Origin of the sequence: Prosthecobacter debontii (assembly GCF_900167535.1) — a bacterium.
Taxonomy (GTDB): Bacteria; Verrucomicrobiota; Verrucomicrobiia; order Verrucomicrobiales; family Verrucomicrobiaceae; genus Prosthecobacter; species Prosthecobacter debontii.
Window position 1 is genome coordinate 574,171 of record NZ_FUYE01000001.1, and the last position, 47,287, is coordinate 621,457.

A 47,287-nucleotide genomic window follows, 5' to 3' on the forward strand; every position below is an offset into this window, starting at 1 on the left:
CGTGGGGCGATGCACGAGGCGGGAAATGCGGGAGGCGACGATGCCGACTACGCCCGGGTGCCATTTGCGCGAACCCAGCACCACAGCGGGGATATTGGCGAGGTCCCCCATGGCCAGGAGTTGCTGCTCCGCCTCGGTAAACACGTCCATTTCCACCGCTTGGCGGTCGCGGTTGTGGCTTTCCAGCAGGGCGGCGTATTCCGAGGCCACCAGCGGATCTTCCGCCAAGATGAGCTGGAGGGCGGTGGAGGCGGTATCGAGGCGACCAGCGGCATTCAGGCGCGGCCCCAAGCGGAAGCCCACATGATGCGTCTGGATGAAGCCATCCACACCGGCGGTTTCCTTCAGCGCCCGCAGGCCGATCCGCTCCGTCTGCGCCAGGGCCTCCAGACCACGACGCACCAGCAGTCGGTTTTCATCCACCAGCGGCACGAGATCGGCCACGGTGCCGAGGGCGACGAGGTCCAGCGCTTCCTTGAGATCGAAGTCGATGCGGCGGGTCTTCAGCAGCGCGTGCGCCACCTTAAAGACCAGCCCGGCGGTGCAGAAATAGTGGTAATCCTCGCCCAGCTTCGGATTCACCAGCGCCACACAAGGCGGGCGGCCAAAGGGCGAGAGCTCATGGTGATCCACGATCACGCAATCCACCCCCTGCTCCTGGAGCCAGGTCAGTTCCTTGATCGAGGTGGTGCCGCAGTCCAGGGCGATGAGCAGATCCGGCTTACCAAACTCCTCAAACAGACGTGCGAAGCCGTCCATGCTCAGGCCATACCCCTCATCCATACGGGAGGGCAGGAAGAGATGCGTCTGCAAGCCATAGGCTTTCAGAGTCAGGTGCATCAGTGCCATGGAGGTGACGCCATCCACATCGTAGTCCCCGTAGAGGGCCACGCGCTGCTTACCATCCACGGCTTTCAGGATACGCTCGACGGCCACCTTCATCTCCGGCAGCACCGTGGGATCTCCCAGGCTGGCCAACTTCGGCACCAGGAAATCCCGCACCTGCTCGGTGGTCTTGATATCGCGCTGAGTCAGCAGGGTGGTCAGTAACAGAGGCAGCCCTGTATCCGCCGCCAATTCCGCCGCTCCCTCGGGCACAGGCTTCAGCAGCCAGCGCGGAGGCAGGGTATTGGGTAGAGGGATTTCAGAGGCGAGGGCCATTATGTGACAAAGTGCAACTTCCTTGTATGCAGCACGTGCATGGGCTAGTCAAAGCATCCCTCCCCCTTTCATGTCTTCTTCCACAGATTCTTCTCTCTCGGGCCGCCTCTGGCTGGCTGGTATGGGCTTCTTCTTAGCGCTGGCGGGCCTGCTCTTTACCTGGGTGCTATGGACCGCCTGGCAGCGTGCGGAGGAGACCCGCAGCTGGGTGGCCACCCCATGCCGCATCATCTCCGCTCAGGTGGTGAGTGAGCGCCCAACACCCCATTCCAATCCGGCTTTCAAGGCGGAGGTGCGCTACACCTTCACTTATGAGGGGGAAACCCGCACTGGCTCTCACATCAAACGCGTGGACTCCGCCAGCCAGCATGAGGAAAACGCCCGCAAGAAGCTGGAGAGCTACCCGATCGGCCTGGATACGACCTGCTATGTCAACCCCGCCCAGCCGGCGCAGACCGTGCTGAAGCACGACACCCGCGCTGCCCTCTATTCCATCTGGTTTCCTCTCCTCTTCGTCTTCGGCGGCCTCGGCATGGCCTGGAATGCGGTGAGGGGGCAGCGGAGGTGAAGTGGAGCATTTCACGGAGCGTCCAGGAATGCGGTGGCAAGCGCTCAAGCGCGACACCGCTCCTGGGGATAGCCGCTTCCATCAAACTATCGTTTAGCTCAGCCACTGCCTTTCCTAGCGACTCAACAACACGGCCTCGTCTCGAGCGGTGTCGTCGAGGCAAGGGTTGCCCCTTGTCTCTCTGCCATCGCACTCCGGGACGCTCCGCGACAGCAATCGCGCCTCGCCCGTTTTCATCTGTTCAGTTCACCCCAGCACCGTCCCCACCTCCAGCGGCTTGCCGCGCAGGAAATCGCCCGCAGGGAGCTTCTTGCCGCCTTCGGCCTGCACTTCATCCAGGGCCAGGAGTCCTGAGCCGGTGGCGATGATGAGGCCGGTTTTGGGATCGCTGTTCACGATCGTGCCAGGAGCCGGGCAGGTTTCAGCTTCGGGGATGACATGGGCGCGATGCACCTTCAGCGGGGCGGGTTTCTCACCGCTGCCAGGCAGCAGGGTGAAGGTGCCCGGCCAGGGATTGTAGGCCCGGATAAGGCGCTCCAGTTCCACGGCACTGCGGGTCCAGTCCAAGCGACCGTCTTCACGCTTCAGCTTGCCACAGTGCGTGGCGTAGTCGTTCTCCTGAGGTTTACGCGGAGCTGGGCCGGAGGCGATGAGGTCCAGCGCTTCCTCCAGGCTGGCGGGAGCGGCCAGGGCCAGTTTGTCATGCAGGGTTCCGCCGGTGTCGCTGGGCTCGATGGTGACACGGTCCATCAGCAGGATGTCACCGGTGTCCAGCCCCTCATCCATGTGCATGATGGTGACGCCCGTTTCGGCATCGCCTTCACGGATCGTCGCCTGGATGGGCGACGCACCGCGATATTTGGGCAAAAGGGAGGCGTGAATGTTCAGGCAGGCGAGCTTGGGCACGTCCAGCACGGAGCGCGGCAGGATCTGACCATAGGCCACCACCACGGCCACGTCGGCATCATAGGCTTTCAGTTCCTCCACGGCATGGCGGATCTTTTCCGGCTGGAGCACGGGGATGCCTGCGGCCTGCGCCCGCACTTTCACCTGCGGAGGCGTGAGCACCAGCTTGCGACCGGCGGGTTTATCCGGCTGGGTGACCACGGCCACGACCTTGTGCTTCGGGGTATAGAGAAGCCACTCCAGCGAGGGCAGGCCGATGTCCCCGGTTCCAATGAAAAGGATGCGCATGAAATCAGATCAGGTTCCCAGGAAGGCTCAGATTTTCATCTGTTCGATGTCTCTCCAGGCTTGCAAGGTCATGACCCCGGCCAGGATATCGTAGAGCACCTTGGCAGGCGGTTGGCTGGCATCAATCTCGACAATGCGATCCCCGCTGTAGTAGTCCAGGATCGGCTTCGTCTCAGCCTCATAGGTGGCGAAACGGTGCTGAATGACCTTCTCGTTGGCGTCATCGAAGCGGTTGTCCTTCAGGGCACGCTTGCGCAGACGGCGGGCCAGTTCCGTGCGGTCGGGGCAGGAGAGGTGAAACACTTTCAGCACCTCGATATCCTCCTCCATGAATCGAGCCTGATCCACATTGCGCGGGATGCCATCCAGAACCAGGAAATCGATCTCCGGTTTGAATTGATGGGAGTCCACGCGCTGCTTGATGTTCGCGCGCCAGAGCTGCACCGTCACGTCATCGGGGACGAGCTCGCCACGGCTCGAGTATTCCACAAACTTCTGCCCCAGCGGCGTGCGGGTATCCAGAGAACGGAAAACGTCGCCACAAGCCAAATGATGAAAGCGTGGAATAGAGCCGAGCACCTTGCCCTGAGTGCCCTTGCCGCTGCCAGGAGCGCCAAGAATGAGGAGGGTGCGGAAACGAGGTTGAGATTCAGCCATGGTAAAGGGTGGAATACGCTCAATAGCACGCCGAGGTTGCTGTCACAAGGCAGGCTTGCGGCGAGTTTTAAGCCAAATGTCATCGGTTCAGCTCGGACATTTCCTTCAGGCATCTCGCCCGCTCTTTAGAAAAAGTCCCTTGCAGGCGGGTGCGTCACTCCGCCAGATCAATGCCAAACAGGGCCGAGAGATCGGTGCCTTGCAGTTCCCCTGCGCCGGAGTTTGGACTCAAGGTTTCTGCAGAGGCAGCCCCCGCAGCGGGCAGGAGGTCTGCCTGATTCACCCCGCGCAGCGTGAATAGCAGATCGGGCTGCGTATCCAGCAACACCGCCACGCCGTAGAGCACGGCGGCCGAGTGCTTGCAGAGATCCGCATGATCCGGGCAGGAGCAGTCGAAACGGATCTCCTTCGGCTGAGGGAAAAGTCCGGTCTCAGGCTCAGTCAGGATTTTCAACAGCCCGTCCCCGAGATTGCCGGTGAGCAGGTCTAACAAAGAGTTCACCTGTCCCTGAGCGGCCTGCACCAGCTCCTGCCAGTGCGCGGCATCCAGCGGGCGGATGTGAATGAGCGTATCCTCGAGATGCTCCCCCGCCACCACCGCGCTGAGCGTGCCGGGCTCGATGACGAGGTCCAGCACTTGCCCGTTGCGGAGGTAACTCCGCCCCGCAGGCAAGCGAGCTTCATAGTGGGAGTAACGCTCCAGATGGCGGCACCAGGCTTGGGCCCAAAAGGTCTGGCAGAGTTTCTTGCTGCCTTTCGGCGCGGCTAAGGGCGTGAGGCTCTCCCCGCGCGCGCGTCGTTTGGCGATCTCTCGCTGCACGCGCTCCTGATTTTCTTCACGCTCTTCCCGGTTCCATGACATGCGGGGTTTTAAACGGAGCGGCTAGCCTCCGCCAGTAAAACAGATGACGCCTGCGCAAACCGACGGCATGCTGAGCCCATCATGACCCTGAAGGAGAAACAAGCGGAACTCATCGACGACCTGAACCTGATCGAAAACGTGCAGGAGCGGTTGGCGGCACTGAGTTCCTTCATCCCCGCCGTCACCCTGCCGGAGGAGGAGCGGCGGGAGGATCAGCTCGTGCCGGGCTGTGTCTCCCGGGTCTGGCTGGACTGCGCGCTCACGCCGGAAGGACGCAGCCATTTTCGCTGTGCGGCGGACTCGCCCATGGTGGCCGGACTTGTGGCGCTTTTGTGCCATCTTTACACGGATTCGGCACCGGCTGAAGTGGCTGTGGTAGAGCCTGAAATCTGGTCTGGATGCTCATTCCATAAGGCTTTGTCGCCCACCCGACTGAATGGACTGGCCTCCATGCGCCAGCGCATGCGTGAGTGGGCGGCTGCAAGCAGCTAGGAGAGGGGGACGTAGTCTCTGGCACTTATGCCCACTGTCAGCCGCCGTTCCTTCCTGAAAAATGCCTCCCTCACCGCCGCCAGCGTGGCCTTCCCCGCGGTGGTGAAATCTGCCAACCCGAACTCCAAGCTCCAGGTCGTGTCTGTGGGAGCCAACGGCATGGCCTTCAGCGACATCAAAAACATCGGTGCCCATGCGGCGGTGAAGTATGTGGGCTTCTGCGACATCGACAGCCAGCGCTTTGACAAAGTCGATGAGGCGTTCCCCGGCACGCAACACTTCACCGACTTTCGCGAAATGTATGCGCAGCTCGGGGATAAGTTCGACGCCGTGTCCGTAGGCACGCCGGATCACATGCATGCCAAGGCGGCCATCATGGCCATGCGCCTGAAAAAGCACGTCTATTGCCAGAAGCCACTGGCCCACACCGTCTGGGAATCCCGCCAGATGCGCCTCGAGGCGGAGAAGGCCGGAGTCGTTACCCAGATGGGCAATCAGATTCACTCCGCCATTGAGTATCGCCTGGGCACACGGTTGCTGAAGGAGGGGGCCATCGGGAAGATTAAGGAAGTGCACTCTTGGGTGGCCGTGACTGGCAATGAACGCAACAAACGGCTCGAGCCCCTGCCCGGTGCCCCGGTGCCTGCGAATGTGAACTGGGATCTCTGGATCGGCGGTGCGCCGATGCGTGAGTATGCGCCCTGCTACCACCCCTTCATCTGGCGTGACTGGCAGGACTTCGGCGGTGGTGCGCTGGGCGACTTCGGCTGCCACATCCTCGATCCTGTTTTCACCGCCCTGGGTCTGAACGCGCCGCTGACGATCACCGCCCGTAACAGCGGCATCAATCAACACATCTGGCCGACCACGGAGGAAGTGGAATACGTCTTCCCCGGCAATCAACTGACCGCCGAGAAAACCCTCAAAGTGACCTGGAGCGATGGCGGCCTGCGCCCGGATCGTAAGCTGGCGAAGATGCCAGATAACCTGGAACTGCCGAAGAGTGGCTCCCTCTTCATCGGTGAATTGGGCAACATGGTGTTAGGCCATGTGGCGGGCCCACGCCTGTATCCAACTGAGAAATTCACTGGTTTCAAATACCCCAAAGAGCAGGGCCTGAGCCACTGGCACGTGTGGGTGGACGCCTGTTTGTCAGGAAGCAAGACCAGCGATGGCTTCCACTACGCAGGCCCGCTCTCCGAGACCGTGCAGCTGGGCAATGTGGCCACACGTTTTTGCACCGGCCCCATCGACTCCCGCACGGGAGATCCACTCGAGCCGAAGATCTTGGAATGGGATGCGGAGAAGCTGAGCTTTAAGAACTTTCCTGAGGCTAACGCCTTGCTAACCAAGACCTACCGCAAAGGCTGGGAAATTTGATCCGCGGACTCAGAACAAGATTGGGATTGAAACTCAAAATCGGTATAACCAATACCAGTTTGCTTTCTTGCAGAATGCAGCGCGTGTTTGCTCAGGCAGGCACTTGCTAATTGATCTGTTCAGGCGCACTGGAGTCGTGATAATCGTCCACACTCCGGAATGTCTTCGCGCCCTCAATCGACTGTTCGTGCCTCTTTCCCTGCTACCGCCTGGACCCAGGTGGTCATGGCGCGGGAAGGTGATGATGCGGCTTCAAAGGCGGCGCTGGAGGAGCTGTGCAAGGGTTACTGGCCCGCCATCTACACCTACCTCCGTGCGCTGGGGTGTGATCGTGAAGAAGCCTTGGATGAGACTCAGGAGTTCATGACCCATTTCATCCAGGGTGGAGGCCTGCACAATGTCTCGCCAGAGCGCGGCAGGCTGCGCAGCTACCTGCGGCAGTCCCTGCGCAATCACCTGACGACGGTGCGCCGGGATGCTGCGCGGCAAAAACGCGGCGGAGGAAAAACCTTCGTCTCCATGGATGATGTGGAGGTCTTCGATGTGCCGAGCGAGCCGGATGCCGCTGACCAATGGTTTGACCGCCGCTGGGCCTGGAGTGTGGTTCGGCATGCCATGGATCGTCTGGAGGAGCGCTACAGGAAGCGGGGCCGCACGGCGGTGTTTGAGGCGCTGAAAGAGGGACTCATCTGCCCGGACCTGCTGAAGCCCTACGCCGAGATCGGCCAGACCCTGAGCATGACGGAAAACCAGGTGAAGCTGGAGGTGCACCGTGCCAGACGCCGCTTTGCCGAAGAGCTGCGCTCTGAAGTGGCCGTGACGCTCTCTCCCGAAGCTGACACGGATGAGGAACTGCGTTATCTCATGAGTGTCCTAAGCTTTGAGTGATACGAACGCCAGCCTGATCGCCTGCCCGCGCTGTGGCAAAAGCTACGCCCGCAAAATGCTGGTGGGCGGTGTCTGCCCTGCCTGTGTGGCGAAGAACATGCAGCGCCAACTCTTTGCCAACCTGGAGGCTGAGATCGAGGAAAAGGAGCCGCTGTCTCTGAATGTGCAGGGGTATGAGATCCAGGAGCTCATCGGCGGGGGCGGTATGGGAGAGGTTTACCGCGCCGTGCTCACCGCCCGTGGCCGCGTGGTGGCCATGAAGGTCGTCTCCGGCCGCTTGACGCGTGACCCGGAAGTGACCGGACGTTTCGAGGCGGAGGTGGCCGCCCTGTCTCAGCTCAGCCATCACAACGTGGTGCGCGTGCTGGATCATGGGGAGACGGTGAATGGCCGCCACTTCCTGGTGATGGAGTATGTGGATGGCTGTGACCTGCGCCGCCTGCTGCGGGCTCAGCGTCTGGAGCTGGAGCGTGCCCTCGATATCTTTTTGAAAGTGTGCGCCGGTGTCAGTCATGCCCACCAGCGCGGCTTTGTGCATCGGGATATCAAGCCGGCCAACATCCTCATCGGCGCAGATGGCACGGTGAAGGTGGCGGACTTTGGCTTGGCTAAAACCCTGGTGGAAAGCGCCTCCTCCTACGGTTTCACCCAGACTCGAGATACCTTTGGCACCCCCTACTATGTGGCCCCGGAAGTGACACGCAGCGCCGGGCAAGCCGATGCCCGTGCAGATGTGTATGCGCTCGGCGTGCTGCTGTATGAGCTGCTCACCGGCTCCGTGCCCATGGGGCAATTCACCCCGCTGTCGCAAAAGACAGGCCTGAGCAAAAAGATCGACGGCATCATCAATCATGCTCTCGCCGATGATCCCCAGCGGCGCCTCAGCTCCGTGGAGGAGATGGCCACGGCCGTGGAAAAGATCGCCGCAGAGCACCAGCGCGGCCACGTGAAGCGCGTGCGCAGCCGGAAGCTGATGACCCTGGCGGCCATCTTTGCCACCCTCGGCCTCGGGGCCGCCGTCGGCTCCTGGATCAGTGAGCGCCATGTGCCCGCCTACCTGCTCTCACGCAGCGGCGGTGATGCGGTGAAAGCGAGCCGAGAGCGTCCCTGGCGTAACAGTTTAGGCATGAGTTTCGTGCCAGTCCCGGTGCCGAAGCAGCGTCTGCTGTTCAGTCAATTTGAGACAAGGGTGAAGGAGTATGAAGCCTTTACAGCCCTCAACCAGGCGCTCTTACCTTCACTGCAAGAAGAGATCTATTCAGAACGACGTGAGGTCACAAAAAACACCCCGGCCGTGTCGTCCGAAAAGGAGCTGACGAATTGGCGAAAACCAGGTTTTAGCCAAACGCCTGATCATCCCGTTTGTGGCATGCGCCTGGCCCAAGCACGGCTGTTTTGCGCCTGGCTGACCCGCCATGAACATGATCTCGGCTGGCTGAAAGAAGGGCAAGTGTATCGCCTTCCCACGGATGCCGAGTGGAGTTTTGCCGCAGGCATCACCGACGATGCTGGCCCCTATGCTTCAGATCGTCTCTCGACAGAACCGAATCTGCTGCCGACCGGGAACTTTGCTGGCCAAGAAGTCAAACGCCTCGCGCTCTGGCCCCTGCGCCGCCCCGCAGATGCTGCGGAAGACAGCTACCCCTGCACGGCACCCGTCGGTAGCTTTCCAGCCAACGCTTATGGCCTTTTCGATCTCCACGGCAATGTGCTGGAGTGGACGATGACTCGGCTGGACGGAAGATTCGGATTTCCGCCAGATTACTTTTGCCTGCGTGGCGGCTCCTGGGCCACGGGTAGGCTTAATGAAATGCGCCCTGAGTTTCGTAAGGGCACTCGGAGCACTCGTGCTCAGGCTGATTTCGGATTCCGCATCGTGCTCGATCTAGAATCCAAGGTGGAGTCCTTGCGCTCGCTGGACCCCTTGGAATAACTCAAAGATTTTCAGGGTGATCAAGCGATCAACTTCTCGATCACTTGCCCGCCGAATTGGCTGAGTTGCTTGAAGCGGCCGGCGTGGTAAAAGGTCAGCTTGTTATCGTCGAGGCCTAACAAACGAAGCAGAGTCACATGCACATCGCGCACGTGCCGCACTTCTTCGATGGCCTCCATGCCACGATCATCCGTGGCACCGATGGTGTGCCCAGCTTTCACACCGCCACCGGCGAACCAGATCGTCATCGCTTTAGGATTGTGATCCCGGCCATACTGGGTGCCCCCACGCACCCCGTTGTCAGGCGTGCGGCCAAACTCACCGCACCAGACGATGAGCGTATCCTCCAACATGCCTCGCTGCTTCAGATCCTGGATCAAAGCGGCGATGGGCCGATCCACCTGGCGGATGAGATTGCCATGCGCACGCTCGATGTAGTCGTGGCTGTCCCAAGTACCCGCGTAGAGCTGCACAAAGCGCACGCCCTTTTCCACCAGCTTGCGCGCCAGCAGGCACTTGCGGCCAAAGGCATCTGTGGCCTCCTGACCGATGCCATACATTTCCTTCGTGCGGGCATCTTCCTGCTCGATGTCGATGACCTCAGGCACCTGCATCTGCATGCGAAAAGCCAGCTCATAGTTGTTCATGCGGGCTTTTAACTCCTCATGCCAAGGATGGTCTTGAACGTGCTTTTGGTTAAGCTTGGCCAGGAGATCCAGATTGGCGCGCTGGTGTTCAAGGGAGATCCCCGCAGGTGGTCGCAGATCGAGAATCGGGCTGCCTTTGGGGCGCAGGGGTGTTCCTTGAAAATGGGCGGGTAGATACCCATTGCTCCAGTTGGCGCTGCCTCCCTGAGGATAGCTGATCTCTGGCAGCACGATGAAGCCCGGCAGGTCTTGATTGGGCGAGCCCAGGCCATACGTGACCCATGCGCCTAAGGCGGGATCACCGCCGAAGCGATTGCCACAGTTCATCTGATACATCGCTGTGGGATGATTGACGCTATCCACCTGACACCCTCGAAAGAAACACAAATCATCGGCCACCTTGCTGAGATGCTGCCAGGGCTCGCTCATCCAGGCTCCGCTTTGGCCATGCTGGGCAAACTTGAAGGGGCTGCGCACATAGTAGCGCTTACCGCTTTCCATGGCGGACTTCATCTTGCCCTCCCGCACAAACTCCTTGAGGTGCAGCTTTTCCAAAGCGGGTTTGGGATCGAAACAATCGATGTGGCTCGGCCCGCCTTCCATCATGAGAAAAATGCAGTTCTTTCCCTTGGCCGGCACCTGCTGCGGTTTGGGAGCGAGCGGCCCCTTCGCCTCCGAAGCCATCAACGACGTTAGGGCGACACTGCCCAGAGAAGTGCCGAGTCCATAGACAAACTCACGCCGTGTCGGCGCATGCAGAGCCCGGGCTCCAGCGCAGGGAAAAAGAGAACGATTCATGGCTTCTATCTATATTCCCCCAAACGAAGGCCGGAGTGCCACTCTAAATCGGAGGGAGTGATGGATTTGACTTTTCGGTAAGTAATACATCGTTTTACCATGATTAAGACCATCTCTAAAATCGGCAATTCCCAGGGGATTATCTTCGACTCGGCCTTGCTCCAGCTTGCTCACTTAAAAGTGGGTGATGATGTGAATGTCGAGGTGCATTCGGGAGGGACGATCACGATTACCCCCATGGTCTCACAGCCTTCCAAAGAAGAGATCAGTGCAGTCGTGAGAGAAACGATGGTTCAATATGCCCGAACCATGAAAAAACTCGCGTGAAGAGGGACATTGAGAATTGTTTCCATCTCACGGTTGAGATCGTGATGGAGATCCACAGCGAAGCCATCGAGCGATTCGGCGGCTTATCGGGCTTGCGTGATCTTCCTCTTTTGGAATCGGCTGTCGCTGCTTCGCGTGCTAGCTTTGGAGGTGTCTCGCCGTATCAGGATTTGATCGAAATCGCGGGTGCCTATTTATTTTATCTCTGTAACAATTATTCTTTTGTGGATGGCAATAAGCGAGTGGCTCTCGGCGCATGCATCGTCTTTCTCAAATTGAATGGTTATACCACGGCCGAGGATAGCGAAGACTGGGAACTGCTCACTCTAGCCGTCGCAGCAGGTGCTCTCAGTCGCGATGGAGTCACCGCTAAGCTTCGTACGCACGTTTCTTGAGCCTCCTTCACGGCACGCGTGAAGCGTCCTCGGCACCGGTGTCGCGGCGGTATTGCTCGGCGAGCTGCATCAGGCGCTGGACCACCTTGGGATGCTCAGCAGCCACATCATGGGTTTCCGCCACATCCTCCGTGAGTTGGTAAAGGGTGGGTGGCTGGGTGAGGTGCAGCTTCCAAGAGCCTTCGCGCATGGATTGCAGCCTTCGGATCTTGAAGCCGTAAAGAGCGTAGAGCGTGGTGCGTGGAGATTTGCCATTGGCCTTCAGTAAGACCTCGCGGATATCAGAACCATCCAGCTTTAAATCTTGGGAAAGAGTACTTCCCGTTAGGCCTGCGAGGGTGGGTAGCACGTCCAGGGTGCTGAGGAATTCGCCACAGGTGCGGCCCGCAGGCACATGCCCCGGCCACCAGGCGATGCAGGGCACCCGCAGGCCACCTTCAAAGACGGTGTGTTTCGAGCCGCTCAAAGGCGCAGCAGTGCCTGAGGTCTTGCGCTCGGGCCCGTTGTCGCTGGTGAAGATCACGAGGGTTTTCTCCGCCAGCCCGAGGCGGCGCAACTTCGCTAAAATCTGTCCCGTGCTGTCGTCCAGCTCCTCCACCACATCGCCATACAGACCGCGCTTCGACTTGCCTTTGAATTTGGGCGAAGCATCGAAGGGTAGATGCGGCATGGCGTGCCCGAGATACAGAAAGAAGGGTTTGGCCTGATGTGTCTCGATGAACTTCAGCGCCTCGGCGGTGTAGAGGCCGGTCATCTCCGCAGGCACCGCCGGGCGTTTCTCCACGGTGTCTCCGCGCAGCACCGGCATGCCACCTTCTTTTTCAAACACGATGGTTTCCTGCGGATCGAGGTTATGCAGCACCCCATAGTAGCTATCGAAGCCTTGATCCATCGGGCGCATGCCGGGCTTGAAACCCAGGTGCCATTTGCCAATGCAGCCCGTGGCATAACCGGCCCCTTTGGTCACCTCCGCCAGAGTGAGCTCATCCGCAGCCAATCCGTTCTCCGCATCAGGCCTTAAGACACCGACCGCCAACCCGGTGCGGCCTGGATAGCGGCCCGTCATCAGCGAGGCCCGCGATGGCGTGCACAGGGCTGAGGTGACGGAGAAGTCCGTGAACCGCGTGCCCTCCTGCGCCATGCGATCCAGATGCGGCGTGGAGATATCCGGTGCCCCATAACAGGCCAGATCTCCATAACCGAGATCATCGCAATTGATGTAAATGATGTTAGGCCTTTCCACCGCCTGAAGAAGCGAGTTTAAAACCAAGCCAAGCAGGGCAATCCATCGTTTCATTGGGCATCGAGGTGTTGGTGAAAGAATGCCGCACTCACCTTCACACATTCAGCCAGTGCTTCAGGCCGATTCAGGAAGGCATGCGGGGCTTTCGGGATCAGAGTCAGCCCGGTGGGGATGCCGAGCTTTTGGAGATCCCTGCGCGTCTCGTCCGCATGCGTGCTGGCATCGTCCAGCTCACCGGCCATGAAGGCCAAGGGCGGGTCGGCTTGGTCCAAATGATGGCGGGGTGAAGCCAGGGCATACACCTGCGGCATCTCCGCCTGAGGTGCGCCTAAAAACGTGCGATAAAACGGATCATCGGCCCGCGAGGATAACTCACCGATGCGGGGGCTTTCGAGATCACTCTGCGCGCCCATGGCCATGCAGGCCTGCACCTCGCTGGAGGTTTCCGCATTTCCCCCTGGGCCTTCCAGTTCCGCCACGCCGCCACTGGTGGCCAGCAGCGCCGCCAGATGCCCCCCTGCGGATAACCCCGTGACGCCAATGGCCTCCGGCTTCACGCCATACGTGGACGCATTCGCCCGCAGCCACCGCACGGCGGCTTTGCAGTCCTGAATCGCCGCCGGAAACTTCGCCTCGCCAGAGAGCCGATAGCTGATGCTCACCGTCACAAAACCCTGCTCGGCCAGCGCCTGCGCCAGTTTCGTCATGCTGCTGCGGTCGCCTTTATACCAGCCACCGCCATGGATGCACACAATCGCCGGAAGCACCTCCTTGACCCCTGCTGGCCGATACAGATCCAACTGCATCTCACGCTCCCCGTGGCGGGCATACTTAATGTTAGGTTGGGCTTCGATTTTCACCGGTCCTTCGGCTTTCAAGGTCGGGGCAAGTAAACCAAAGAAGCTCAAGGCAAACAACAGTCGGGGTGGGATCATCATGGTCTGGTCTATCTCCCCATGAACAGCGCAGAAGTGCCAAACTTGCGGGAATTTAGGGGGATGGCTCATGGGTCAGGGTCATTACGGGAAGGAGGATTATCCTGCCACTATTGCTGCAGACCGTGAAGCTCTGGATCTTTTCCGCAGCTTTTTCACGGAAAGCGAGGATGTTGCAGCGCGACTCCATGACCTTGCTATTGCCGAAAAAGCATCCGGCGACGAGGCTGCGGCGGAACTGTATGATCGAGAGGCGCTACGCCTACAATTGACGCGCCAAGGCCACAGTAGGGTGGGTTTGTCCGGCTATGGACCTCCTTTGACTCGCTGGATCAACTTGCCGGATAACCCGCCTGATGGGAGAACATGAGGACGCTAAAAAATGTGAGAATAACAATCGATGTGTTCGAAGGTGATTCATGGAAAAGCCTGGCCCGAGGGGCGCCCCCTCACTCGGGAGCTGGGTTATCCGGCAACGAGATCAAAGCTTCATCATGAGCCGCGCTAAATCAGGGACCGGTGTGATTCTTGAGCAGGTTCAGGACTTCTTCGGCGCCTTTTTTCATCTCGGCATTGAGGACCTCGGCCTCGATGAGTTCATTCCAAGTCCGCTGCGGGGAGATGAGAATTTCTTTGCGTTTGGGCGTGGGGATAAGGTCGATGGCCTCGTGATAGCGATCCAGGGCATCGGTGAGTTTTTCCTGAAAAATGCAGGTATCGGCGTAGTCGAAGAGCGACCACCAGCGGCCTGAAGTTTGACCCAGGCTGGCATCGGTCACCTCAAAGGCGCAGAGGTGAAACATGCGCTGGATGTGACCGAGCACCTCCGCATCGTCCCGGGCGCTGTGACCGCGAATGAGCAGGAGCAGGCGCACGGTATTGAGCCCGGCATAGGTGTCGTGACGATTCAGAGACACGGCATGCTTGTATTGATCCAGGGATTGGAGAAGCAGGTCCTGACGCTCCTGGCCCTGATGCCTGAAGGCGAGGCGACGCAGGGAGCCGCCGAGGCAGGAGTGGATGTCAGGGCTGTCTGGATGGCGGGCGAGAGCCTCCCGATACGCAGCGATGGCATCCAACAAATGTTGGGGGCCTTCCATCTTATCCAGGATGAGCCCCTTTTGATGGTGAAGCTGCCAGGTTTTGGAAAAGTAAGCCATGCCTTCGTCGATGGCTTCCAACCCGGAGGTGTAGTCCTGCCGCTCCCGATGAATGCGGATGAGTGCCAGCCGAGCTTCCAGAGAAAAGGGATCGTCTTCGGTGGCCTGGGCCACGGCCTGAAGCCTTTGTTTGCTGGGCACGGAGGGATCAGCAGCAAAGTTAAGCGCGGCAGCGACGCGGATACCGGCCACGCGTTCCCAATCACGGCGCGGCACCACCTGGAGATCCAGGGCGGAGATGAGCGGGCTATCGCAGAGATTTTCCGTCGCCAGCCCGGCCTCGATGATTTCGGCCACCTCCTGGATAAAGTCTTCATCGGGGCGGTTGGCATAGCGCACCAGGCGGATGCCTACGAGGTCAAAAGGCACCTTATCATCCTGGGAGGTGAGGATGGTGATGGACCGGCGCAGAGCGTAGCGGGTACCGAGCTCGAACGCCACATTCGGATTGGCCCCGGTGAGGTCGGCGATCAAAACATCCGCCTCATAGATGGCCTTATACATGGTGTGATGCACGGAGCCGCCCTGCCGCCGATCTTTTTCAAAGACGAGTTCCACCTGCCGATTCAGCCTTTGACTCACCGCTTCTTTCACGCGGTGATATTGGCGTTCAGCATCCGCAGGGCGTTTCCATTTAGCCGTCGGCCCCATATCGGTGTAGGGCATGGCAACGAAAATGGAGAGGGCTTTCATGAGGGCGCTGGGGAGTAAGAAAGCAGGTGCAGGGGGGCGGTGCCAAGGATGTTTTTTTAACCCACGGGGAGCTGAGGCTCCACAGGTTTGATCCGGTGCATCTGGAGCCAGTCGGAGTTCTCTTGCAAAGCTTCCTGACCAAGGGCGGCCAGATGCTGTTGCATGGCCTTCAAAAGACGCTCTTGCTCGCTCTCATTTCCGTGTGCAATCGCCTCTAGGTGCTGCTTGAGCAAATGATCCATGCGTGCCTTTGCCGCACGGAAGAGATCCCGCATGGCGGCATAACGTTTGGTGTTTTCATCCGCATGCTTGAAGACGTTGTAGGCTGTCGCGGCTGCCCACCCGGCAATGAGGATGTTTTTAGCCATGGTGGCCCACGCTTTGAAATCATTCAGATGCTGATCGAGATCGCCGTTGGCTGGCGCGGGGGTGTCAGGCAAGATGTAGTGGCAATGCACACAGAGCAGAGCCCACCCCAGCAGCACCCCGGCGATGAGATGATAACTCCAATGATGGCCGTAATGGAGGAGTGCAGAGAATTTCACGCAGCAGTTCGGTTTTCCTCCACCGTAATAGACACGATAAGTCATCAGCGTGGTGACCTGCACGATAAGCCAGAGCAGAAGAGCCCCGCCAAACCACCACGCTAGCGGTGACCAACACGGAACGCCCTGGCAGCAGTGGGTCACGAGCCCGATGAAGTCGCTGGCGGGCCTCGCCTGCATGAACGCTAAGACGCCAATGAACGTGACCCCTGTAAAGATCAAAATGAGCCCCACGGTGCCGACCCGTTGCTGACGGAGCGACTGCCGATGATAAGCTCGGCTGAAGTAGAAAAGCTGCTCACCGAGCCAACCATTCGAGATGGCCTGGAGGCGATCATTTTTCTTTTGAGCATCGAGCTTTCGAAAGCTGAGACCGTCTTTTTGCAACGGGCTGGAGACGGCGGTCAGGGCGGCACGAATCCAGGAAGTGTCTCCCCGCAGGCGCTGAAGGTAGTGATTGGCCACGGACAAACCCAGACCTGCCGCGCTCCAATAAAACTGCACCCGCAGCCCCTCCGCCAGAGCCCGATAATCAATCTGTCGATCAAAATAACCCCGCCGTATAAACCACCCCCGGACGGCATAACAGCCGATCACGGAAAGGGCGGCAAGAATGAACAGAGCGCTGCGCCAAGCAGGGATGGGACCCTCTGCAGGCAGGTTTTCAAAAAGCTGTAGGCTGACCACCGCGAACAGAAAGGCAATCAGGAACGCGGTGCTTAGCCACTTGATTCTGGCATCGTATTTGTAGTTGAGCTTCGTCACCGCACGCCGCAGGCGGGCCATGTTTTCCAGACGTAGGTCAAGGTGATTGCGTGGGGGGTTGGGCTTGTCTTCAGGGCCGCTAAAAAGCGAGATGAGACCCTTCCAAAGACGCGTGAAAAAAGACACGATGGCAGCCCAACCCAGTTCCAAGGTCGTCTGGGGTCGGTAGGTTTTTGGAGTCTTCAGGAGACCCGGGCTTTGATCCTCAGCGATGTTTGGCAGCTCGCGATTCACAGCCTCAAGGTGCTGAGCAAATTGACGCAAAGACTCCATCTCACGCTTCTGCCATTGCTCCTCGAATTGCTCAGGGATGGCGGAGTCCCGCGGGTGCCAGATGGCCAGCGAGGTCGGCGTTGGTGGGTTGGAGGGAGGGGTGCCTTTTTTCGGGCAGTAGATGCGGAAGACGGGCCCGTTATCCGCCCAGGAGAGGGCTGTCTCCAGAGGTAGGATGCCGGGCTCCTGGCCGTGGAGATGGGAGTGAACGATGTGCTGCGCCCCTGCCTGAGCCAGGGGGGGGAGCGTAGGGGCATTGACCACGGCTTCCGTTTCGGTGGCTTGCCCACAGATGGCGATGAGGATGTCGCAGTGGGCGGAGATGTATTCCCCGGCGGCGCGATAACGAAGATTGCGGCGGGTGCGATCTGACAGATCGGCTTTTAAACGCGCTTTGAGTTCATCCTTAGTGAGGCCGATATCCTCAGCCATGAGCACATGGAAGAGCTGGTTCTCACAGATCCTTTGCACGAGATCATCGTAGTCTTGGAGGCGTTTGTCATTTTGGGCCTGCCCATCGCCACGAATAAAAGTGCTGGCTTCACGGTAGAGCGGGTGAGGAAATGGCAGAGGACCACGGACCTCGATGCCCTTACTCATCGCGATTTGGGCGGCGATTTGGTCCGCGCCAGGAGCTAATGAGCTCAGAAGAATGATCGGCGTGTTGTCCAGCCCCAGTCCCTCCCGTTCCTTGGGTTTCGTGAGGTGCTCTGTGGCGGGAAGCTGGCCTTGTCTCAACCAGGAGAAGATGCTTACCAGTAGCTCTTTGACCTCGGACTCCCTATCTGGGTGGATATCCATGTGGCCCGTGATTCCAATGACAAAGGGTAGGCGCGAGGGAAATGCAGCACTCATAGGCTCGGACACTGACATCCAGCCATAATCCCTGACCCTGTCTTGTCAATACACGTAAGAAAAATCATTCGAGTTTGTCCCCATTCATCCATCGATGCCAAGCCGAGCGCCGCCGCGATGGTCGATTTGCCACCAGCTGGTTCCCCTTGGCGGTAGCTTTGGACGCCCTTCACTGCATCGGGTGCGGAGAGAGGCTGCTTCCGGACGGTGGCCTTGGGCTGCGGATCTTCAAAAGCCCCGCTGTGGCAAATCGCCGCAGGGGGAACAGTTACGACCGTGAACTTAGCAAAGAGAAGGCTTCAGGCTCAGGAAAGAAGCACGTTTGTTAGGTGAGTAAGCGGTGGCGTTTGAAATCATCTGTCCATCTTGATCTCAGTGGAAGTCGAGTATGCCCTCCGCACCAAAGCCAACCTCATCGCCGCCGCCGCCTACACCTTGCAATCCAAGCTGCCCGGTGAGTTCAAGGGCAGACTGCCGACGGCGAAACAACTGGCGGATCTTGTGCGGGTGGAGAGGAGGGTGGGAAATGAGAAAACCGTTACCCAGGCTGAACCCGTCACACTAATTTGCGACCCCTCCATGCTCTTCTTTAAGTATCAGAAACCCGGTCTTCTCGAATTCAATATGCTTCGGAAAGGCGAGATCTTCTTTGCCTCCCCATCTGAGTTGAACGACCCCAACGAGTGCCGCCCTCGGTATATCCTCAAGGGAAGCGAAGATCTTTGGCAGCGTTTAGCAAAGTTCATTCTTCAAAATGTGGTTTTCCATTCGGAGCAGTTTTCAAGCCGAGGACAGGAGGCTCTGAGCAAGCTCCTGAGTGTTAGCGATCAGATTGGAACCCAACTCAAACTGGCCGTGAGCAATCGCGACCTCGGCTTGGAAGAACTGGCTGAATTATTTATCAATATCCTTGCTCCACTTGTCCCCATCGAAAAGACGTTCGATTCAGTCCACCTAGCGCGTCTGGCCAAAGAGTTCATCAACAGCAAACTCCCCATCATCGCTGCCGAAGATAGATATATCAGTTCATTCTCATTGAGTGCCACAAACCCAACAATGTGGGGCCATTACGCAGGGGCGGAGAAGGGCTTCGTGATCATCTATCAAACTGAGGACAATACTATCCATGTTCGATCTCCAATCAGGGTATTGGATGGATGCAGGCCTCTCAATGAAAGCGGTGACCACATGGAAATCGGAACCTATGACAATGACTGCCTCCAGCTTCACCGGATCCGTTATGGTGTGCGTCCGCCCACGGTGAATCTATTCCATCGCATGATTCACAGGTTTTCCTACTCGGAACAAGAGGATCATTTTGATGTGCCGGCAATTATCATGGGTGACGCAGCGCCGAAAGAAGAGGAACTTATCGGCTTAGTTAAGTATTCAGGCTGGAGGTATGAGCAGGAGTTGCGAGCTTTTTTCCCATTTCACGGCACAGCTCTTCCAGATATCCGGGTATTAAGCGCCGCAAAAAGCGTCAAAGGCTTGATATTTGGGCCCAGAATGTCCGAGGAAGACAGAGCTCGCTCGGTTCTGTGCTGCCACATCATGAAAAAATCGTTGGGTAGTTTGGCAGATCCGGCAGATGACTTCGAGCCATTAGTATTCTTTGAAGCCCGGCTACTGGTTAATCGTTTCGGCTTCGATGTGACACCCTTGGGCGTCCTCGCGGAACACTTTTCTAAGCACGGTCTTCCATTCACGCCCGTCTCCGAAACAAATCCAGCAGTCCAAGAAGTGGTGATGAAAATGGCCAAACAGATCGCAGACGGGGATTGAAAGCCACCATGCTACAATTCAGCCTCGACCATCTTATGGAAAAAGAGCCGTTACCCCAATCCTCCCTCATCCTCTACCAGACCGAGGATGGGAAGACGCGTGTTCAGTGCCGGTTTGAAGGTGAGTCGCTCTGGCTTTCCCAGGCGCTGATGGCGGAGCTGTTTCAGGTGACCGTGCCGACGGTGAATGAGCATCTCAAGGGCATCTATGCCGAGGGAGAGCTGGCCGAGGTGGCAACTATTCGGAAATTCCGAATAGTTCGAACCGAAGGCCGTCGGGATGTCACGCGTGAGATCGAACACTACAGCCTCGAAGCCATTCTGGCGGTGGGTTATCGGGTGCGGAGCCACCGGGGCACGCAGTTCCGGCAGTGGGCGACGGCGCGGTTGACGGAGTATCTGGTGAAGGGCTTCACCATGGACGATGAACGGCTCAAGAATCCGCCAGGCAAGGGCCAGAAGGACTATTTTGATGAGCTGCTGGAGCGCATCCGCGACATCCGGTCCTCCGAAAGGCGCTTTTACCAAAAGATCCTCGACATCTACGCGACGAGTGTGGACTACAGCCCGGATGCGGAGGCCTCCGAGCGGTTCTTTGCCACGGTGTAAAACAAGATGCACTGGGCCACGCACGGGCACACTGCGGCGGAGGTGATCGCCGAGCGTGCAGATGCCTCGAAGCCCTTCATGGGCCTGCAAACCACCCGACCGGGCGGCATCGTACGCAAGGACGATGTGGGCATCGCCAAGAACTACCTCACGGAAAGCGAATTGCAGGTGCTGAACCGCATCGTGAACCTCTACATCGAGTATGCGGAACTCCAGGCGCTGGAGCGCAAACCGATGACGATGCGCGACTGGATCGCCAAGCTGGACGAGTTTCTAAAAGCAAGCGGTCGCCCGCTGCTGGAACACGCGGGAGAGGTCTCCGCCGAAGATGCCCGGCAGAAGGCTGAGCGGGAGTATGAGCACTATCGAAAGCTGCTCGATGCCCAGCCGCAACAAATCGACGTTGACTTTGAAAAAGCGGCAAAGGAACTGAAAAAGCTGCCGAGACCCCGGAAGCCACGAGAGCCGAGGCGTGGGCCGGAGCAGGAGCGCTGAAGAGATCCGTTAAGAGCCTCTGGCCTCGAATACGCATTCAAGGGCAGGCTGCCGAAGCAAACCCCTCTCCGTCTCACCGCTCCAATACAAAGCCAGGCGAGCCGAACGCATCGCCGCAAAACCGGTGATGGGCATGGGGGGAAGGACGCGCATGCAAACAGGAAACGGTTGGAGTTATCAAAAGCCCCGCTGTGGCAAATCGCCGCAGGGGGTGGACAAGCTTGCGCAGACGACGCAGCTTGACGCTGCACCATGACCCAGACGGCCCATGCCCACTCCCGCACTCCGGCTCCGGTGTGGAAGCGGCGGCTTGGGCTGAGCGAGGTGTGGGTGCGGGGAGATCTGTCCTCGCAGTTGCTGCTCATTCTCCGCTGGCTGGCCGTGCTCGGGCAGGGGATGACGCTTTTCGTGGCGAGCGAGCTCGGCGTCGCCATCCCATGGCTGCCCGGTGGGGTGGCTCTGGTCTTGACCTTGGTTTCCAACAGTCTTCTCGCCTGGTGGCTGCGACAGCTGGGCGGGCATCTCGGCGGCGGTTTCTTCCACATCGCCTTGTGGGATGCGCTCACCTTGACCTGGCTTCTGTATTGGACGGGAGGCTTGGAGAACCCCTTCAGCCTGTTTTATCTCGTGCAGCTGATCGTGGCCATCGTGGCCCTGCGCAGCTTTGGGGCCGTGGGGGTGGCTTTCCTGATGATGCTGAGCTGCGTTTACCTCTGGCACCAGCATGTGCCGCTGCAGATGCAGCACGGCGGGCCTCTGCCACGGCACCTTCTGCATCAGGGGGGGCTCGCCGCCTTGATCCTGGCGGGGTCGTTCATCCTTGCGCTCTTACTGGCGGTGCGGCGCCGCTCTCATGTGCTGCAAAAGGAGCGCGAGCGGCTGCGCCTGGAGCTGGAATCCCGCGACCGTTTTCTCTCCGTCGCGGCCCTGGCCACGGGCTTTGCTCATGAGCTGGCCACCCCCATCGGCACCATCGCCCTGGCGGCGGATGAAATGCAGGCGCATCCCGAGGCTGAAACCGCCGCCTTGATCGCCCGCGAGGCCGCCCGCTGTCAGAATGTATTGCAAAGACTGCGCGAGCTAGGGCAGGAGGCTCTGGGCCAATCCTCCACGCCCTGCTGCATCCAGGACGTCCTGCAAACCTGCCTTACCGATCTGCCGGAAACCCAGCGCCGGCGGGTGAAAACACATCTGCCAGCCACGGCCACCTCCCCAGCGGTGCCCTGCACCGGCCTGCGCGAGGCTCTGCTGGTGATGCTGCGCAATGCCCTGCTGTCCTCCCCAGATGAACAGCCCGTCGATCTACGCGTGCGCGTGGAGAGTGAGCAGGTACATTTCATCGTGGAGGATCACGGCCCCGGCTTCACGCCAGAGATGCTAGCGCATTGGGGTGAGCCCTTTCGCAGCACCCGGCCTGCGGGTGAGGGCATGGGACTGGGCCTCTTTTTTGTGCGCAGGCTGGCCGCTTCCATGCAGGGGACCGCCACGGTGGGGAATCGTGCCGAAGGCGGCGCACGCGTGACCCTCATCCTGCCGATTTTTGACCTAACGAAAAGCTTACCATGCTATGATGACCGTCCTGCTGATCGAAGATGACGAGAGCTTTCGCACCACACTGGCCCTGGCGCTGCGTCGGCGCGGCTGCGAGGTCCTCCAGGCGGCGAATGCCGCCGAAGCACTCCATCTCCTCGAACAAGCCCCCACGACCGAGGGCATCGTTCTCGACATGCGGTTAGGTCAAGACAATGGCAACGCTTTGATCCCCGAGCTGCGGCGTCTGTCGCCTCAAGCGCGACTGATCATCCTTACCGGCTACGGCAGCATCCCGAATGCCATCGAGGCCGTGCGGCTGGGGGCGGATGATTACCTGCTCAAGCCCGCCGGGGCGGATCAGGTGCTGGCGGCGCTGCGCGGGCACGCGGCGGAGTCTCCCCGCCCAGGCGCTGGGGACCTCCCCAGCCTCGCTCGCCTGGAGTGGGAGCACATCCAGCGTGTGCTGAGTGATTGCCAGGGAAACATCTCCCACACCGCCGAAGCCCTGGGCATTGATCGCCGCACCCTTCAGCGCAAGCTCATGAAGATGCCACCCGAGGTGTGAGCTGCGGCATCTTGCCACATTTTCAAACCCGCCCGGTATCGGAAAGTCGGGCATGGACTTTCCCTCATACTATCTGGATCATGTGGCGGGTGGCAGGTTGATCATCGGCCTCATCGCCTCCCTGCATGTGCTGATCAATCACCCCCTGGCCGTCGGGGCCTATCCCATCCTCACCTTCATGGAATGGTGGGCGCATAAGCACGGGCGAAAGGATATCGATGAACTGGCTTACAAGATCACCTTCATCGTGTTCATCGTCACCACCACGGTCGGTGCCATGACCGGCGTAGGCATCTGGCTTTCCACCTCCCTGTTTGCCCCCTTTGCCATCGGCAGTCTGCTGCGTGTGTTCTTCTGGGGCTGGTTCATGGAGTGGCTGGTCTTCATCAGCGAGGTGGCTTTGATCATGGCGTGGTTCCTGACCTGGAAAAAGGCGGACACGCCGGAAAAGAAACGCCGTCATATCAAAATTGGTTTGGCGCTCAGCATCATGTCCTGGCTGACCATGGCCCTCATCGTGGCCGTGCTCGGGTTCATGATGAAACCTGGCGAGTGGAGCCAAACCCGCGCCTTCTGGGATGCGATGACCAACCCGCTCTACCTGCCTCAGCTCGGCTTCCGCACCTTCTTCGCCCTCATGACCGGGGCCGTGTTTGTCTGGTTTGCCTACTTCTTCTTCACTCGGCACAAGGAGCATGGCCCGCGCCTGCGGAAATGGCTGGTGTATCGCCTTTCTCACGTCGTCCTGGTCAGTCTGGTGATGACCCTCCTGTTTGGAAACTGGTATTGGCAAAATGTGCCGGAGGCGATGAAGGCCAACAGCTCCGTGGCCTTGCTGACCCAGGAGTTCATGAGTTGGCACAGCCAGTTCGCTTCTTTGTTAGGCTGGACCCTGGGGGCCTTTCTCATCATCGCCATCGCCGGGCTCTCCTTCTCCTCCCTGGTGCCGCGTTGGGCCCTGCTCATCCCCAGCTTCATGGGCATCTGGCTGCTAGGACATTTCGAGCGAGCACGCGAGTTCATGCGCAAGCCCTGGGTCATCGGGGACTATCTTTACTCCAACGGCATTCACAAAGACGAACTGGCCTTTCTGCAAAGCGAGGGTCTGCTGAAACATGCGACCTATGTGAAGCACCGCGAGGTGACGGAGGCGAACAAGATCGAATGCGGGCAGGACATCTTCATGCTCGCCTGCTCCCGCTGTCACAGCACCACGGGGCTGAATGGCGTGATCGAGAAACTGGAGATCATGTATGGCGCGGACAAGGCCTGGGATGACTCCGCCATGCTCGCCTTCATCCAAGGCATGCACCAGACCCGCACCTTCATGCCTCCCTTTCCCGGGAATGAGCGAGAGGCCCAGGCCCTGGTGGCCTATCTCCAGCACCTGCGCACCACCCGCGAGCCCCTCCAGGGCGCCCAAAGCGTGGGCATCACTGGGGCGCCGCTTTCCTCTCACTAATCATCCTTTTCATCTTGAACTGATTTGTTATGACAGCCTTATTGTTAGCTAACACCGCTCCCATTCCGCGTGATCTGCCGCTGCCTTTGCCGCTCCCTGAGGGGGTGCTGGTGGGGCTGTTGGTGATCTTCTTTCTGGTTCACATCTTGTTTGTGAATCTCATGGTAGGAGGCTCGGTGCTGGTGGTGGCGGCGGAGTTTCTGGGACGGCGGGACAAGCGCTGGGATCGGTTGGCTTTGACTCTGGCGAAGACGGTGACGGTGAACAAAAGCATCGCCGTGGTGATGGGGATCGGCCCGCTGCTGTGCATCAATCTGCTCTACACGCTGCAGTGGTATTCGGCGAATGCTCTGACGGGTCATGCCTGGCTCATGATCGTGCCCTTAGTCACGGTGGCGTTTCTGCTCACCTATCTGCACAAGTACACCTGGGAACGCTGGAACGGGGGTGGCTGGAAGACGGTGCACGGTCTGACGGGACTGCTGGCCACGCTGCTGCTGCTATTCGTGCCAATCATCTTCCTGGCCAATGTGAACCTTATGCTTTTCCCCACGGAGTGGGACAAGGTCCGGGGTTTCTTTTCCAGTCTCAGCATCGGCAACGTGCTGCCGCGTTACCTGCACTTCATGGCCGCCAGCATCGCCATGACGGGGCTTTTTCTCGCCGGATGGTTAGGCCGTGCGAGCTCAGATCTCAGTCACCTGGAGGGATTTACGCGCCCTGAGTTACGCCGCATCTTTTACCGCATCACGGCCTGGGTGACCCTGGCCCAATTCCTTCTGGGGCCGCTGCTGCTGTTCACCCTGCCTGCGGTGGGTATCACGCCGCAGCTGTACACGGTGATCTTCAGCGGGGCCGCCGTGGGCTTCATCACCCTACTGCTGTTGTTCCGTGAACTGCGCCAGCCGGATGCCCGTATCGGGCGCAGCTACGGGCTGATCTGTGTGCTCTTTACGGGAGTGGTGCTGGGCATGGGCAGTGGCCGCCACCTCTATCGTCAGGCCGCGCTGGCGGGGCATCAAGCAGAGATTCGAGCCCGCACGGAGACCTATGCGGCGGCGCTGAATGCGTTTAACCAAAAGCATGCCAGCGAACCTGCCCCTGTGGAACCGGATGCTGATCAGCTCTTCATGAACTGTGCGGCCTGTCATGCTCCCGCTACGCGCCTTGTCGGCCCACCACTCACCGAGATCGCCGAGATCTATCGGGACAACCCCGAGGGCATCGTCGCCTGGGCCCAAGCCCCGGGTAAAAAACGTCCAGAGCTTCCGCAGATGCCGCCCTTTGCCCACCTCGGTGAGGCGAGTCTGCGCAAGATCGCCGAGCTCATGCTGGAGAAAGGCCAAGCTGCGCGTTAGACTTGAGACAAGCTGCGTTTGCTATGGTAGCCCCCTTCAATACACATAGGCAAACTCATTCGAGTTCATCAGCACGAGGCAGACATCGGCCAGGGCGCGGGTGCGTGGGTCAGCATCGGCGGGTTGGAGATCGGGGATGAAACCGCTGTAGGCGGGGAGTTTTTCCTGGAAGCTGAATTTCTCGCCGGTGTTTTCCTCTAAGGCCTCGCGGGTGATCTCCAGCGGCGGTTGGGTCTTGGTGAAGACGAGGCTCTTTTGCTTCTGCTCCATATGCTGCCAATGGGCTTCGCAGGCGGCTTTTTCATCGGCGCTGGGCTGGCGACCGTATGCGAGCTGGAAGATGCGGGCGATGACGTCCTGCGGCTTCTCTTGCAGAACCCGATGTGCCAAGGCGAGGGCACGGTTATAGCTGGCTTGGCCATTGAACAGGCTGAAGACCTGGGGCGTGACGGTGGAGACCTCGCGGGCCTCGCAGGAGAAGTCAGGGCCGGGTTCATTGAAGACCGCCATGAAGGGATCGCGCAGGCCACGGATCTTCAGCGCATAGAGACTGCGGCGGTGGCGTTGAGCGGGTAGCGGATTCGGCACCCAGGCGGAGGCGAAGGTGCCCATGACCATGCGTGGCTGCATGGCCACTTCGAGGTTGATCTCGGGGCGGTTGGGAATGCCGCCTAACAAAGGGTTAAGTTCACCCGTGACGCTGAGCATGGTATCACGCAGTTCCTCGGCGGTGAGGCGGCGCGGTTTGAAGACGGCGTAGTGGGTCTCCAGATCCTCGCGGGAAAAAGTGATGCGGGCACTCTTGCCCGCAGAGGTTGGGGATGGCTGACTCTTGTCAGCGACTGGAGCGATCGGGTTAGGTTTGTCGGAGCCGGGCTTCGTTGCGACATCGTCATGGCGGGCAAGAGTGCCCGCATCACTTAGATTCGAGCTACGGCGGTAGGCCTCGCTGGTCATGATGAGGCGGTGCATGGCCTTGAAGGACCAGCCTTGCTCGACCAAGGTGGCGGCGAGCCAATCGAGCAATTCAGGGTGCGTGGGTTTCTTACCCGTGCTGCCGAAGTTGTTCGGATTCCCCGCAATGGCTTGACCGAAGTGCCAGAGCCAGAGGCGATTGACGATCGTGCGGGTGGTCAGCGGATTGGCCGGTGAGGCGATCCATTGGGCCAAAGCGGTGCGGCGTCCTTCGATGGCTTCCGGGATGGGGGCCTCGAGCAGCCTGGCGGTTTCAAAGAGCGCGGTGAGCACACCGGGCTGCACGGGTTTCGTCGGTGAAAAGGGATCTCCACCACCGAGGATGGCGGTCTGCTCCAGCTCACCTTCCTGCATGCGATTCTCTGGCATCCGCATGGGCTGGGTGACGCTGATGAGTTGGGGCGTGCGGCCATTGTAAACGCTGAAGGCATAGGGCTCATAGCGTTCCAGCTCCCACTTTAAGCGCTCCAAGCCTTTGCGCGCCACGCGTTCGCGACCGAAGTCGGCAGGGGCGAAGCCCACCAGCTTGGGCGGATACTGATTCTCGGGAACCCCTTGCTTCTGCAAGGTGCTGCGGGCGATGTCGAAGACGCCGGTGAAGTTCTTGGCCTTGCCAGCTTTGGCTTTGGCCTTCGCCTTACCGCCTCCTGCCACGAAGGCTTGGGCAGAAGTCACGGCTTGATCCCATGCGGCGCGGTCGAGCTTTTGGTTGGCAAACCAGACCTCAGCATTCTTCAGCATCGTGGCATCGAGCTGACGCAGGGTCTCCAGATGAGTCTCGTAAAGGCTGAGCAGGTGCTTCTTTTCCTCAAAGCCCGTGGTGTTTTCGCTCTTGAGAAAGGGGGCGGGACGCTCGGCGAGTTGGGTGGTACTGAAGCAGGCCTGGATGGCGTAGTAGTCGTGCGTGGGCACGGGGTCGAACTTATGGTCGTGACAGCGCGCGCATTGCAGCGAGTGCGCCAGGAAAGTCTCGCCGACGCTGTTGGTCACGTCATCGAGGAAACGTTGTCGAGCCACCTTAGCCACCTCCATGCCCGTGAGCTCCCAGGGCCCCATGCGTAGGAAACCAGGGGCGATGAGGAGTTCGGAGGCGGGAGTGATGCGGGCACTTTTGCCCGCAATGTCTTTGAACTGCGTGGTGCGGGTATCTGCTGAGTCAGCTGCATCGGCTTTGCGGGCAGGAGTGCCCGCATCACCTGGATCGGCTGCCATCTCATCTCCAGCGATTTGCTCCTGGATGAACTGATCGTAAGGCTTGTCGTCATTGAAGCTGCGCACCACGTAGTCGCGATAGCGCCAGGCATTTCCGCGCTCGTAGTCGTTGGCGAAGCCGCTGCTATCCGCATAACGCACCACATCCAGCCAGTGCCGGGCCATACGCTCACCATAGTGGGGTGAGTCTAACAAACGATCTACTAACTGACGATAAGGTGCATCGGAGTCGGGCGCGTCTTTCACCGCTTGGATGAAGGTATCGACTTCTTCCGGTGTCGGTGGCAGACCGGTGAGGTCAAAGGTGGCGCGGCGGATGAAGTCGCGGGCGTCAGCCCTCGGCGCAGGCTGCAGGCCCTGGGGCATCTTGGCGGCAATGAGCGCATCGATGGGATGCTTGGCCTCGTACGCAGGAATCGCTGGTTTGATGACCGGTTGATAGGCCCAGAGGGATTCCGGTTTGTAACGGCGGTTGGCCCAGTCGGGCGAGAGGGCACCCTGGGTCTTCACGGTGATGCCATCCTCTGCGCTCCATTGGTCGGCAGAGGCGTGGGCGATCTTTTGGCGTTGCGCTTCCTCGGGCCAAGGGGCTCCAGCGATGATCCAGTTCTTGAGCCAAGTGAGTTGTTCGGCGTTGAGCTTATCGTTTTCCTTAGGGGGCATGGCCTCCCAATCGTCATGCGTGCGAGTGGAGGCGAGGTAAAGCGGGCTTTGCTCTGGCTTACCTGCGACCAGGGCGGTGGTTTCGCTATCGCCCCCTTTCAGCGTGCCTGCCAGCGTGCGCATGTCCAGCCCGCCTTTGATCTTGGCTTCATCGTTGCCATGACAGGCGAGGCATTTCTCCTGAAACAGGGGCCAGACACGCCGCACAAAGAGTGCTTCAGCGTCTTCCGCATGAGCCGAGGCGGTGACCTGGAGAGCCAGGCCACCGAGCAGGACCAGGAGCAGCGATTCAGTCGGGTTTACCAGCTTCATAAAGGGAACGGATTTCGGCAGGGGCAAGCGCGGCTTGATAGATGAGGAATTCATCCATGCGGCCGTTCAGGTTGCGAATGGGAAACTGATGATTCTCGGTGGGTAGGCCCCAGTTGCCGATTTCACTCGCGCCAAAGGTGATGGGGCGATCCGGCACATGATGCGCATTCACCTCACGGCTGATCTCCCGGCCATCCAGATACTGCACAGCCTCGCCGCTGTGGCTGTCATAGGTGACGGCGAGGTGATGCCAGCGGCGTTGATTGGCCAGATCAAAGATGCGCGGGGAGTAGTAGATCTGGTTATACTTCTTGTTCGGGTCTTTAGGCCGAGGGTAGGCGATAGAAAACATGAGGCTGCCGTCCTCATAGATTTGCCAGTGTGGCTCGCCGGGCTCATAACCATCGGTCAGCAGCAGGGCATTGTATTTGCGATCCACCCCATCCACACGCACCCAGGTAGCGAGGGTGATGGCAGGATAGGTCTCGGGTCCTAAATTGATGCGCACGCGGTCGCCGGGACCTTTGAACTCCAGGGCGTTTTTCATGGGCCAGCGCCCCTCCACCCAGCGCGCTCCCACAGCGCCACCGGCTCGTGTGGGCACGCGCGGTTCGGTGAAGTTGTTCACCAGTCGATCCCACTTATCCGCCTCCCAATGTTTGAAGAGATAACACGCGATCAGCCGTGGGTCTTTGCGCAGTTCCAAGCTGTGATTCCACCAGGCCTCGAAACGCTCTTGCGCATGACGGGTGCTGATCTCATTCATCCGCTCGATGCTGGTGAAGTGCTCGGCATCGGCGGTGCCTGCTGTGAGGGTTTGACCGCTGTCCCGACGCAGGCTTTGCCCCCCGGTCAGCAGGCGCATCTCGGCATCGCCTGGATGGGCTTCCACCTCGCCTTCAAAGACATGCACTTCCGCCGCGCCGGAGGTATCCACCCGCACCCCGAACTCCGTGCCGAGATCCACCAGATTCAGGCCCGGTGCATGCAGGCGAAAACCCCGCGCCGGCGGTGGCACCCGCACCCGCACCTGACCGCTGTGACAGGCGGCTTCCCAGGCGGAGTGGATGTCCATCCGCACCTCACCTTCCGCCAGGAGTGTGGCTCCACTGAAGAACTCGATCTTCACCAGCCCGCTCTTCAGATGCAACTGACCCGGCAGCAGCATACTGCCCTGGATGGGGGCGGTGCTGTCTTCGGCAAAGGTGGCATTGAGCGTTTGTGTGATGAGGGCGCAGCCTTGCTCCGTCTGCTCAGGCGGGCTGGTTGCCAGTTGAGCTTGCGGCTGAAGCTGCCCGCCTGCAAAGAAGGATAAGCCAGCCAGCCCGAGGATGGCCGCAGCGGCGGACAGGGGAACCCAACGGCGCTTGGGCCGAGTCGGCGCAGAAAGGACTGACGTGGGCTGCTGCAAGCGGCCCGAACTCACGGCGGGTGCGGTGAGCAGGCGGGCGTGCTGATCCATGTGCTCCAGGTAAAAGCGGCGGCAATCCCAGTCACTGCGCAGTAGATCATCCAAACGCGCTTTTTGTTCGGCGCTCATTTCCTCCTCCAATAGCGCGGTGAGCAGACCCTCCAGTTCTTGCCGTGTCTCCGCATTCATGATGTGGCCTCCAGCTGACGGCTCACACACTCATGCAGCAGGCGGCGCACGCGCTCCAGATTGCGAAACAGGGTGCGGCGACTCTGACCCACGCGCTCCATGATTTCCTCTGCTGGCCGACGTTGATCGTAGCGATACGTTACCAGTTCACGATCCGTCTCGGGCAGTTTTTTCAGGCAGGAGTCCAGGGCATGCAGGCGCTGCTCCAGCCGGGGTTCCAGTGCCTGGCGTTCATCGGCCAGAAGATCCAGCACGTCCTCACTGAAGAGCAGCGGGGAGCGGGCGTGTTTTTCCCGATGCTTCTGCACTTGCAGGTAGGCAAACCGATAGGCCCAGGGCAAAAAGGGCCGTGAGGGATCATACTGATCAAACTTTCGAAACAAGGCCAGACTCGTTTCCTGCAGCGCATCCCGTGCATCTGCCTCATGCGGCATCAGGGCGAAGATGTAACGGAAGAGCTGATCCTGATGCTGAGTCAGCAGTAGGATGAGGGATTCCGTCGGGTTCGTGGAGGCCATGAGGGGGAGACTGGGTTCAGTGATCCGTATTCAGTTTCAGTTTTTTGACACTTCTTCTTATCTCCCGCCCGATTGGCGATTCGTGCCAAAAAAGCTTAAGGCTCAATCCGTCATGAGGATCTGAAAGAGGTTGTGATAGCGGTCCGTCCAGAGAGGCACGGTCAATTGCGGCTCGTCCAGAGGGGGGTCGGCGGGGGGGGTTTTCAGGAAGGCCTCGTTCCGCGTCACCAGGACATAGTCGGTGGAGTCGTCGTCACCGCTTTCCTCGGTGATGACGCGGGTGGTGCGCCAGCCCAGGGCCTCCGCTTGCTTTTCCACCACCGGGGCCAGGATGAGGTAGCTGTTGGTCACGTGGACGACGATGATGCCGTCTGGCTTCATGTGGCGGTGATAGATCTCGAAAGCCTCGCGGGTGAGCAGGTGCATGGGGATGGCATCGCCGCTGAAGGCATCGAGCAAGAGTACATCAAATTGTTGGTTAGGCTCACGCTCAAGCATCAGGCGGGCATCCCCGATGATGGTCTCCACTGTGGCTCCGCGTTTTTCCGCATCAGCGAGGTAGGTGAAGTGTTTCCGCGCCAGCCGCACGACATCCGGATTGATCTCATAAAAGCGGAAGCGATGTCCGGACTGGGCATAACACGCCGCCGTGCCCGCCCCCAGCCCCACGATGCCCACATGCGCATCTGGCTGATCACTGAGCCGCCCCAGCGCCTGACCGATGCCGGTGTGGCGGCCATAGTAGGTCACCGGTTCCTCCCGATAGAGATCGCCCAGGTTCTGCATGCCATGCACGATGCCGCCGTGCGTGAGCGTGCGGTATTCGTTTTGCAGACCGGTATCGTAGTCTTCATCCACATAGACCGTGCCGTAAAAGTTGCGCACCCGCTCCAGGCGCGGTTCTACCTTGATGGTCTCCTTCACCAGATAAAAGGCGGCGAACCCCGTGATGGCCAAGACCAAGCCACCCGCGAGAATGCGCGGCAGGTTGCCCGTGAAGTGTAGAATCCCTGCCAGCAAGGCCATGCCTGCCACCACGAGGCTAGCGATCAACCCCAGCGGCCACTCCATGAAGGTGACGAACACCCGTGGAGCCACCAGACTGACCAGCAGACCGCCCAGCGCGCCCCCGGCGGACATGAGCAGGTAAAACTCTGTGAGCCGTGACGGAGCCGGTTTCAGCCGCGCCAGCTCCCCATGGCAGACCATGCAGGCCAGAAAAAGCGCGCTGAAGCACCAAGCGATCTCTGTCAGGTAATTCGGGGTCAGGTCGATATCCAGCTTCGGCCCCAGCTTCGTCTCCGCCGCGGTGATGAAGACGGCGATGAGGGCGAGCAGGGCCCACAGCCCGCGCACATACCAGCGCTCATGCTCAAAGCAGATGATGAAGGTGAGCAGATACAGGCTGAGCGGCACCACCCACATGAAGGGCACCACCGCCACATCCTGGCAGACGTGATTCGTCGTGGCCAGCAGCATGGCACTGGCCAGCGCAGGCAGCGCCACCCACAGGATACGATGCCACCAGCGCGGTGCAGGAGCTAGCGCCGCAGGCGGCACTAAGACACCCGTTTTCTCCCCCACCGCAGTGTCGCTAGCCGGTGCCGGAGCCGCCCGACTGGCGCGCCAGACCAGGGTGATGGAGAGCAGGGCAAACGCGACAAAAGCCCCGGACCACAGCCAGGTCTGCGCCATCACATCCAGCATCGGCTCGAAGAAAAACGGGTAGCTCAGGAGGGCCACCAGGGAGCCGATATTCGACAGCGCATACAGCCGCCACGGCATACCGCCTGGCACCATGCGGGTGAACCACACCTGCGTCAGCGGGCTGGTGCTAGAGAGGATAAAATACGGCAGCCCCACCGTGCCCAGCAGCAGCAGCAGGATACGCCCAGCCGGGTCCTCATCACCCGCCGGTTTCCAGGCATTCCCCGGAGCGATGGGTAGCACCATCAGCGCGCCCAGCAGGATCAGCGTGTGCAGCACCGCCTGGGTGCGTGGCCGCAGCCGAGTCAGCGCATGGGCATAAGCATAGCCGGCAAACAGCACGCACTGGAAGAAGACCATGCACGTCGTCCACACCCCCGGACTGCCGCCGAACCAAGGCAGGATGAATTTACTGATCACCGGCTGCACCTGAAACAGGAGGAAGGCGCTGAGCAGACTGAGCAGGCTCAGGAAAAAGGCAGCCGGGAGAGGGCGGGAGGTCGAGGAGGACATGGATGGGGAGCAGTCGCGAAAGGGAAAGACCGGAACCGCCCGGGGGTGGTTTGGTCGCAGGGAAAACTGAGGGTAGAGAGATCAGGAGCGATTTTTTTTAGCCAAGCGGCGCGAGCCTGAGGCATCGCCGGGCGGAGGGCAAGAACGCGTCAGTGGACCCCTCCTTTCCTGGGCTCCATCCACTCGATTTTGGCGGATTCGGGCGAAAAAGGGGGCTGACGGCAGGATTTTCCAGTTCAGGTTCTAACAAAATCCTTCCCCAAGCGTTCCTGTCAGCACAAAGTGAAAGCATGTCCGTCCAGCCTCAGCCAGATGAAGCCTCCCTCCTCGTCAGGCGGGCGCTTGATCAGTATGAGGCCAATCTCGTGGCTTACACCACAGGCATCCTCAATGGGGACCTGGAGCGGGCGCGGGATGTGGTGCAGGACGCTCTGCTCAAGCTTTACCTCACCGACCCTGAAAAGGTGCGGGATAACCTCAAGGCCTGGCTCTTCACCGTCTGCCGAAATCGCGCCCTGGACATCCTGCGCAAGGACCACCGGTTGGATCTTGGCAATGAAGATGCTTTGGAAGGAGCTGTCTCCTTCACCCCTGATCCCTCTGAAAATGCGGATTCCCATGAGCTCCACGCCCGCATCTGGGAGCTGGTGGATAAGCTCCGCCCGAACCAGAGGGAAGTCATCCGTCTCAAATTCATGCACGACTGCTCCTACCAGCAGATCGCCGATGTCACCGGCCTCACCGTCGGCAACGTCGGCTTCATCATGCATGTGGCCATCAAGAAACTGCGCGAGCTGTTGAACCGCGAAATGGCCTCCCGCCCCCAATGATTTTTTATGAAACCTGCTCCTCACGATAATCCTGACCTCACCGCCTATGCCCTGGGCGAGCTGGAGGCCCGTCAGGCCCGAGAGATCCACGAACTGCTGGCTGCCTGCCCGGTGGCTGCGCATGAGCTGGAGCAGGTGGAAGCCGTGACGGATGCTCTCCGCCATGGAGCCCCCATCCCGCAGGAGCGCCTGCTGCCGGAGCAGCGCCACGCCGTGCTCTACCCCGCCCGCCTCCTGCCTCAGCGCACCGCCACCGCCGTGGCCCGCACGGCGCCGATGGGCCGCACCTCTCGTCTGTGGCCCGTTGTCACCGGTGTGCTGAAGGCTGCCGCCGTGGTCACCCTGGCTGCCCTGGCCTATCTGGCAGGCCGCCATGCCGAGCTGGACAGCACAGGCACCGCCGTGGCGGAAGCTGGCTCTGCATCCACCCCGGTCGCCCAGCCCCAGGTGGAGGCGCAGCCGCTTGAGACCGCCCCTGCCGACCTTGCTTCCATCTCGGTGAAGCAGCCGCAGGCTCCAGCGGCCACTCCGCCCGCCCCGGTGTCTGCACCGGAGGTGAAGCCTACCTTGGCAGCCACCGCCCCAGCTATTGCGGATGCGAAGGTCACTCCAGCCCTGCCGGAGAAAGCTCCTGTGGTGGTCGTGGTGGATAACGCCAGCCCCACGCCAGCCGCCCTTGCCGTGGCCAAGCTGCCTGGAGCCCAGACCGCCGCCCCTGCCGCTGCCGCGCCCCGACCTGGCGTCATGACTACCCCCAGCCGCGCCATGGCCTTTGTGAATGCCAGCCGCCAGCCTGTGGATCAATTTGGCCTCGAGCCCGCCCTCATCCGCCCCCTGCCGCCGAAGCTGAACAAGCGGGATCTCCTGACGGCCCCAGCCCCACGCCAGACGGCACCCGAGCCGAAGGATGCCGGGAGCAAACCGCGCACGCCTGATCTCTACATCCACTCCTGGCGCACCGAGTCCGCCTCCTGCCCGTGGAATGATAAACATCGCCTGCTGCGCATCACCATCCAGCTTCCTGCGGATCAGCCTGCGGCCACCACCGAGCATTCCTACCCTCTGCGGGTGGCGTTCGATCCGAACAACGTCCGTGAATACCGCCAGCTCTGCGAGCGCCATCAGCCTGCCGCCGCCCTGAGACAGGCCGGCATGCATGAGGTGTGGTATGAGTATCTGCCCAATGGCGAGCCAGACACGAACAAGACCATCGCCACCGTCACACTGGATAAAGGTCGCTTCACCACCCAGACCGTCGGCCCCTTCGACAGTTCCAAGCTTTACGTCCAAGATCGCGGTGGCAACTGGCAGCAGGCCCGTCAGGAGTTCGTTTTTGACAGCGCTGTGGTCGGATTCGGCCTGCTCATGCGCGGGGTTCCGCAGGCGGAGAAGCTCAATCACGGCCTCGTCCTTGCCCTGGCGGAGAAATCCAAAGGCAAGGACCCTACCGGGGACTGCGCCCGCTTCATCCGCATGGTCAAAGAAGCTGCCAGCGCCGCCGGGCTGTGAGCCAGGTGGGTTGAGGGATGCGTGGATGAATGGATTGATGGATGCCTCAGGCAGCTACCGAGGCGTGAAGCCATCGGCTTCAGCGTCCGGAGCCCCCTCAGCCGGAATCAAGGAAGCTTCGAGATCTTCCGTGAAGGCGATTAAAAGCGGGGATTCAGACTCGTAAACCTTAGCCGTGTCACTTGCATCAGGGGAGGGGATTAAGGTAGAATATGAGTATGGGCCTCATTTTCTTCTGCGCAGGTGTCTTTCTGGTCTTATCGATCCTGACGCTCATTTCCGTTGTGAAACGGAACGCCCGACCCCGCTCAGCTCCGCGGCGGAGACAGCCGGTGGATACCACGCCACCTTTTTGGCCTTCGGATGGCGGAGTTTTCATGGCTCCGGCGGAGAGTGGTCATGCCTCCTCGCCTCATGGACATTGGGGGGACACTGGTTCTCACACGCATCACGCTTCGTCGCATCACGACGTTTCATCGGGCTACGGGGATTGCGGTAGCAGCAGTTTCGACAGCGGAGGGAGCTTTGACAGTGGTGGAAGCGATGGGGGTTCGGATGGAGGCGGAAGCTGTGACTGACCTGATGCGGCGAGCTCGCTCCTGTAGGATTGACTAAATCTGCCTTTACCAAAAGCTCGAAGCCCCTAATGTGACGGATCATGCACGATCCACGCGTTGACCAGCTCGCTCGCCAACTTGTCCGTTACTCCACTCAGGTTAAGAAAGGAGATTTCGTCTGGATCGATTGTTTCGATGTGCCCGGTTATGTGGCCCAGTCGCTGATCCGTGCCGTGGTGGAGGCAAAAGGCCGCCCGATCGTGAAGCTGCATGACACCACGGTCACTCGTGAGCTGATGATCCATGCGGATGAGGTCCAGTATGACGTGATGGCGGAGAACTACCTCGACCTCATGAAGAAGATGGACTGCTACATCGCTGTGCGTGGCAGCCATAACATCACCGAGAATAGTGATGTGCCGCCGGAGAAGATGAAGATGGTCATGTCGAAGATGCGCCCTTTCCAAAACGAGCGCGTCAACAACACCCGCTGGTGCGTGCTGCGCTGGCCTACCAGTGCTATGGCTCAGCAGGCGGGCATGAGCACGCAGGCCTTCGAGGACTTTTTCTTCAAAGTTTGTTTGCTGGATTACGCCGCCCTCATCCCGGCTATGAACTCGCTGAAAAAGCTCATGGATAAGGCCAAGGAAGTGCACATCACCGGTCCAGGTACGGATCTGCGCTTCAGTCTCAAGGGTCTGAAATCCATCGTCTGTGGTGGCCGTCATAACATCCCGGATGGAGAAGTCTTCAGCGCACCCGTGAAGGATAGCGTGGAGGGCGTGATCAGCTACAATGCGCCGACCATTTACCAAGGCATCGCCTTCGACTCCGTGAAGCTGGAGTTTTCTAAGGGCAAGATCATCAATGCCACGGCGAACAATACCGAGGCCATCAATAAGATCCTCGATAGCGATGAAGGCGCTCGCTACATCGGCGAATTCGCCATTGGCTTTAACCGGGAAATCCGCGAGCCGATGCGTGACATCCTGTTCGATGAAAAGATCGCCGGAAGCTTCCACTTCACCCCAGGGCAAGCCTACGAAGGCATCGCCGATAACGGCAATCGCAGCCAAGTGCATTGGGATCTGGTGAATATCCAGCGCCCCGACTATGGCGGCGGTGAAATCCACTTCGATGGCCTACTCATCCGCAAGAACGGTAAGTTTGTCCTGCCTGAGCTACAGCCGCTGAATTGATACCGGATCGATGCCTCTAAGGCTGTGGCATGAATCAATGCCGCAAGCCGCCTAACTGAAGCGGCTCAGGGCCGGAGCCCCGCCTTCAGGCGGAATCGGAGGAGTTTGGTAACATCCCCCGAAACTGCCTAAAAGCAGGCGGGTCAACACCTAGATCCACGGCTTCCAGCCGACGGCTTCAAACCAGGACTGAGCAAACAAGGCACCAGGCTGAGACGCCCACTCACGCAGGATGAAGGCTCCGGCTTGCTGATCATTTTGCTCAAGCTGAGTGGCGATGAAGTCTGCAATCAACCTTGTAGAAGGGGAGATCTCATAACTGGCCGAAGGGGTCACATGATGGAACCCCGTGGCCCGTAACCATGCGCCGAGCTTACGCCCGGCCAGGACATCACTGCCATTCTCCACCAGGAGATCCCGATAGGCGTTGATGGCCGCAGACACGTCACCATCCCACGGATCTAGGACAAAGCCGCCCCAGTCCGGGCTGCGCAGGGCAATAAAGGCGCCGGGTTTCATCACCCGCCGCAGCTCCATCAGCGCGGCAGTCGGTCGTGACAGGTGCTCGAACAGTGCGTGGGAAAACACCCCGTCAAACTCCGCCGCTCCAAAGGGCAGTTCGTAAACGTTGCCTTTCAAGAAGGCAGCATTCAACCCCCGCTCGGTCGCGGCTTGATTAGCCTGATCCAGCAGGGAGCCATTGTAGTCCACCCCGATGACACCCCCGGGCCGCACCCGTTCAGCGAGGCCGAGCGTGATGGAGCCGGGGCCGCAGCCGCAATCCAGCAGCCGCATGCCGGGGCGCAGCAGCGGTAGGGCAAAGGCGGCATGCGTGCCTGCGGTGCGGCGGGTCATGAGGTCCAGGCCATCCGCAGTCAGAGCCTCGATCGAGGCCTCGTTAGGGGCGTAGAAGTCGCAAAGAGGAAGAGGATTTTTCACTTGGGAGAAGAGGAGAAACGGGTGATGAGGATCACGGAGGAGAGAATGAGAGCGCCCGCGATGATCACGCTCTGGGGGATGGGCTCATGCAGGAACCACCAGCCGAGCAGCACAGCGACGAAGGGATTTACATAAGCATGGGTGGAGACGAGAGACGGCGTGCTCACCTGCAGAAGCCAGATGTAGGCGGTGTAACCCACTAAGGATCCGATGAGGGTGAGATAGACGAAGGCCCAGGCGGACGTGGCAGTGATAGCGGCGAGGTCAAACCGAGCCGGCTCACCGAGTAACACGCCTAACAGGAATTGCAGAACACCGCCACAGAACATCTGCATGCCTACGCTCAGCAGTGCGGAGTCCGGTTTTCGCGCGTGACGGGAGTAGATGGAGCCAATCGCCCAACAGATGTTTGCCCCCACCAGGATAAAGGCGGTGCTGGGCTCCGCCATGCGCTGGCCGAGCGATCCACGCCCCATCACGATGGTGACTACACCGGCTAGACCGATGATCAAACCGAGCACCACCCAGGCCGTGGGTCTTCGTCCATGCGGGCGGAGCCACTCCACCACCATGATCCAGAGCGGCACCGAGGCCACCACCAGAGCTACGACGCCGGAGGGCATGGTCTGCTGAGCCCAGACAACGCCGCCATTCCCGGCCATGAGCAACAGCGCCCCAGATGCCGTGGCATGTCCCCAGTGCCCGAGATCAGGCCGTGCCGCACCCCGCATGCTCATGACCAGATATAGAGCGCCCCCGGCCAGCATGAAGCGAGTGCCCGCCATGAGCAGAGGCGGGATGGAGTCGATAGCTAGCCGCATGCCCAGGTAGGTGGAGCCCCACACCAGATAGACCGCCGCAAACGCAGCCACGACGAGGGCCGTAGCCGGACGCGTGGGAGCGGAGCCCAGGCTGGCTGAAGAGGGGATGGAGAGGCTGGTGTTCATGTCGGGCAGGGCCCGAAAACACAGCGGGGGAAACAAAAAACCCACCGCCTATTTTCGGGGTGGGTTGGGGTAGCTGGGGTCTGTGATTGGTATCAGACGAAGCTCCTTATCCCACCTGGCCGCGCCAAGCTTTGGCGACGACCGCATGCATACGTGCACGCACGACCGGGCAGAGACCGGCGGCAGCATGAATGCATTTGGAGGAAAGAGAGTTCATCTAACACCGCATGTTTAAACGGTTGGTCAGGCTCTGTCAAGCGAAGGCATGAAACCAAGATGCGCGTGTATTGAGAGGCTGCCTGCGGGAGCTATCTTGGTATGGCTTGCGTTCGCTGATGCATCCCTCACGTGCATTTCTGCTTCCCCCTTGGGCCGATATCCGCTACCCCTGACACCCATGGCTGATACGTCCCCCGCTCCGTCCTCCTCCTCGGAACTGAAACAGACTGTCGGTGGCTGGCAGATCCTGTTTTATGGTCTCGGCTCCATGCTCGGCGCCGGCATTTATGCGCTCATCGGTAAGGCGGCTACCGATCTGGGCAATGCGGTGTGGCTAGCCTTTCTCCTGGCCATGGTGGCGGCTCTGCTCACCGGCCTGTCCTACGCCTGTGTGGGCAGCCGTTATGCCAAGGCGGGTGGGGCGTCTTATGTCACGCAGCACTCGTTACGGAAGCCCTGGCTGAGCTATGCGGTGGGCATCGCGGTGATGATGAGCGGCCTCACCAGCATGGCCACCGGCACACAGGCCATCGCGGAAAATCTGGCTAAGGCGCTTAACATGGAACTGCCAACCAAGCTGGTCGCCATCGCCCTCGTCTTCCTCGTCGGTTGCGTGATCTATCGGGGGCTGCGGGAGAGCATGTGGGCCAACATCGTCTGCACCGTGGTGGAGGCCTCCGGGCTGCTCTTCATCATTGCGGTGGGGGTGAGCTACTGGGGCAGTGTGGACTATCTGGAAACGGCGCATGACACGGCCTCGGGTGGCCCCGGCTCTGGCATCACGCTGGCCCTGGTGATGCAGGGGGCGGTGCTGACGTTCTATTCCTTCATTGGCTTTGAGGATATCCTCAATGTGAGTGAAGAGGTGAAGAATCCGCGCAGGAACATCCCCTTCGGTCTGGTGGGTGCCATGATCCTGGCCACCATCATCTACATGGCCGTGGCCATCACCGCCGTCTCCGTGCTGCCCTGGCAGGAGCTCTCCATCAGCAAGGCCCCGCTGATGGATGTGGCCAAGAAAGCCGCGCCGTGGTTCACCGGCATTGATAGCGTGTATGCCGCCATCACCATCTTTGCCATCGGCAATACGGCTCTGCTGAACTATATCATGGGCTCCCGCCTCCTCTATGGCATGAGCAAGCAGGGCCTGCTGCCTGCGCTGCTGGCCCGGGTGCATCCGGTGCGTCACTCCCCGCATGTGGCTATTGCCGTGCTGTTTGGGATCGTCACCGTCCTCATTCTCAGTGGCGGTGTGAAGCAGCTCGCGGAGTCCACCGTGCTGCTCTTGCTCACCGTCTTCACCATCGTCAATATCGCCCTGGTGAAGCTGAAGCTGAGCCCGAACGATGAGAAGGGCGGCTTTGAGGTGCCTATCTTTGTGCCAGCTCTGGGCGCGCTGGTGTGCGCGGCGCTCATCGTCGTGCGGTTTCAAACGGCCCTCACCAGCGAGGATGAAGCCACCCGCACGGCCCCGCTCATTGCGTTGGCCATCATCGCCATCAGCTTGGTGCTGTATCGCGCTCTGAAGCCGAAGGAGGTGGTGGTTGAAGAGGTGGATTGAAGGAGGCTACACAAACTGGGTTAATGACAGTGCTCCTCTCGAAGTCGCTGTCTTGACGCCTCCAGGCATCCCTCTTATCGTGCCTGAACATGATCTCCAAACTGCCGCGCTGGGTCTGGACGGGGGCCTGGATTCTGGCCTTCATCGGGGGGATGGTGAATGTGGTGGGCTTGCTGGGCTTTGAGCATCAGGCCATCACTCACCTCACCGGCACCACCTCCATGCTGGGTGCTGCCGTGGCGGCTCTGGATGGCGCACGGACCCTGCACTTCGCTGCTGTCATCGGCTCCTTCGTCGCGGGGACCGTCATCAGCGGCTACATCATCCAGGACAGCACGCTCAAGCTGGGGCGGCGGTATGGGGTGGCGCTGCTGATGGAGTCCGCTCTGCTCGCGCTCTCCGTGCCCCTGCTCAGCGGCCAGAGTCTCTACGGCCTCTACACCGCCGCTTGCGCATGCGGCCTCCAGAATGCCATGGTCACCACTTACAGCGGCACCGTGGTGCGCACCACCCACCTCTCCGGCATGTTCACCGATCTCGGCATCTTTCTCGGCCATGCGCTGCGTGGCCTGCCGGTGGATCAGCGCCGCCTGCGCCTATGCTTCCTCATCATCTCCGGCTTTCTGCTCGGCGGTGTGGCAGGGGCGGCCTCCTTTCATCGGCTCGGTTACGCCACCCTCTTCATCCCCGCCACCATCACCGCCCTAGCCGCGCTGGTGTATGAGGGCTATCACCGGCGGCAGGCCGCCAAGTGAGAACGACGATCCTTCCCTCTCCAACGCTTGGCCATCCCATCTCCAGACGCACCTTGGCAGATCATGGTCCGCAGGATTCTGCGCACGGCTTTCGTCACGCTGCTAGCCATCAACCTCCTCTCGGGGTGCATCATCATGCTCGGCTCAAGGTTTGGGGCTTTCCGTAGCACGCCCTTTTCTTTATACCCCTATCTGAGTCAGGCCTTTGTCTCCGCTCTTCACACATGCCTCACCGTCTCTTTGATCGGATGGGTGGGGATGTGGCTCAGTTCCCCGCAGCTGAGGCATCGCTATCGTCATGCGGTATTGATCAGTTTCCTGCTCACCATCCTCGCCCTCATTTAGGCCGACAGGGAGCGGCAAACTGATAGCCTTTCCCTATGAAAAAAATAGAGCGAGTGGTGAAACCTCCTCCCCAGAATGGATTATGGTTTTTATAACAGATTCAGGTTTGCCTCCCCATGATCCCACTCTCTCCCCGCCTCATTTTCCCCCTGGTCGTCAGCACCTGCCTGATGCCCCTCACCACCGCGCTCTCGGCTGAACCCTACACGCCTAAACCGGGCTCAGCAGAGCGTGAGGCCCTGATGAACGCCCTGCGTGAGCCGGTGAAGGCGGAGTTGAAGCGCGAGGTCATCTTCAAAGTCAGTCGCCTGAAGGTGCTCGGCCAATGGGCCTTCCTGGCAGGTGAGCCGCTGAAGTCCGATGGCAGCCCCATGGACTACACCGGCACCATCCATGAAGAAGCCCTGCGCGAGGGGGCCTTCGATGGCGGAATCTTTGCCCTCCTGCACCTTACTCACGGCCAGTGGGTGACCGTGCGCTACGTCATCGGCGCGACCGATGTGCCCTATGTGGATTGGCCCGAAGAAACCGGGGCTCCAAAGGCGATCTTTGAGTGAGTGCATGACCCTCAATCCATTCTGAGCAAACTCGATGGCCGGCGGCTTGACCATGTGGATAGATATTTTAAATCAATATAAGTGACGATATCTTATGATGAATATTCTTGCTCAAAAATAAGCTTTTTATTTAGATGGTGAGGTTCTCTCGATCCATCTATGAAAACCGAAGCTCAAATTCAGATACCCACGGATAATCTGTATAAATTCTTGGCCATTTTCAGCGCCATTTTGATCCCCTCATTGCTGTTGCTGAGCTTCACAGTCATCGCGACGACAGAGGATGAAGATGCGATGAAGGAGATCTTTAGAAAGCTAGGACTCCACGATTTGGTCGAAGAGCATGTCCAACCACCGCCGCCACCGCCGTCTGTAACGGAACTCAATCCAGACAACAACAACGCCACGGTTTACCTTGAAGCGTTCGATGCCGATGAAATTGAGCCACAGAGTCGGTTCATCGCCAATCTGGTCCTGGTGTTTTTAGGCACCTCGGCAGGTTTGTTGATGGTGACACTGATCGGTTTTGTTCTCTGGTATGTGCGCCTTCAGCGATATCAGGACAAGATGATCCGCATTGAAGCCTTATCGACGCAACTTCGATTTTCTCGCGAAAAGCGTCTAGCCATTCAAGAAGGCGTTGATGTTAAATTATGAGCCCGAGGAGGAGTTATGAACTCAATACCCGCCCGCGCCGATGCTGGCAGCTTTGACCGCGGTTTCACCCGCGGCCTCGCGGCGGCGGTATTCATCGAGGATGGCTTTCGTCGCACTCGCTCCGAGGCGGGTGCAGCCGAGGTCACGGACCATGATGAGGCCATCGAGATCCCGCACCCCACCGGCGGCTTTCACCTGCACGTGCGCAGGGCTGTGCTGGCGCATGAGGCGGACATCGTGCTCCGTGGCGCCTTTGTAATTGTAGCTACCGTCTGGCTGCTTGCTGAAGCCATAGCCAGTGGAGGTCTTTACCCAATCTGCGCCAGCGCGGGCGCAGATCTCACAGAGCTTGATCTTGGTGTCATCGCTGGGTAGGTAGTCGTTTTCAAAGATGACCTTCAGCCGCGCTCCATGCTGATGAGTCTCGGTGGCGATGGTCTGGATCTCCTGCTCCACATAGTCCCAATCCCGAGCCAGGGCCTTGCCGATGTTGATGACCATGTCGATCTCTTTGGCACCGTCTTTGCAGGCACGCTCGGTTTCATAGCGCTTCACTTCCGTGCTGCTGTTCCCCGCAGGGAAGCCGATGACGCAGCCGACGATGACAGAGGTGTTCTTCAGTAACTCCGCCGCACGCGGGACGAAATAGGGCTTCACGCACACGGAGGCGACGCCGTATTCAGCCGCCAGGGCGCACCCCGCTTCAGCTTCGGCGTCGGTCATGTTCGGCTGCAGGAGGGAGTGATCGATCATTCCGGCGAGTTCGGCGTAGCTGTATTTCATGGCATGCGAAAGAGGAGTGTTACGAGACAGTGAAAGGTGGGAAGAAATCGATTGGGGTAAAGAGGCGTTTGCTGGTTGACAACCGACTTGGTGAGAGGGCGGGGATGAGGGGAAATGAAGGGTTGAGGTTCTCCTCTTGCACTTGTCCACGCGTGAGCATCCCCCCATCCCATTTCCAAAAAAGCAAGGCCAGCCTCCGGTGAGAAGCTGGCCCTGAGGAAGAATAGAAAGTTTTCCGGTTACAGATTCTTGTCCGTCACAGCACCCTCGCTGGCGCTGGTGGTGAGGGCGGCATACTTGGCCAGCACCCCACGAGTGTAGCGTGGCTTCGGCTGCTTCCAGGCCTTGAGACGGGCGGCCAGTTCCTTGGCGGGGATACCGAGGGTGATGGCGCGCTTCTCAGCATCAATGGTGATCTTGTCACCGTTCTTGATGACGGCGATGGGGCCACCCACGAAGGCTTCCGGCGTGACGTGACCCACCACGAAACCGTGGCTGCCACCGCTAAAGCGGCCGTCGGTGATGAGGGCCACGTCTTTGCCCAGGCCCTTGCCCATGATGGCGGAGGTGGGGCTCAGCATCTCGCGCATGCCGGGGCCACCTTTCGGCCCTTCCATGCGGATGACGATGACGTGACCTTTCTTGACCTTGTCATTGAGGATGGCGTCCAGCGCTTTCTCTTCGGATTCGAAGACGATGGCCTTGCCAGTGAAGCTGAGGCCTTCCTTACCACTGATCTTGCCCACTGCACCTTCAGGGCAGAGGTTGCCTTTGAAGATGACGAGGTGGCTGTCCTTTTTGATCGGGTCCTTGAGCGGGCGGATGATCTGCTGATCTTTCGGCCAGACGATCTTGGAGTTGCGCAGGTTCTGCTTCATCGTCTTACCGGTGACGGTGAGGCAGTCGCCATGCATGAGGCCTTCTTCCACGAGGATGCGCATAAGCGGCACTGTGCCGCCGATGCGGACGAGGTCGTTCATGAAGTATTTGCCGCTCGGCTTCAGGTCACCCAGCACGGGGGTCTTTTTACCGATACGGACGAAGTCTTCGATGGTCAGCTTCACGCCGGCGCTGTGAGCCATGGCGATGAGGTGCAGCACGGCATTGGTGGAGCCACCCAGGGTGATGATGAGGGTGATGGCATTTTCAAAGGCCTCCTTCGTCATGATGTCGCGGGGAGTGATGCCCAGCTTGATCATGTTCATCACAGCAGCACCCGCGTCGAAGCAATCAATCAGCTTATCACTACCCACGGCGGATTGAGCGCCGGAGTTGGGGAGAGACATGCCCATGGCCTCGATGGCGCTGGCCATGGTGTTAGCCGTATACATGCCGCCGCAGGAGCCTTCACCGGGGATGCTGTGCTCCTCGATATCCACCAGATCCGCATCGGTGATCTGGCAGTTGGCGTGTTTACCCACGGCCTCAAAGACGGTCACGATGTCGGCGTCCTTTTTCTCATGGCCCACGCAGCCCGGGAGGATGGTGCCGCCATACACGAAGACGCTGGGGCGATTCAGACGCGCCATGGCCATCACGCAGCCGGGCATGTTCTTATCGCAACCACCGATGGCGACAAAACCGTCCATGCCTTCGCAACCGACCACGGTTTCGATGGAATCTGCGATGACCTCACGGCTGACCAGGGAGTATTTCATGCCCTCGGTGCCCATGGAGATGCCATCGGAGATGGTGATGGTATTGAAAATCACGCTCTTACCCCCGGCGGCATCCACGCCCTTCGCGGCCTCTTTGGCCAGCCGGTCAATGTGCATGTTACACGGGGTGACCATGCTCCAGGTGCTGGCGATGCCGATCTGGGATTTCTGGAAGTCTTCCCGCTTGAAGCCCACGGCATGCAGCATCGCGCGGCTGGGGGCACGCTCGACGCCATCCACGACGATAGCGCTGTGTTTGCGGTGGAGGGACTCGGCGGGTTTTTTGGATGCTGCTTTCTTAGCCATGATGGGGTGGGCGCGCATACTGCCAGCGCCCCGCGCTGCTTGCAAGCCTGGAACATCAGGGGTCAGCAATGTGAAAACGACGACTCAGAGGTCCTAATCGCGAGCTTTTCTAAAGGCGATGTAGGACTTGGGAATGAGGCCCAGCATGCGTTCTGTGAGGATTTCACAATCCGGAAACAGAGTGGCCACTTCCTCTCGTGTCAGCAACCGGATGCTGTTCACTTCATCATCCACCTGTGCCTGAGTCGGCCGATGAATCCAGCCCCGAAGAGTGATCCAGCGAATCAATGCCTTCTGCCATTTCTTGGGAAAACGATGAATGTAAAACCCGACGTAATGGGGCTCAATCCGACATTCGTAAGCCGGTGTCTGGATCCACAGATCCTTCCTCACCCGTCTGGCTTCGTCCGCAAATGCCTGCTGATCTTCCCAGGTGCCGACATGCTCAATGACACTGTTGGAAAACAGGATGTCGTAGGATTGATCCGGCGCCTCTAAAGCCCGACCATCCCCGACGAACATGCGTATTTGGTGAGCGGGGAAACTGTCCGTGTCCCAGGCCATCTCATGAATGTTGAGGCATTCAATGCTTTGGCCACCGGCTCATGAGGTGTCCAAGTACTTGGGTAACCGCCCACATCCAAAACCTTGTCCGTCATCTGGGGCCTGATATGCCCACAAAACCATGCAAATCTTCGGCCTCGGAATCTCCTCATGAGAGGAGAGAAGATCTGATAGATATTCAAGGGCATCTGTGTCGGAGAGATGTATGAAATGCTAATTATGGTCTAGTCAATAATAACCATACACCCGATCTTAAAATCTTAGCAAGGACTCCTCACCCAAACCTTCATTCTAACTTTAAGCTTCAGTCTGCATCCAGGCTCAACCTTGAAAATCCACCCGTTGGCAAGGTGATTTTGCCCTTTGCTGCCTTTACCTCTAAAGCATGGAGGCCTTTGGAAGCAGCAGCAGAGGAGATCTTTAGCATCGTCGAATCGACGTCTGAGGAGAGCTTCGCTAATCCTTCTGCTTGTTCCAATGTCATTCCTTCTAGAGCGTGTTATGAACTTTGAAAAGGCGCTGTACAATGGGTGAAAGAGTGAGCATAAGCTTGGGATGGCAGCCAAGACCGTGAAACCCAAGCCTCCGTATCCCACCGATGTCAGCGATGAAGAGTGGCAGTTCTGCCGCCCTTACCTTGAACTCATGACGGAAGAGGCTCCGCAACGGGAGCACTCCTTGCGCGATGTGTTCAATGCCGTTCGTTATGTCGTCCGGGCTGGTTGCCCTTGGAGAATGCTGCCCCATGACCTGCCGCCTTGGGCCATTGTTTACCAGCAATGGCAGCGCTGGATCAAGGCTGGGTGCTTGGAGGCCATGGCGCA

The 47,287-nt window shown here is 59.6% G+C and carries 41 protein-coding genes and 1 pseudogene (1 of these 42 cut by a window edge); 23 read left to right on the forward strand and 19 right to left on the reverse strand.

What is annotated here, in order from left to right; translation table 11 throughout:
• Positions 1–1,161, reverse strand: the 5' portion of a protein-coding gene (gene recJ / locus B5D61_RS02285; protein ID WP_078811662.1) for a single-stranded-DNA-specific exonuclease RecJ. Its footprint begins 567 nt before the window's first position; 1,161 of the gene's 1,728 nt are visible here — the first part of the coding sequence; it begins with the start codon at positions 1,159–1,161; its stop codon lies beyond the left edge, outside the window.
• A 70-nt stretch (positions 1,162–1,231) separates the two neighbouring features.
• Between recJ and B5D61_RS02290 the strand changes: the two genes are divergently transcribed.
• Positions 1,232–1,729, forward strand: a complete 498-nt coding sequence (locus tag B5D61_RS02290) for a DUF3592 domain-containing protein (protein ID WP_078811663.1) — start codon at positions 1,232–1,234, stop codon at positions 1,727–1,729.
• Between the two features lie 246 nt (positions 1,730–1,975).
• On the opposite strand, the gene fmt is transcribed toward B5D61_RS02290, so the two are convergent.
• From fmt to B5D61_RS02305, 3 genes are all read right to left on the reverse strand, one after another.
• The gene (fmt, locus tag B5D61_RS02295; RefSeq protein ID WP_078811664.1) at positions 1,976–2,923 is read right to left on the reverse strand and encodes a methionyl-tRNA formyltransferase; all 948 of its coding nucleotides are present in this window, start codon (positions 2,921–2,923) and stop codon (positions 1,976–1,978) included.
• A gap of 27 nt (positions 2,924–2,950) precedes the next feature.
• The gene (locus B5D61_RS02300; RefSeq protein ID WP_078811665.1) at positions 2,951–3,580 is read right to left on the reverse strand and encodes an adenylate kinase family protein; all 630 of its coding nucleotides are present in this window, start codon (positions 3,578–3,580) and stop codon (positions 2,951–2,953) included.
• A 154-nt stretch (positions 3,581–3,734) separates the two neighbouring features.
• The gene (locus B5D61_RS02305; RefSeq protein WP_078811666.1) at positions 3,735–4,442 is read right to left on the reverse strand and encodes an SWIM zinc finger family protein; all 708 of its coding nucleotides are present in this window, start codon (positions 4,440–4,442) and stop codon (positions 3,735–3,737) included.
• A gap of 81 nt (positions 4,443–4,523) precedes the next feature.
• On the opposite strand from B5D61_RS02305, the gene B5D61_RS02310 reads away from it, so the two are divergent.
• From B5D61_RS02310 to B5D61_RS02325, 4 genes are all read left to right on the forward strand, one after another.
• A complete protein-coding gene (locus tag B5D61_RS02310; RefSeq protein ID WP_078811667.1) occupies positions 4,524–4,934 on the forward strand; it encodes a SufE family protein in 411 nt (136 codons plus the stop codon).
• A 27-nt stretch (positions 4,935–4,961) separates the two neighbouring features.
• The gene (locus B5D61_RS02315) at positions 4,962–6,314 is read left to right on the forward strand and encodes a Gfo/Idh/MocA family protein (protein WP_139373011.1); all 1,353 of its coding nucleotides are present in this window, start codon (positions 4,962–4,964) and stop codon (positions 6,312–6,314) included.
• A gap of 159 nt (positions 6,315–6,473) precedes the next feature.
• Positions 6,474–7,202 carry an RNA polymerase sigma factor gene (locus B5D61_RS02320; protein ID WP_078811669.1) on the forward strand — a complete coding sequence of 243 codons (729 nt, stop codon included), beginning with the start codon at positions 6,474–6,476 and terminating at the stop codon, positions 7,200–7,202.
• Positions 7,195–9,135, forward strand: a complete 1,941-nt coding sequence (locus tag B5D61_RS02325; protein WP_078811670.1) for a bifunctional serine/threonine-protein kinase/formylglycine-generating enzyme family protein — start codon at positions 7,195–7,197, stop codon at positions 9,133–9,135. Before B5D61_RS02320 ends, B5D61_RS02325 begins: the two co-directional genes overlap by 8 nt.
• 20 nt (positions 9,136–9,155) lie before the next feature.
• Here the strand turns inward: B5D61_RS02325 and B5D61_RS02330 are convergent, their stop codons facing one another.
• Positions 9,156–10,580, reverse strand: a complete 1,425-nt coding sequence (locus B5D61_RS02330) for a DUF1501 domain-containing protein (protein ID WP_078811671.1) — start codon at positions 10,578–10,580, stop codon at positions 9,156–9,158.
• Between the two features lie 99 nt (positions 10,581–10,679).
• Between B5D61_RS02330 and B5D61_RS02335 the strand changes: the two genes are divergently transcribed.
• A complete protein-coding gene (locus tag B5D61_RS02335; RefSeq protein ID WP_078811672.1) occupies positions 10,680–10,907 on the forward strand; it encodes an AbrB/MazE/SpoVT family DNA-binding domain-containing protein in 228 nt (75 codons plus the stop codon).
• Complete coding sequence (locus B5D61_RS02340) at positions 10,904–11,302, forward strand: type II toxin-antitoxin system death-on-curing family toxin (protein WP_078811673.1); 399 nt, start codon at positions 10,904–10,906, stop codon at positions 11,300–11,302. The genes B5D61_RS02335 and B5D61_RS02340 overlap by 4 nt, the downstream gene beginning before the upstream one ends.
• Positions 11,303–11,309: 7 nt before the next feature.
• On the opposite strand, the gene B5D61_RS02345 is transcribed toward B5D61_RS02340, so the two are convergent.
• The 4 genes from B5D61_RS02345 to B5D61_RS02365 form a co-directional block, all read right to left on the reverse strand.
• Positions 11,310–12,599 (reverse strand): sulfatase family protein, encoded by a 1,290-nt coding sequence (locus tag B5D61_RS02345; RefSeq protein ID WP_176159179.1) that lies wholly within the window; start codon positions 12,597–12,599, stop codon positions 11,310–11,312.
• Complete coding sequence (locus B5D61_RS02350) at positions 12,596–13,552, reverse strand: alpha/beta hydrolase (protein ID WP_078811675.1); 957 nt, start codon at positions 13,550–13,552, stop codon at positions 12,596–12,598. The genes B5D61_RS02345 and B5D61_RS02350 overlap by 4 nt, the downstream gene beginning before the upstream one ends.
• A 437-nt stretch (positions 13,553–13,989) precedes the next feature.
• The gene (locus tag B5D61_RS02360; protein WP_078811677.1) at positions 13,990–15,333 is read right to left on the reverse strand and encodes a tetratricopeptide repeat-containing protein; all 1,344 of its coding nucleotides are present in this window, start codon (positions 15,331–15,333) and stop codon (positions 13,990–13,992) included.
• Positions 15,334–15,389: 56 nt separating this feature from the next.
• Positions 15,390–17,771 carry a hypothetical protein gene (locus B5D61_RS02365; protein ID WP_078811678.1) on the reverse strand — a complete coding sequence of 794 codons (2,382 nt, stop codon included), beginning with the start codon at positions 17,769–17,771 and terminating at the stop codon, positions 15,390–15,392.
• 366 nt (positions 17,772–18,137) lie between these two features.
• On the opposite strand from B5D61_RS02365, the gene B5D61_RS02370 reads away from it, so the two are divergent.
• The 6 genes and pseudogenes from B5D61_RS02370 (at position 18,138) to B5D61_RS02395 (ending at position 25,577) form a co-directional block, all read left to right on the forward strand.
• A complete protein-coding gene (locus B5D61_RS02370) occupies positions 18,138–19,556 on the forward strand; it encodes a DUF2971 domain-containing protein (protein ID WP_078811679.1) in 1,419 nt (472 codons plus the stop codon).
• A gap of 35 nt (positions 19,557–19,591) precedes the next feature.
• Positions 19,592–20,659 (forward strand): annotated as a pseudogene (locus B5D61_RS26750) (virulence RhuM family protein).
• Between the two features lie 252 nt (positions 20,660–20,911).
• Positions 20,912–22,255 (forward strand): ATP-binding protein, encoded by a 1,344-nt coding sequence (locus B5D61_RS02380; RefSeq protein ID WP_078811680.1) that lies wholly within the window; start codon positions 20,912–20,914, stop codon positions 22,253–22,255.
• Positions 22,227–22,757, forward strand: coding sequence for a response regulator transcription factor (locus tag B5D61_RS02385; RefSeq protein ID WP_078811681.1), 531 nt, complete (start codon positions 22,227–22,229; stop codon positions 22,755–22,757). Before B5D61_RS02380 ends, B5D61_RS02385 begins: the two co-directional genes overlap by 29 nt.
• 52 nt (positions 22,758–22,809) lie before the next feature.
• Positions 22,810–24,219, forward strand: a complete 1,410-nt coding sequence (locus B5D61_RS02390) for a c-type cytochrome (protein ID WP_078811682.1) — start codon at positions 22,810–22,812, stop codon at positions 24,217–24,219.
• Positions 24,220–24,248: 29 nt separating this feature from the next.
• Positions 24,249–25,577 (forward strand): c-type cytochrome, encoded by a 1,329-nt coding sequence (locus tag B5D61_RS02395; RefSeq protein ID WP_078811683.1) that lies wholly within the window; start codon positions 24,249–24,251, stop codon positions 25,575–25,577.
• Between the two features lie 36 nt (positions 25,578–25,613).
• On the opposite strand, the gene B5D61_RS02400 is transcribed toward B5D61_RS02395, so the two are convergent.
• The 4 genes from B5D61_RS02400 to B5D61_RS02415 all read right to left on the reverse strand — a co-directional run bounded on the left by B5D61_RS02400 (position 25,614) and on the right by B5D61_RS02415 (position 33,077).
• Positions 25,614–28,739, reverse strand: a complete 3,126-nt coding sequence (locus B5D61_RS02400) for a PSD1 and planctomycete cytochrome C domain-containing protein (RefSeq protein ID WP_078811684.1) — start codon at positions 28,737–28,739, stop codon at positions 25,614–25,616.
• The gene (locus B5D61_RS02405; RefSeq protein ID WP_078811685.1) at positions 28,717–30,339 is read right to left on the reverse strand and encodes a LamG-like jellyroll fold domain-containing protein; all 1,623 of its coding nucleotides are present in this window, start codon (positions 30,337–30,339) and stop codon (positions 28,717–28,719) included. Before B5D61_RS02405 ends, B5D61_RS02400 begins: the two co-directional genes overlap by 23 nt.
• A complete protein-coding gene (locus B5D61_RS02410) occupies positions 30,336–30,857 on the reverse strand; it encodes a sigma-70 family RNA polymerase sigma factor (RefSeq protein WP_217698885.1) in 522 nt (173 codons plus the stop codon). The genes B5D61_RS02405 and B5D61_RS02410 overlap by 4 nt, the downstream gene beginning before the upstream one ends.
• A gap of 102 nt (positions 30,858–30,959) precedes the next feature.
• Positions 30,960–33,077: a fused MFS/spermidine synthase gene (locus B5D61_RS02415; RefSeq protein WP_078811686.1), complete on the reverse strand. Its 2,118-nt coding sequence runs from the start codon at positions 33,075–33,077 to the stop codon at positions 30,960–30,962.
• A gap of 290 nt (positions 33,078–33,367) precedes the next feature.
• Here B5D61_RS02415 and B5D61_RS02420 point away from each other — a divergent pair, with 290 nt between their 5' ends.
• The 4 genes from B5D61_RS02420 (at position 33,368) to B5D61_RS02435 (ending at position 37,172) form a co-directional block, all read left to right on the forward strand.
• Positions 33,368–33,907: an RNA polymerase sigma factor gene (locus B5D61_RS02420; protein WP_078811687.1), complete on the forward strand. Its 540-nt coding sequence runs from the start codon at positions 33,368–33,370 to the stop codon at positions 33,905–33,907.
• A gap of 6 nt (positions 33,908–33,913) precedes the next feature.
• On the forward strand, positions 33,914–35,416 hold the full coding sequence (locus tag B5D61_RS02425) for a YfbK domain-containing protein (RefSeq protein WP_078811688.1): 1,503 nt from the start codon (positions 33,914–33,916) through the stop codon (positions 35,414–35,416).
• A 399-nt stretch (positions 35,417–35,815) separates the two neighbouring features.
• Positions 35,816–36,031: a hypothetical protein gene (locus B5D61_RS02430; protein ID WP_139373012.1), complete on the forward strand. Its 216-nt coding sequence runs from the start codon at positions 35,816–35,818 to the stop codon at positions 36,029–36,031.
• Between the two features lie 43 nt (positions 36,032–36,074).
• Positions 36,075–37,172 (forward strand): aminopeptidase, encoded by a 1,098-nt coding sequence (locus B5D61_RS02435; RefSeq protein WP_176159181.1) that lies wholly within the window; start codon positions 36,075–36,077, stop codon positions 37,170–37,172.
• Positions 37,173–37,322: 150 nt separating this feature from the next.
• Here the strand turns inward: B5D61_RS02435 and B5D61_RS02440 are convergent, their stop codons facing one another.
• Positions 37,323–38,111, reverse strand: a complete 789-nt coding sequence (locus tag B5D61_RS02440; protein WP_078811691.1) for a methyltransferase domain-containing protein — start codon at positions 38,109–38,111, stop codon at positions 37,323–37,325.
• Positions 38,108–39,058: an EamA family transporter gene (locus B5D61_RS02445; RefSeq protein WP_078811739.1), complete on the reverse strand. Its 951-nt coding sequence runs from the start codon at positions 39,056–39,058 to the stop codon at positions 38,108–38,110. The genes B5D61_RS02440 and B5D61_RS02445 overlap by 4 nt, the downstream gene beginning before the upstream one ends.
• 397 nt (positions 39,059–39,455) lie before the next feature.
• Here B5D61_RS02445 and B5D61_RS02450 point away from each other — a divergent pair, with 397 nt between their 5' ends.
• The 5 genes from B5D61_RS02450 to B5D61_RS02470 all read left to right on the forward strand — a co-directional run bounded on the left by B5D61_RS02450 (position 39,456) and on the right by B5D61_RS02470 (position 43,152).
• Positions 39,456–40,838: an APC family permease gene (locus B5D61_RS02450; protein WP_078811692.1), complete on the forward strand. Its 1,383-nt coding sequence runs from the start codon at positions 39,456–39,458 to the stop codon at positions 40,836–40,838.
• Between the two features lie 89 nt (positions 40,839–40,927).
• Entirely contained in the window at positions 40,928–41,593 is a 666-nt protein-coding gene (locus B5D61_RS02455; RefSeq protein WP_078811693.1) for a YoaK family protein, read from the forward strand.
• A gap of 63 nt (positions 41,594–41,656) precedes the next feature.
• Positions 41,657–41,938, forward strand: coding sequence for a hypothetical protein (locus B5D61_RS02460; RefSeq protein WP_139373013.1), 282 nt, complete (start codon positions 41,657–41,659; stop codon positions 41,936–41,938).
• Positions 41,939–42,054: 116 nt separating this feature from the next.
• Positions 42,055–42,495 (forward strand): hypothetical protein, encoded by a 441-nt coding sequence (locus tag B5D61_RS02465; RefSeq protein WP_078811695.1) that lies wholly within the window; start codon positions 42,055–42,057, stop codon positions 42,493–42,495.
• Between the two features lie 159 nt (positions 42,496–42,654).
• Complete coding sequence (locus B5D61_RS02470; protein ID WP_078811696.1) at positions 42,655–43,152, forward strand: hypothetical protein; 498 nt, start codon at positions 42,655–42,657, stop codon at positions 43,150–43,152.
• A gap of 21 nt (positions 43,153–43,173) precedes the next feature.
• Here the strand turns inward: B5D61_RS02470 and deoC are convergent, their stop codons facing one another.
• The 4 genes from deoC to B5D61_RS02490 form a co-directional block, all read right to left on the reverse strand.
• A complete protein-coding gene (gene deoC / locus B5D61_RS02475) occupies positions 43,174–43,935 on the reverse strand; it encodes a deoxyribose-phosphate aldolase (RefSeq protein ID WP_078811697.1) in 762 nt (253 codons plus the stop codon).
• A 239-nt stretch (positions 43,936–44,174) separates the two neighbouring features.
• The gene (gene ilvD, locus B5D61_RS02480) at positions 44,175–45,899 is read right to left on the reverse strand and encodes a dihydroxy-acid dehydratase (RefSeq protein WP_078811740.1); all 1,725 of its coding nucleotides are present in this window, start codon (positions 45,897–45,899) and stop codon (positions 44,175–44,177) included.
• A 93-nt stretch (positions 45,900–45,992) separates the two neighbouring features.
• Positions 45,993–46,463, reverse strand: coding sequence for a class I SAM-dependent methyltransferase (locus tag B5D61_RS02485; RefSeq protein WP_078811698.1), 471 nt, complete (start codon positions 46,461–46,463; stop codon positions 45,993–45,995).
• Between the two features lie 304 nt (positions 46,464–46,767).
• Positions 46,768–46,947: a hypothetical protein gene (locus B5D61_RS02490; RefSeq protein ID WP_078811699.1), complete on the reverse strand. Its 180-nt coding sequence runs from the start codon at positions 46,945–46,947 to the stop codon at positions 46,768–46,770.
• A gap of 71 nt (positions 46,948–47,018) precedes the next feature.
• Here B5D61_RS02490 and B5D61_RS02495 point away from each other — a divergent pair.
• On the forward strand, positions 47,019–47,287 hold a 269-nt coding region (locus tag B5D61_RS02495; protein WP_139373014.1), incomplete at its 3' end, for a transposase.

Coding starts and splice junctions, on each gene's coding strand:
- B5D61_RS02290 (WP_078811663.1), top strand. CDS start 1,232: ATGTCTTCTTCCACAGATTCTTCTCTCTCGGGCCGCCTCTGGCTGGCT.
- fmt (WP_078811664.1), bottom strand. CDS start 2,923: ATGCGCATCCTTTTCATTGGAACCGGGGACATCGGCCTGCCCTCGCTG.
- B5D61_RS02300 (WP_078811665.1), bottom strand. CDS start 3,580: ATGGCTGAATCTCAACCTCGTTTCCGCACCCTCCTCATTCTTGGCGCT.
- B5D61_RS02305 (WP_078811666.1), bottom strand. CDS start 4,442: ATGTCATGGAACCGGGAAGAGCGTGAAGAAAATCAGGAGCGCGTGCAG.
- B5D61_RS02310 (WP_078811667.1), top strand. CDS start 4,524: ATGACCCTGAAGGAGAAACAAGCGGAACTCATCGACGACCTGAACCTG.
- B5D61_RS02315 (WP_139373011.1), top strand. CDS start 4,962: ATGCCCACTGTCAGCCGCCGTTCCTTCCTGAAAAATGCCTCCCTCACC.
- B5D61_RS02320 (WP_078811669.1), top strand. CDS start 6,474: ATGTCTTCGCGCCCTCAATCGACTGTTCGTGCCTCTTTCCCTGCTACC.
- B5D61_RS02330 (WP_078811671.1), bottom strand. CDS start 10,580: ATGAATCGTTCTCTTTTTCCCTGCGCTGGAGCCCGGGCTCTGCATGCG.
- B5D61_RS02335 (WP_078811672.1), top strand. CDS start 10,680: ATGATTAAGACCATCTCTAAAATCGGCAATTCCCAGGGGATTATCTTC.
- B5D61_RS02345 (WP_176159179.1), bottom strand. CDS start 12,599: ATGAAACGATGGATTGCCCTGCTTGGCTTGGTTTTAAACTCGCTTCTT.
- B5D61_RS02350 (WP_078811675.1), bottom strand. CDS start 13,552: ATGAGCCATCCCCCTAAATTCCCGCAAGTTTGGCACTTCTGCGCTGTT.
- B5D61_RS02360 (WP_078811677.1), bottom strand. CDS start 15,333: ATGAAAGCCCTCTCCATTTTCGTTGCCATGCCCTACACCGATATGGGG.
- B5D61_RS02365 (WP_078811678.1), bottom strand. CDS start 17,771: ATGAGTGCTGCATTTCCCTCGCGCCTACCCTTTGTCATTGGAATCACG.
- B5D61_RS02380 (WP_078811680.1), top strand. CDS start 20,912: ATGACCCAGACGGCCCATGCCCACTCCCGCACTCCGGCTCCGGTGTGG.
- B5D61_RS02385 (WP_078811681.1), top strand. CDS start 22,227: ATGATGACCGTCCTGCTGATCGAAGATGACGAGAGCTTTCGCACCACA.
- B5D61_RS02390 (WP_078811682.1), top strand. CDS start 22,810: ATGGACTTTCCCTCATACTATCTGGATCATGTGGCGGGTGGCAGGTTG.
- B5D61_RS02395 (WP_078811683.1), top strand. CDS start 24,249: ATGACAGCCTTATTGTTAGCTAACACCGCTCCCATTCCGCGTGATCTG.
- B5D61_RS02400 (WP_078811684.1), bottom strand. CDS start 28,739: ATGAAGCTGGTAAACCCGACTGAATCGCTGCTCCTGGTCCTGCTCGGT.
- B5D61_RS02405 (WP_078811685.1), bottom strand. CDS start 30,339: ATGAATGCGGAGACACGGCAAGAACTGGAGGGTCTGCTCACCGCGCTA.
- B5D61_RS02410 (WP_217698885.1), bottom strand. CDS start 30,857: ATGGCCTCCACGAACCCGACGGAATCCCTCATCCTACTGCTGACTCAG.
- B5D61_RS02415 (WP_078811686.1), bottom strand. CDS start 33,077: ATGTCCTCCTCGACCTCCCGCCCTCTCCCGGCTGCCTTTTTCCTGAGC.
- B5D61_RS02420 (WP_078811687.1), top strand. CDS start 33,368: ATGTCCGTCCAGCCTCAGCCAGATGAAGCCTCCCTCCTCGTCAGGCGG.
- B5D61_RS02425 (WP_078811688.1), top strand. CDS start 33,914: ATGAAACCTGCTCCTCACGATAATCCTGACCTCACCGCCTATGCCCTG.
- B5D61_RS02430 (WP_139373012.1), top strand. CDS start 35,816: ATGCCTCCTCGCCTCATGGACATTGGGGGGACACTGGTTCTCACACGC.
- B5D61_RS02435 (WP_176159181.1), top strand. CDS start 36,075: ATGCACGATCCACGCGTTGACCAGCTCGCTCGCCAACTTGTCCGTTAC.
- B5D61_RS02445 (WP_078811739.1), bottom strand. CDS start 39,058: ATGAACACCAGCCTCTCCATCCCCTCTTCAGCCAGCCTGGGCTCCGCT.
- B5D61_RS02450 (WP_078811692.1), top strand. CDS start 39,456: ATGGCTGATACGTCCCCCGCTCCGTCCTCCTCCTCGGAACTGAAACAG.
- B5D61_RS02455 (WP_078811693.1), top strand. CDS start 40,928: ATGATCTCCAAACTGCCGCGCTGGGTCTGGACGGGGGCCTGGATTCTG.
- B5D61_RS02460 (WP_139373013.1), top strand. CDS start 41,657: ATGGTCCGCAGGATTCTGCGCACGGCTTTCGTCACGCTGCTAGCCATC.
- B5D61_RS02465 (WP_078811695.1), top strand. CDS start 42,055: ATGATCCCACTCTCTCCCCGCCTCATTTTCCCCCTGGTCGTCAGCACC.
- B5D61_RS02470 (WP_078811696.1), top strand. CDS start 42,655: ATGAAAACCGAAGCTCAAATTCAGATACCCACGGATAATCTGTATAAA.
- deoC (WP_078811697.1), bottom strand. CDS start 43,935: ATGAAATACAGCTACGCCGAACTCGCCGGAATGATCGATCACTCCCTC.
- ilvD (WP_078811740.1), bottom strand. CDS start 45,899: ATGGCTAAGAAAGCAGCATCCAAAAAACCCGCCGAGTCCCTCCACCGC.
- B5D61_RS02485 (WP_078811698.1), bottom strand. CDS start 46,463: ATGGCCTGGGACACGGACAGTTTCCCCGCTCACCAAATACGCATGTTC.
- B5D61_RS02490 (WP_078811699.1), bottom strand. CDS start 46,947: ATGACATTGGAACAAGCAGAAGGATTAGCGAAGCTCTCCTCAGACGTC.